Source organism: Aeromicrobium sp. SP1, from assembly GCF_055663785.1.
In genome coordinates, this window is record NZ_JBQVVK010000001.1 from 3,051,480 (window position 1) to 3,109,150 (window position 57,671).

Below are 57,671 nucleotides of genomic sequence, written 5' to 3' on the forward strand. Positions count from 1 at the left end.
GTCGATCCCGCGCAGGAAGTCCTGCGTGTCGAAGCCCGTCGCGAAGACGAGCGCGTCGACCTCGTGCCAGGCGCCGTCGGCGGTCCGGATCGCGTCCTGACGCACCTGCGCGAGCGCCTGCGGGACGAGTCGGACGTGATCGCGGGTCAGCGTCGGGTAGTAGTCGTTCGAGAACAGGATGCGCTTGCAGCCGATCGGGTGCGTGGGCGTCAGGTGCCGGCGCAGCTCGGCGTCGCGGACCCGCAGTCGCAGGTGGGTCGAGGCGAGTCGGTCGATCACGGTCGCGACGGGCGAGTCGGGGTCGAGGCCCTTGGAGAACTGCTGCGTCACCCAGTCGATCGGCGCGCGCTCGTGCTTCGCGGTGGCGCGGTACCAGCCCGGGTAGGCGCCGTCGGCCTTCGGCAGGATGTGGTTGGCCGAGCGCTGGACGACGAGCAGCTCGCGGGCGTGGTCGGCCAGCTGGGGGACGATCTGGACCGCGGAGGCACCCGTCCCGACGACGGCGACCCGACGGCCGCGCAGGTCGACCGAGTCGTCCCACGCTGCCGCGTGCAGCACGGGGCCGGCGAACTCCGCCAGCCCGTCGATGTCGGGGGCATGCGGTTCGGAGAGCTGGCCGACGGCGCTCACCAGCACGTCGACGGTCTCGGTCGTGCCGTCGTCGAACGTGACGGTCCACGCGCCGTCGTGGTGGGCCGAGACCACGCGCCGGCCGAACCGGCAGCGCGCGGTGACGCCGTGGCGCTCGGCGACGTCGCGCAGGTACGTGAGGATCTCCGGCTGCGTCGGGTACCGGCGGGTCCAGGACTCGTTCGGCGCGAACGAGAAGGAGTACAGCGGGCCCGGGATGTCACACGCCGCGCCGGGGTAGGTGTTGTCGCGCCACACGCCGCCGATGCCGTCCGAGCGCTCCCACAGCCGCACGTCGGTGTACCCGTGGGAGAGCAGCTCGATCGCGGTACCGACCCCGCCGAAGCCCGTTCCGATGATGCCGATGGACGTCATGACGTCTCCTCCACGACGACGAGCACCGCGGCACACACGTCGGCGTGCACCTCGGCGCGGGTGAGGGTCTCGCGCACGAGCCATTCGCGGCACAGCGCCTTGACGTACGCCGCGACCGGCCGCAGCCGAGCCCGCAGCCGGGGATCGTCGCGCAGCCCGAGGGCGTCGAGCACGAGCCGGGCGGCGCGGTCGTCGGCCTCGTCGACGACGGTCTGGACATCGGAGTCGCCGTGCAGGTTCGCGGCACCCGAGGCGGCGACCCAGGCCTGGCCGTACGTCGTCGCGGCGTCGAGGATCCAGTCGATCGTGCGGTCGATCCGGACCGACATCGGCAGCTCGGTGAGGTCGGGCAGCACCGACTCGGGCATCGTCACCTGCTCGCGCATGACGTCGAGGAACAGCTCGCGCTTCGTGCCGAAGTAGTGGTGGACGAGGCCGCGGGTGACGCCGGCGGCGCTGGCCAGCTCGGTCGTGGAGACCTCGTCGTAGGGTCGCGCGGCGTACAGGCGTGCCGCCGCGTCGAGGATCGAGCGGCGTCGCGAGTCCGGGGCGAGCCGGGTGTGGGTCGACGACATGCCAGCAGTGTCGTGCCCTATTGGCAAGGTGTCAACAAGGATCTACGATCTGACACGTGAAGACGTACGACTACGACGTGGCGATCGTCGGCTCGGGGTTCGGTGGCAGCGTCGCGGCCCTGCGGCTCGTGGAGAAGGGGTACCGCGTCGTGGTCCTCGAGGCGGGCCGCCGCTTCGAGGACGACGAGCTGCCCAGGACGTCGTGGGACGTGCGGCGCTACCTGTGGGCGCCGTGGGCGCGATGCTTCGGGATCATGAAGATCACGCCGCTGCGCGACGTGCTGATCGCGAGCGGCGCGGGCGTCGGCGGTGGCTCGCTCGTCTACGCGAACACCCTCTACGAGCCGGGCGACGACTACTTCCGCGACCCGCGCTGGGCGCATGTCACCGACTGGCGCGAGGAGCTGGCGCCGCACTTCGACCAGGCCCGTCGCATGCTCGGGGTCACGACCTACCCGGGCCGCACGGCGCCCGACCGGTGGATGGCCGACCTCGCGGCGGAGCTGGGCGTCGCCGACACCGTCCACCCCGCCGACGTGGGCGTCCTGTTCGGTGCCGAGCCCGGCACGCCCGTCGCGGACCCGTTCTTCGGCGGTCGTGGGCCGGCGCGCACGACGTGCACCGAGTGCGGCGCCTGCATGACCGGCTGCCGCGTCGGCGCGAAGAACACGCTCGTCAAGAACTACCTGCACCTGGCCGAGCAGGCCGGGGTCGAGGTGCGTCCGCTGACGACCGTCGTCGACGTCCGCCCGCATCGTGGCGGCTACCGGGTGTCGACGCGGGGGACCGGCGCGCCGTGGCGTCGTGCGCGGCTGACCGCCGAGCAGGTCGTGTTCGCGGGCAATGCGCTCAACACCCAGCAGCTGCTGCACCGGCTCCGGCGCCGGTCGTTGCCGCACGTCTCGCCCATGCTCGGGAGGCTGAGCCGGACCAACTCCGAGGCGGTCCTCACCGCGCGGGACGGCGACCGCAACGCCGACCACACCGCCGGCATCGCGATCACGTCGTCGTTCCACCCTGACCCGCACACGCACGTCGAGCCCGTCCGGTACGGGCCCGGCTCGGGGCTGATCGGCTTGCTGAACGCCCACCTCGTCGATCCCGTCGAGGGCGTCCCGCGGTGGCGGGCGGCGCTGAGGACGTACCGGGAGCTGGGCCTGCGGGCCGCGGGGCGCCTGCACGACCCCCGGCGCTGGGCCGAGCAGTCGCTCGTGATCCTGACGATGCAGTCGCTGGACAACTCGGTGACGACGTTCCTGAAGCGTCGTCCGTGGGGCTCGCGGATGAGCAGCCGCCCGGGCGAGGGCGAGCCGAACCCCGAGTGGATCCCGGTCGCGCACCGGATCGCCCGGCGGCTGGCCGAGCAGCTCGGCGGCACCGCGGGCGGATCGGTGGCCGATCTCATCGGCGTGCCGATGACGGCCCACTTCATCGGCGGCTGCGTCATCGGGACCGGTCCGCAGGACGGCGTGGTCGACCCGTACCACCGGATGTTCGGCCACCCGGGCCTGCACGTCGTGGACGGCTCGACGGTCAGCGCCAACCTCGGCGTGAACCCGTCGCTCACGATCACGGCCCAGGCCGAGCGCGCGCTCTCGCTGTGGCCCAACCGGGGCGACGCCGACCCACGCCCCGCGCTCGGAGCCCCCTACGCCCGCCTCGCCCCGGTCTCCCCGCGCGATCCGCAGGTGCCGCCCTCCGCCCCCGCCTCCCTCCGCTGGGCCGGGGTCTGACGGTTTACCACGGTCCCTTGGCAAATTCCTTCGTCCCTCGGTGAACTCACCGAGGGAGGACGGGAAGAACCGAGGCACCGTGGTAAACCGTCGCGCCGGCCACCCCGGGGGGAATGATCGGGCGCTGGATGAAGTTGATAACATCGGACTCAAGTCATCTGACGCCGAGATTTTCAACCCAGCGAACGAGCAACAACCCAGGAGGCAACCATGGCCCGCGCGGTCGGTATTGACCTCGGCACGACGAACTCCGTCGTCGCCGTACTCGAAGGCGGCGAGCCCACCGTCATCGCGAACGCCGAGGGCGCTCGCACCACTCCCTCCGTCGTGGCCTTCGCCAAGGACGGCGAAGTCCTCGTCGGCGAGGTCGCCAAGCGCCAGGGAGTCACGAACGTCGATCGCACGATCCGTTCGGTCAAGCGCCACATCGGCACGGACTGGAACGTCGGCATCGACGACAAGACGTTCACCCCGCAGCAGATCAGCGCGTTCATCCTGCAGAAGCTGAAGCGCGACGCCGAGGCCTACCTGGGCGAGCCCGTCACCGACGCGGTCATCACGGTCCCGGCCTACTTCAACGACCACCAGCGTCAGGCCACCAAGGAGGCCGGCGAGATCGCGGGCCTGAACGTCAGCCGCATCATCAACGAGCCCACGGCCGCCGCCCTCGCGTACGGCCTGGACAAGAGCGAGGACCAGACGATCCTCGTGTTCGACCTCGGCGGCGGCACGTTCGACGTGTCCCTGCTCGAGATCGGCGACGGCGTCATCGAGGTCAAGGCCACGAGCGGCGACAACCACCTCGGCGGCGACGACTGGGACAACGCGATCGTCGACTGGCTGGTCACGAAGTTCAAGGCCGACACCGGCACCGACCTGACCAAGGACAAGATGGCGATGCCGCGCATCCGCGAGGCCGCCGAGCGCGCCAAGATCGAGCTGTCCAGCTCGTCCTCGACGTCGATCAACCTGCCCTACATCACGGTCGTCGACGGCAACCCGGTCTTCCTCGACGAGACGCTGACCCGCGCCGAGTTCGAGAAGATCACGGCCGACCTGCTGGCGCGCACGAAGGCGCCGTTCAACAACGTCATCAAGGACGCCGGCATCACCGTGGGCGACATCGACCACGTGGTCCTCGTCGGCGGCTCGACCCGCATGCCCGCCGTGTCCGAGCTGGTCAAGACCCTCACGGGCGGCCAGGACCCCAACAAGGGCGTCAACCCCGACGAGGTCGTCGCGATCGGCGCGAGCCTGCAGGCCGGCGTGCTCAAGGGCGAGGTCAAGGACGTCTTGCTGCTCGACGTCACCCCGCTGTCCCTCGGCATCGAGACCAAGGGCGGTGTCATGACGAAGCTCATCGAGCGCAACACGACGATCCCGACCAAGCGGTCCGAGGTCTTCACGACGGCCGACGACAACCAGCCCTCCGTGGCCATTCAGGTCTACCAGGGCGAGCGCGAGATGGCCGCCGGCAACCAGCTGCTGGCCACGTTCGAGCTGACCGGCCTGCCGCCGGCGCCGCGTGGCGTGCCGCAGATCGAGGTCACGTTCGACATCGACGCCAACGGCATCGTCAACGTCTCGGCCAAGGACCGGGGCACCGGCAAGGAGCAGTCGATGACCATCACCGGCGGGTCGGCCCTGAGCAAGGACGACATCGACAAGATGGTCAAGGACGCCGAGGAGTACGCCGAGGAGGACCGCAAGCGCCGCGAGGCCGTCGAGGTCCGCAACCAGGCCGAATCGCTCGTCCACTCGACCGAGAAGTTCCTGGCCGAGAACGACGACAAGATCGGCGACGACGTCAAGTCCGAGGTCAAGGCCGACATCGACGCCGTGAACGAGGCGCTCAAGGGCGAGGACACGTCGGCCATCGAGGCCGCCGTGACCAAGCTCGGCACCTCCAGCTCGAAGATGGGCGAGGCCATGTACGCGGCCGCGGCCGCCGAGGCCCAGACCTCGGATGCCCCCACCGGTGACGCGCCGGCCGATGACGACGATGTCGTCGAGGCCGAGATCGTCGACGACGAGGGCGACCAGAGGTGACCGATCCGGTGACCGAGCCCGACGAGGTCGTCGAGCCCGCCGAGGCGTCCACCACCCCCGGCGAGGAGCCCCAGCCCACCGCGGCTGAGGGCCCCTCGCTGGAGGAGCGGAACGCCGAGCTCACGGACCTCCTCCAGCGCAAGCAGGCCGAGTTCATCAACTACAAGCGCCGGACCGAGGATGACCGGGCGAAGGCGCTCAGGACCGGTGAGCAGAAGGTCCTGGCCGATCTGCTCACGGTCGTCGACGACATCGGTCGCGCGGACGAGCACGGTGAGCTGACCGGCGGCTTCAAGGCCGTGGCCGACCAGTTGCAGGCGACGCTCGCGAAGTACGGGCTCGAGTCCTTCGGCGCCGTCGGCGAACCGTTCGACCCGAACCTGCACGAGGCCGTCTTCCACGCCGGCGAGGACCCGAACGTCGAGGTCCAGAGCATCGCGCAGGTCATGCGGACCGGCTACCGCGTCGGCGACCGGGTGCTGCGTCCCGCGGTCGTGGGCGTCGTCGATCCGGCCCCGGCCGCAGCGGTCCCGGCGGCAGCCGACGAGGACGCGGGTGCGACGCAGGCGACGGACGAGTCCGCCGCCGACGAGTAATCACCGAGAGGAGGGAGGGTTGTCATGAGTGCACCGACCGATTGGGCGACCAAGGACTTCTACGCGGTCCTGGGCGTCAAGAAGGACGCGACGGCGGCGGACATCAAGAAGGCCTACCGCAAGCTCGCGCGTGACAACCATCCCGACTCCAATCCGGGCAACGCGCAGGCCGAGGATCGCTTCAAGTCGATCTCCGAGGCCTACGCGGTGCTCGGCTCGGCGGAGAAGCGCAAGCAGTACGACGAGCAGCGCTCGCTGTTCGGGCAGTTCAAGGGTGGGTTCCCCTCCGGGGGTTCGTACCCCGGTGGCGGCGCGGACTTCGACCTCGGCGACATCCTCGGCGGCATCTTCGGTGGGGGCGCGCGCGGCGGTCGCCGTCGCCAGCCCCAGCCGCGCCGCGGCGATGACCTCGAGACCGAGGCCACCATCAGCTTCCGTCAGGCGATGGAGGGCGCGACGCTGCCGCTGCGGCTCACGAGCGACGAGCCGTGCGCCACGTGCCACGGGACCGGCGCCCAGCCCGGCACCGTGCCGAAGGTGTGCACGAAGTGCCAGGGCAGTGGCATGCAGACGGGCGCCTCCGGGGGCGTGTTCGCGAGGACCGAGCCCTGTTCGCAGTGCCGCGGCCGCGGTCTCGTCGTCGAGCACGCGTGCACGGTCTGTGCGGGTTCCGGCCGCTCCCCGGCCAGCCGCACGATCAACGTCAAGGTCCCCGCCGGCGTCAAGGACGGTCAGCGCATCAAGCTGCGCGGCAAGGGTGCCAAGGGCGACGCCGGTGCCCCCGCGGGCGACCTCTTCCTCGTCGTGCACGTCGAGGGCGACTCGCTGTTCGGGCGCAAGGGCGACGACCTCACGATCACGGTGCCGATCGAGTTCGACGAGGCGGTGCTCGGCACCGAGCTCAAGGTGCCCACGCTCGAGGGCTCGACCGTCAGGCTCAAGGTGCCCGCAGGCACGCCCAACGGCCGCACGTTCCGCGCCCGCGGCAAGGGCGGCACGAGGCGCGACGGCTCGCGCGGCGACCTGCTCGTCACGGTCGAGATCCGCGTGCCGACCGAGCCCGGCGAGAGTCAGCTCGCCGCCGTCGAGGCCTACCGCGCGGCCCGGCTGGAGGGCTCCGACGATGAATGACTTCGTGCCCCCCGGCCCTGATGCGAAGGTCTACGTGATCAGCATCGCGGCCGAGCTCAGCGGCCTGCACCCGCAGACCCTGCGCACGTACGACCGGCTCGGCATCGTCGCCGCCGGACGCACGGCCGGTGGCGGGCGGCGCTACTCGCTGCGCGACGTCGAGCTGCTGCGCGAGGTCGCGCGACTGACGGCCGAGGGCCTGGGCCTCGAGGGCGTCAAGCGGGTCATCGACCTGCAGCACCAGGTCGACGCGCTGCGGGCACGCGTGGCCGAACTGCAGGCCGAGCTGCTGCACGCCCGCGAGCCGCAGAACCTGCCGGCGCTGTACTCGCAGCGCCAGATCTCCCTGTGGACCCAGCGCCGGTCCTGAGTTCGGTTCAGTCGGCGTACTGTTCGTCGAGCCACGCGATGCGCGCCGCGAGCCACGAGGACAACGTGGTGGCCTCGGCGGGCCATGAGCCCTGGAACACGTGGTCGAGCGGATCCTCCACGATGGTGTTCGTGAGCGGGTTGCCCGCCCCGCCCTGATCGAGCGGCGTGAACGTGTGGGTCGCGGCGGGCGAGATCTCAGCGGCCATCGCGTCGACGTGGTCGGGCAGGCCGGCCAGCGCATCGCGTACCTGGGACCAGCGCTCCCGGACCAACTGGTCGAAGGCCGGGTCGGAGAGCAGCCGGTGGTACCAGGTGCCCTCGGGCCCACGCAGTTGTGAGGTTCCGCAGAGCTCGTCGATCGGCCCGACGAACCAGTTCCGGGCCGTGAACCACGTGGTGGGCGAGTCGATGTCGCAGGCACGCCGATTGCCCATGCTCATGTCGAAGTCCCACGCCGGTCCCATCGCGATCCTCCCGTCCGCTCCCATGACCATCCAGACGCTGTTGTTGAAGTTGGAGTCAATGTTCTTGGTCAGCTCGGACAGCAGGTAGGCGTCGACGAACGAGGCAACGTCGAGGCAACTGCGGTAGCCCCCGTCAGGATCGGCGAAGTCGTCGGAGTAGAGCACGTCCTCGGCGCGCCGGACGCGTTCCGTGGCGGTCGCCACGATCGGGTCGGCGGCGGCCTCGGCGTTCTTGACGAAGACCTGCAAGCCCTGATGTGTCCGGAAAGCGGGGGAGTCGTCAGCCCAGGAGTCGGCCTCCAACAGGGCTGAGCCGGAGGCGAGATCGACACGGGTCGGCTCGATCTCGATCCCCTCGCCCAACTGGTAGAGCCCGGCGTACGTGCCGTTGAGCCACACCTCGACCGGTCGCATCCGCGGCACCCACGGCATGCCCAGCCGGCGCGCCGCCTCGAAGGCAGCGTCGTTGCGCAGCAGGGACCGATCGTAGAAGTTCGCCAACAGGACCCAGTCCTTGCTCTTCGGCATCGAGAGCAGGCTGGACTTCGCATCCAACTTGACCTTGTAGGGGAGCTTGAACATCACCCACGAGGTGCTGTTACCACGGACCCGCAGCCGCGTCGTGACGGTCTGCGCGGCTCCACCGGGATCGGTGACGGTCATCGTCGCGCGCGAGTAGTCGGTCTTGCTCGTCACTGCCAGGCCGTTCTCGGTGGTGATCTCCACGCGTCCGACTCGGGTATCGGGGTTCTCGTCGGTGCGCTGACCCCAATGCACCGTCCCGCCTGCGGGCAGGCCGCAACTCTCGGGCGGTGTCGGCTCGGGGTCCGGCGGGGTGACGGTCGCGACCTGCACCGAGACCGAGCGGCTGACGATCTGTGGGGCTCCACGGTCGCCGACTGCGACGGCGCGATAGGTCGACGAGGTCGGGGGGCGGAGCGTGACGACGACCTGACCAGCGGAGTTCTGCCGGCCCGAGGCCTGCGTGAGCCACTGCGTCCCGACGAGGCGCTGGACCAGGACGGTGCGACCCGTTCGGGCGGGTGAAGCAAGCGCAACGGCGCGCAGCGGGGCGTTCGCCGACGCCGTGGGCGGCGTTTCGAGTCGGATCGCCTGCGACTGGGGTCGGATGGTCACGACCCGGCTCGAGAGCGCCGCACGCGACTTCCCGCCGTGCCGGGTCTTCGGTGCGATGACGCGCAGCGGCGTCGACGGCCGGGTCGCGACGCGGTGGGCGAACGTTGCGTTGACTCGCGCATCCGACTTCGTGCGGGCGACGATCTTCCAATGACCGTTCACCTTCGCCTGGAGTTGGAGTGAACGTTTGAAGGAGCCGGGGAGGTTTGCCTTCACCGTCACGGTCTCACCGGCGACGGGTCGGGAGTTCGAGACCTTCAATGTGCTGGCGTTCGGGGCTGCGACGGCCGGGGCGGTGAGGGCGAGGGTCGCAGCGCCGACGGTGGCGGCCAGGAGGACGAGGCCGAGTCGGCGGGCGCGGTTCATCGCGGAGATACCTCAGGCGGGTGACGGGACCGACGCAAGGTCCTGCGCCATGGGACCGATGATACCGGTGGGTCTCGAACGACTTCGTGAGAAGACGTGGACCGCCGGAGGTCAGACGAGGACCAGAATGGTCGCCGCGACGGCGAGCAACGGGAGGGTGCCCTGCGTGATCGCGGCCCTCGCCTTGTCCGGCGAGCTGAGCAGCAGCACGGCCGCTGCGGCGAGCATCGATCCGCATCCGGCGAGCACGAGCGCCGGGCCGACGTCGTCGGAGCCGGCGAGCCAGGCACCGATGCCGATCGCGGTGACGATCGCGAGGAACAGGTTGTAGAAGCCCTGGTTGTACGCGAGCTCCCGAGTGGCCTCGGCCTCGGCCGGCGACGTGCCGAACGTCGCCCGCCCGCGGGGGGCGGTCCAGGCGAAGGACTCGAGCCAGAAGATGTAGACGTGCAGGAGGGCGGCCAGCGCGGCGAGGATCTGGGCGATCAGGGTCACGCCTCCATCGTCCTCCCGTGGGCGCCGAGCATCCCGGCGCCGCGCGGTGGCGTCACGCGGGTTGAGCGGTCGACCGCGATCCGAGCATGCGTGCGATGACGAGGCGCAGCCGCGCGAGCTCGGTCTCGGGTGAGAAGCCGTCGTCGGCGCAGCGCAGGTACAGCGCGTCGATGATCGAACGGATCCACGTGGCCGCCTCGGCCGGTGTCCACCCGTCCACGTCGCCCTGTTCGATCAGGACCTCCACGGCCGACCGCAGCACCGACTCGGCGGCGGCGTCGATCTCGCCGAGGATCTCCCCGACGCGCGGGTCCACGGTGAGCTGGCCGAGGATCGCGAGCATCATCGGCCCGGCGGCCGGGTCGCGCAGGTCCGCGGTCATGCGTTCGACGATGCTCCAGAGCCGATCGCGCCGGTCGCCCGTCGTGATCGCGGCGAGGTCGGCGATCGTGCTGTCCCGGTCGTCCTCGAGGATCGCGTGGAACACGGCGCGCTTGTCGGCGAAGTAGTGGAACAGGGTCCCTGAGCCGACGCCGGCACTCGCGCACAGGTCCTTGACCGTCGTGTTGTCGAAGCCGCGGCTCGCGAACGCCGCGGCCGAGCCGTCGAGGATCTGGCGGCGGCGGGCGGCATGGCGCTCGGGGTCAACCGTCCGCATCGTGCCTCCTCTCGCGCTGGTCGCGCTGCCGTCGTCGCGCGATCTCGCGACCGGTCGCGACGCACGCCACGGTCAGCGGCACCAGAAACTGCCACGGCAGGTCGGGGACCCAGCCGAACCAGTCCCAATCCGGCACGAGGGAGCGCAGCCACGTGATCGGGTCGAGGTACCGCAGCCACTGCGGCGGGGAGAGTTCGGGAAGCTCGACGCTCGGCAGCCAGCTCCAGTCGATCGCCGGAACGACGCGTCGGACGAGCGCCGAGACGAGCGCGCTGATCCCGAGGAAGCCGACCACCGCGAACACCACGTGCCGGGCGGCGTGCAGGTGCGGGTGCGACTCGCGCAGGTCGTGCCAGCGTCGTGCGCGGGTGCCCGGGGGCGGGACGAAGGGGGTGCGCAGGCGGGCGAGCGGATCACCAGCGGCTCCCTCGACGAGCTCGGCCATGCGGATGCCACCGCGCCACCCGAGCTCGACCTTGACCGCCTCGGCGCGGCCGTCGGCCGGGAGGTCCCACCGCACCGTCCCGAGGACCTCGGCCGGGCGGACCTCGGCGACCTCGCCGTCGACGCTGAACGTCACCTCGCCGTCGCGCGCCACGACCTCGAGGTCGCGCCCGCGGTCGCGCAGCGTCCAGGTGTCCATGTCCCCACAATACTGGAATGCGCGTTCCAGTAAAGAATCGCTGCCGGGCCCGGTCAGGTCGTTGTGTGGTCGCGGGCCTCCGACGCGAGCGCCACGAGGGTGGCCGCAGCGGGGACGAGCAGGCTGAGGGCCGGGAGCGCGACGAGCGCCACGGTCCCGGCGTCCGCGCTGCCGGTCGGCGGGAGGTCGACGGCCAGCGTGCACGCCCAGAGCAGGAACGCCCCGGCTGGCAGGAGTGAAAGGCTCGCCGCGACGAGGATCCGTCGGCGGCTCGAGCGACGGCGCCCGGAGCGGGCCAGCAGGGCCAACGTGACGAGGATGACCAGCGTGACCAGGGCGCCGCCGCCGAGGATCAGCCCGAGGAAGGTGCCGAGCCCGTCCCAGTCCTCGCCGTGGCGCGCCTCGTCGCTGATGATCATGAAGCCGGCGAACCCGAGCACGACCGTCACGAGCCCGACGAGCACCCACAGCACGATCAGCAGCACACGAGACCACGTCGCCAGGGCCGAGGACATGCGTCAGGATCGCACGAACGTGCGCCCCTGTCTCAGTCGACGACGATGACGTGCAGCGTCCGGGGACCGTGGACGCCCTCGACGCGGTCGAGCTCGATGTCGCTCGTGGCGCTCGGTCCACTGATCCACGTGAGCGGTCGCGTGGAGGAGCCGGCGTCGACGAGGCGGGCGACGGCCTCGGGGACGTCGGAGACGATCTGGTCCGCGGTGACGACGCAGAGGTGCACGTCGGGCACGAGGGACAGTGCGCGGCGGCCCTGGCCGGGGCCGTGGTCGAGGACGATCGTGCCGGTGTTGGCGATGCCGACGGCGCACGTCGTCGCGACGGCAGAGACGTCGTTCAGCGCCGTGGCCGAGAGCCCGTCGTCCTGCACCCACTCGACCGGAGCGTCGGACGGCCACAACTCGCGGAAGGACGCGTCGGCGACGACCGTCGTCGCGCCGTGCGACGCGAGGGCGGCGGCGATCGCGGAGCCGGCTTCCGCCAACGGGACCCGGTCCACGACGGCCTGGTAGTCCTCGACCCGCTCGACGAACCTCGCGACGGTGTCGCGATCGCCCGTCGAGACCGGCTGACCGTAGGTCCACGGCACCTCCGGCACCTCGGGCCGGTCCGCGAGGGCCGCCCGCACGCGCCCGAGGATCTCCTCGCGCGCGCTCATCGCCGCCACTCGCGGTGCCTGGGCGCTCATGAGTCCTCCTGCGTGCCGCCGTCGGTGCGGTCCCACCAGGCGCGGAAGGACTCGGTCGGGGGGACGGGGACGTCGCGGGCGCCGCTCCACGCCGTGAGCGGGAACGGCAGGTTGCGCAGCACCTCCTTGCGACCGAGCGCCTTCGAGCGCAGCGCCTTGCCGCCGGTCGTGGCGGCCTTCTCGGCGAGCTCGAACCGCTTGTGGTCCGCGAACATCCACGCCATCGCGCGCATGCCGGCCTCCTCGGCCGACGGCAGCCCGCCGCGGTGCTCGTCGACGACGCGTGTGCGCAGGTGGACGAGGATCGTGGGGATGTCGATCCGCACGGGGCACGCGTCGAAGCACGCGCCACACAGGCTCGAGGCGTAGGGCAGCGACTGGTCGACCTCGCTCGAGGTCCCCCGCAGCTGCGGCGTCAGGATCGCGCCGATCGGGCCGGGGTAGACGGAGCCGTACGCGTGCCCGCCGGCGCGCTCGTACACGGGGCACACGTTGAGGCACGCGGAGCAGCGGATGCAGCGCAGCGCCGCCCGGCCGACCTCGTCCGCGAGGACGTTCGTCCGGCCGTTGTCGAGCAGCACGATGTGCAGGTCCTGGGGTCCGTCGCCGGGGGACCGGCCCGTCCAGATCGAGGTGTACGGGTTCTCGCGCTCGCCCGTGCTGCTGCGCGGCAGGACCTGGAGCATGACCTCGAGGTCGCGCCACGTCGGCAGCACCTTCTCGATGCCGACCACCGAGATGAGCGTCTCGGGCAGGGTCAGGCACATCCGCCCGTTGCCCTCGGACTCGACCACGACGAGGCTGCCGGTCTCGGCGACCGCGAAGTTCGCGCCCGAGACCGCGACCTCGGCGCGCAGGAACTTCTCGCGCAGGTGCAGGCGGGCGGCCTCGGCCAGCTCGCGCGGCTCGTCCGTGAGGTCCTCCGGCGCGGGCCGGCCGACCTCCTTCATGCGGCGCAGGAAGATCTCGCGGACCTCGGCGCGGTTGCGGTGGATCGCGGGGACGAGGATGTGGCTCGGCAGGTCGTCGCCGAGCTGGACGATCAGCTCGGCGAGGTCGGTCTCCCAGGCGGAGATGCCGGCCTGCTCGAGCGCCTCGTTCAGCTCGATCTCCTGCGTCGCCATCGACTTGACCTTGACGACCTCGCGGGCGCCCTTGGCGCGGGCGATGCCGACGACGATCGCGTTGGCCTCCTCGGCGTCGCGGGCCCAGTGGACCGTCGCGCCGGCCGCGGTGGCGTGCTGCTCGAACAGCTCCAGCTGGTGGTCGAGGTCGAACAGGGCGCGGTTCTTGATCGCCTCCGCGGCGTGCCGCATGCCCTCCCAGTCGTCGATCTCGGCGACGACCTTGAGCCGCTTGTCGCGGATGATCCCGGTCGCGTGGGCGAGGTTGCGGCGCTGGACGGGGTTGGCCAGCTCGGTCTTGGCGGCCGTCTGGAACTTCGGCATCCCGAGGAACGCCTTCGTGACGCCCACGTGGGGCAGGCTCGCGTGACTCATGCCGGGTCCTGCTCGGTCGAGGCGAGGATCTCGGCCAGGTGCACCGTGCGGACGCCGCTGCGCTCGCGCGAGAGCAGTCCGCCGATCTGGGCGAGGCACGAGTTGTCGCCGGCGACGACGACCTCGGCGCCGGTCTCGCGGATGTGGCGCGCCTTGTCGCCACCCATCGCGACGGACGTGTCGGAGTTCTTCATGGCGAACGTGCCGCCGAACCCGCAGCACTGGTCGGCCGCGGGCAGCTCGACGAGGTCGATGCCCCTGACGGCACGCAGCAGCGAGAGCGGCCGGTCGCCGACCCGCAGCATCCGCAGCGAGTGGCACGTCGGGTGGTACGTCACGCGGTGCGGGAAGTACGCGCCGACGTCGGTCACGCCCAGCACGTCGACGAGGAACTCGCTGAGCTCGTGCACCTTCGGGGCGACGGTGGCGACCCCGGAGGCCAGCGCCCGGTCACCGCTGCGCCGCGCGACGTCCGCGTGCTGGTGGCGCACCGAGCCGACGCACGAGGCCGAGGGCGCGATCACGGCGTCGTAGTCGGCGAAGGTGTCGACGAAGTTGCGCACCGTCGGCACGGCCTCCTTCGCGTAGCCCGTGTTCGTGAACATCTGCCCGCAGCACGTCTGCTCGACCGGGAACTCGACCTCGACGCCGAGTCGGCGCAGCAGCTTCACGACGGCGCGTGGCGTCTCGGGCCACATGAGGTCGTTGAAGCACGTCGCGAAGAGGGCAACTCTCACGATCCGACCTTCGCACTCTTCGGGTCGAAGCGCCGGGGTTCGTGCGTGCGGGCGACGAGCTCGCGCAGGTCCTCGAGCGATCCGGACAGGGCGCCCACGGTGCGCGCCTGGACGACGAGGTTGCCGATCGCCGTCGCCTCGACGGGACCGGCCAGCACGGGATGCCCGCTGCGGTCGGCGGTCGCCTGGCACAGCAGGTCGTTGAGCGAGCCGCCGCCGACGACGTGGACCACGTCGATCGCGCGTCCCGACAGCGCGGCGGCCGCGCCGAGCGCATCGGCGAAGCCCTGCGCGATCGACTCGACGATGCTGCGGACGATCGCCGGCTTGTCGACGGGGGCGCGCAGGCCGCGCTCGCCGCACCACGCGGCGATCCGGCCCGGCATGTCGCCCGGCGGCACGAAGCGGGGGTCCTGCACGTCGAACACGGTCGCGTCGCGCGGCTCGACCGCCTTCGCGGCCTTGAGCAGCACGCCGAGGTCGGGCTTCGTCCCGTCGGCGCGCTCCCACGAGCGCAGCGTCTCGCTGAGCAGCCACGTGCCCATGACGTTGGTGAGGAACCGGGTGCGACCGTCGACGCCGCCCTCGTTCGTGAAGTTCGCGGCGCGGCTCTCGGCGGTGACGACGGGGGCGTCCAGTTCCAGACCGACGAGGCCCCACGTGCCGCACGAGATCCACGCGGCGGAGTCGCTCGTGATCGGGACGCCGACGACCGCCGAGGCGGTGTCGTGCGACCCGACGAGCGTCACGTCGAGGGCGCGGGTGCCGAGGAACTGCAGCAGCTCGTCGCGGACCGGACCGAGCCGGTCACCCGGATCGGCGAGATCGGGCAGCAGGCCGCGGTCGACTCCCGCGGCGTCCAGCAGACCCTCGCTCCACTGTCCGGTCCTGGCGTCCAGGAGGCCCGTCGTGGAGGCGTTCGTGCGCTCGGCGACGCGCCGGCCGGTCAGCCAGTAGCCGATGAGGTCGGGCACGAGCAGCAGGCCGTCGGCCACGTCGAGCAGGGGCTCGGCGGCCAGCTGGTAGATCGTGTTGAAGGGCAGGAACTGCAGCCCGTTCACCTCGTAGAGGCGCTCGAACGGGACCCGGTCGTGGACCAGCTCGACGCCCGTCGCGGTGCGGCTGTCGCGGTAGTGGAACGGGGTGCCGAGCAGCGAGCCGTGCCGCAGCAGGCCGTAGTCGACGGCCCATGAGTCGACCGCGACGGAGGCCAGCTGGCCGTGGGTCTCGTGCACTGCGGCACGCAGGCCCTCGAAGGCGTGGTGGTACAGCCCGACGAGGTCCCAGTGCAGGCCGTCGGGCAGGTGCACGGGCGCGTTCTCGAAGCGCGCCACCTCGTGCAGGTCGAGGGTGTCTGGCCCGACACGGCCGACCACGACGCGTCCACTGGACGCGCCGAGGTCGACCGCGGCGAGCGCCGCCGTCCGGGCTGATGGGGAGGAGGTCATCAGCGCAGGAACGCGGCGGCGACACCCGCGTCCACCGGGACGTGGAGGCCGGTGGTGTGGGTGAGTTCGGGGGAGCAGAGCACGAAGACCGCGTTGGCGATGTGCTCCGGCAGGACCTCGCGCTTGAGGATCGTGCGCTGGGCGTAGAACTTGCCCAGATCCTTCTCGTCGACGCCGTAGACGGCCGCGCGGTTCGCGCCCCAGCCGCTCGCGAAGATGCCCGAGCCCTGGACGACGCCGTCGGGGTTGACGCCGTTGACCTTGATCCCGTGCTCGCCCAACTCGGCCGCGAGCAGGCGCACCTGGTGGGCCTGGTCGGCCTTGGCGGCGCCGTAGGCGACGTTGTTCGGGCCGGCGAAGATCGAGTTCTTGGACGAGATGTAGACGATGTCGCCACCGAGGCCCTGGTCGATCATGGCCTTCGCGGTGGCCTGCGAGACCAGGAACGAGCCCTTGGCCATGACGTCGTGCTGCAGGTCCCAGTCCTTCTCGGTGGTCTCCAGCAGCGAGCGCGAGAGCGACAGGCCGGCGTTGTTGACGACCAGGTCGATGCCGCCGAACGCGAGCACGGCCGCATCGACCATCGCCTGCACCGCGGCGGCGTCGGAGACGTCGACCTGGACGCCGACCGCGACGTCGCTCGTGCCGATCTCGGCCGCGGCGGCCTGCGCCTTCTCCAGCGAGAGGTCCGCGATGACGACGCACGCGCCTTCGGCGGCGAGCTTCTTCGCGGTGGCAAGGCCGATGCCCGAGGCCGAGCCCGTGACGAGGGCGATGCGGGTCGCGAGCGGCTTCGGCTTCGGCATGCGCTGCAGCTTGGCCTCCTCGAGCGCCCAGTACTCGATCCGGAACTTCTCCGCCTCGTCGATCGGGGCGTACGTGGACAGGCCCTCGGCGCCGCGCATCACGTTGATCGCGTTGGTGTAGAACTCGCCGGCGACGCGGGCGGTCTGCTTGTCCTTGCCGTAGCTGAACATGCCGACGCCCGGGACCAGCACGATGAGCGGGTCGGCGCCACGGATGGCCGGCGACTCCGGGGTCGCGTTGCGGTCGTAGTAGCCCTGGTAGTCCTCGCGGTACGAGACGGCGAGCTCCTGGAGGCGGGCGATCGAGTCCTCGACGCTGGCATCGGCCGGCAGGTCGAGCACGAGCGGCTTGACCTTGGTGCGCAGGAAGTGGTCGGGGCACGACGTGCCGAGCTCGGCGAGCCGCGGGTGCTCGGCGGCGGCGAGGAAGTCGAGCACCACGTCGGTGTCGGCGAAGTGTCCGACCATCGGCCGGTCCTGGCTGGCGATGCCGCGGATCGTCGGCGCGAGGGCGGCGGCCTTGGCGCGACGCTCGGCCTCGGGCAGTGCGCCGTAGCCCGCGAGGGCGGGGCCGAAGGGCTCCGCCGTGCTGTGCTCGGCGATGTACGCCGCGGCAGTGTCGATGATCCACAGCGAGTTGGCCTGCGCCTCGTCGCTCGTGTCGCCCCACGCGGTGATGCCGTGGCCGCCGAGGATGCAGCCGATCGCCTGCGGGCTCTTCTCCTTGATCTCGGCGATGTCGAGGCCGAGCTGGAAGCCGGGGCGACGCCACGGCACCCACACGACCTTGTCGCCGAAGATGGCCTCGGTCAGCTGCTCGCCGTCGGCGGCCGTCGCGATCGCGATGCCGGAGTCGGGGTGCAGGTGGTCGACGTGCGCGGCGTCGACGAGGCCGTGCATCGCGGTGTCGATGCTGGGGGCGGCGCCGCCCTTGCCGTGCAGGCAGTAGTCGAACGCGGCGACCATCTCGTCCTCGCGGTCGACGCCCGGGTAGACGTCGACGAGCGCGCGCATGCGGTCCAGGCGCAGGACGGCCAGACCGGACTCGGTCAGCGTGCCGAGGTCGCCGCCGGAGCCCTTGACCCAGAGCAGCTCGACGTCCTCACCGGTGACCGGGTCGGTCTCGGTGCCCTTGGCGGAGGTGTTGCCGCCGGCGTAGTTGGTGTTCTTCGGATCGGCGCCCAGCGCGTTGGACCGGGCGATCAGCTCTGCTGCGGTGTTCGACATGTTCTTCTCTCAGTTCCAGCCGGCCTGGGTGCCGCCGACTCGTTCGGTCTCGATCTGCTCCTGGTACCCGCTCGCGGCGTACGCGGCCACGGGATCGGCGGGCAGCCCGCGCTGCTCGCGCCACGCGGCCAGGCCCGGCCGCACGTCGGTGTAGAAGGCGTCCATGAAGACGGCGTTCGCGCCGAGCACGTCGCCGGACTCCTGCGCCGCGGTCAGCGCCTCACGGTCGACCAGCAGGGCGCGCGCGGTCATCTCCTGCACGTTGAGCACCGAGCGGATCTGACCGGGGATCTTCTTCTCGATGTTGTGGCACTGGTCGAGCATGTAGGCCACGTCGCTGCCGGGGCCGAAGCCGCCGCCACGGATGCACTCGAACAGGATCCGGAACAGCTGGAAGGGGTCGGCCGCGCCGACGATGAGGTCGTCGTCGGCGTAGAAGCGGCTGTTGAAGTCGAACGAGCCGAGCTTCCCGAGGCGCAGCAGCTGGGCGACGATGAACTCGATGTTGGTGCCGGGTGCGTGGTGGCCCGTGTCGAGGCACACCATCGCGCGCTCGCCGAGGGCGGCCACCTGCACGTACGACGTGCCCCAGTCCGGGACGTCCGTGTGGTAGAACGCCGGCTCGAAGAACTTGTACTCCAGCACGAGGCGCTGGTCGTCGCCGAGCTGGTCGTAGATCGTCTGCAGCGACTCCTGCAGGCGGTCCTGGCGACCGCGCATGTCGGCCTGGCCGGGGTAGTTCGAGCCCTCGGCGAGCCAGATCTTCAGGTCGCGCGAGCCTGTGGCGTCCATGACGTCGATGCACTCGAAGTGGTGGTCGATCGCCTTCTGCCGGATCTTCGCGTCCGTGTGCGTGAGGGCGCCGAGCTTGTAGTCGTCGTCCTGGAAGGTGTTCGAGTTGATCGTGCCGAGCGCGATGCCGTGGTCCTCGGCGAACCGGCGCAGGGCGGCGAAGTCGTCGACGAGGTCCCACGGGATGTGCAGGGCCACGCTCGGGGCCAGTCCGGTGAACCGGTGGACGGTCGCTGCGTCGGCGATCTTCTCCTCGACGGTCCGCGGGGTGCCAGGCGTGCCGAACACCTTGAAGCGGGTGCCGGAGTTGCCGTAGGCCCAGGAGGGGACCTCGATGGCCTGGCCCTCGAGGAGGGGTGCGATCTGGTCGAAGTTCGTCATCGTCATCTCGGTTCTCACGGTCGATTGTAACGATTCAATCGAGGGGGTCGGAAAGGGAGCGGAGGAAGCTGGTCAGTCGAGGTGGAAGATCTCGCGGAGCTGGACGAAGCCGGTGTCGGGCCGGTCGCCGTCGAGATCGACGAAGAAGGGCGCCATCTCGGCCTGCCACCGGGCGTTGACCTCGGTGGCGTCCATCGCGGCCTGCGCCGCCTCGATCGACGGCTCTGCCTCGACGTAGCCGATGAGCAGACCGTCCTCACGCAGGAAGAGGGAGTAGTTGGTCCACCCGGCGGCCGAGAGCGCCTCGCGCATCTCGGTCCAGACGTCGGCATGTCGTGCGACGTACTCGTCGAGCCGCTCGGGTCGGACCTGGAGCTGGAAGCACGTGCGCGCCATGGTGACGTCCCTTCGGGGTGGAGGTGGTGGTGCAGAGGAGGGGGTGGGGCCCCGGCCGGCCGGAGAGACGGGATGGCCGGCCGGGGCCCTGGGGTGACGTCGACTCAGAAGTCGAAGTCGTCGATGTTGTCGGCGTTGAACACGTACGGATCGCCGAGCAGGACCGTGGCGTCGGCGCCCACGGTGAACTCACCGAGCTTGCCGGCCTTGAACGTGTCGCCCTCCTCGCCCTTGATGTCGCCCTTCACGAGCGCATCGGCGGCGAAGGCGGCCAGGTAGCCCAGATCCTCGGGGTTCCACAGCGCGAACGCGGTGACGGTGCCGTCCTTGACGTACTCACGCATCTGGTTCGGCGTGCCGAGACCGGTCAGCGCGACCTTGCCCTTGAAGTCCGAGTCGGACAGGTAGCGGGCCGCCGCGGCGATGCCGACCGTCGTGGGCGAGATGATGCCCTTGAGGTTCGGGTGCGACTGCAGCAGGGCCGCCGTCTGGTCGAACGACTTCTGGTCGTCGTCGTCGCCGTAGACCGTGTCGACGAGCTTGATGTCGGGGTGGCTCGCGGCGAGCTCCTTCTTCATCAGGTCGATCCACGCGTTCTGGTTCGTGGCGTTGGCCGAGGCCGACAGGATCGCGATCTCGCCCTTGTCGCCGATCTGCTCGGCGATCAGGTCGATCTGCGCCTTGGCGATGCCCTCGGACGTCGCCTGGTTGATGAACAGGTCGCGGCAGTCGGCGTTGGTGTCGGAGTCGAACGTGACGACCTTGGTGCCGGCGTCGCGCGCCTCGTTCAGCGCGTCGCAGATGGCCTTCGGGTCGTTCGCCGAGACGACGAGCGCGCTGACACCCTGCTGGGCGGCGGTGTTGATGTACTGCACCTGGCCGTCGGGCGTGGGCTCCTGCGGGCCGACCTCGTCGAACGTGCCGCCGAACTCCGCGACGGCCGCCTTGCCACCCTTGCTGCTGGTGTCGAAGTACGGGTTGCCGAGGTTCTTGGGCAGGAACGTGACGGTCGCGTCGCCGGAGGCGTTCGAGTCGCCGTCGTCGTCCGAACCACCGCACGCGCTGAGGAACAGCGCGGAGCTGAGCGCAACGGCGGCAAGTGCCGCGGCGCGCCTACGGGGGAACTTCATTTCTTACCTTCTCTCTTTGGCCACGCCGCTCGTGGCGTTGCGGTGGGAGCGCCAACGGTTGACCGCTCCCAGGACACTGGTGGACATCACCGAGGCGATCAGCAGCAGCCCGATGATGATGTTGATGACGTTCACGGTGACCCCGTCGAGGCGCAGTGCCGACGAGATGACGCCGATGAGGACGACGCCGGCGACGACGCCGTGCAGGGCGCCGCGGCCGCCGAAGATCGAGACGCCGCCGAGCAGGACCGCGGCGATCACCTGGAGCTCCATGCCCGTCGCGTTGTCGCCGCGGGCGCTGCCGTAGCGCAGCGTGTAGTAGACGCCGGCCAGGGCCGAGACGGCACCGGCGAGCGCGAACAGGATCAGCTTCGTGCGGGCGACGTCGACGCCCGTGAAGTGCGCGGCCTCGTCGTTCAGGCCGATGTCGAAGACGCCGCGACCGAACGGGGTGAAGTGCAGCAGGACCGCGAACACCACGATGAGCACCGCGACCGGGATCATGACGATCGGGATCATCGAGGAGCCGAAGGTCTGGCTGGCCAGGTCGGTCCACTTCTCGGGGAAGTCCGTGACCGCCGTCGTGCCGAGCAGCCCCACCGCGAGACCGCGGTAGAGCGCCAGCGTGCCGATCGTGACCGCGAGCGACGGCAGGCCGACGTACGCGACGAGGAAGCCGTTGAACGCTCCGCACAGGACGCCGACGAGGATCGCGACGAGGGCGGCCATCGGGATCCCCATGCCGGCGTCCTGGTGCAGGATGCCGACGAGGACGCTCGACAGGCCCACCGTGCTGGCCACCGAGAGGTCGATCTCGCCGGTGATGATGATGAACGTCATCGGCAGCGCGATGAGCAGCAGCGGCGTGATGTCCAGCAGCAGGTACTTCAGGGTCAGCGGGCTGTCGAAGTTCGGCACGCCGGCGGTCGCCCAGATCCACACGAGGACGACCAGCGCGATGATCGCGACCTCGCCGGTGATCAGGGAGCGCCGCCACCAGGGCTTGTCGTACGCGGCGTACGACCGGACGGGATGGGTCGTGATGGTCGTGGTCATGCTTCATCCCTCGCTTCGAGGAGCTTGCGGTCTTGTCGCGTCGACAGCCAGCGGTCGAGCACGATGGCGCCCAGGATCAGCGCGCCGACGACGGCGCGCTGCCAGAAGTCGGGCACGCCGAGGATGGGCAGGGCCCGGTTGATCGTGAGCAGGAGCATCGCGCCGATGGCAGCGCCCCACACCGTGCCGCTGCCGCCGAAGATCGCGACGCCTCCGATGACGGCCGCGCCGACCGCCTGCAGCTCCCAGCCGCTGCCGGCGCTCGAGCTGACGGTGCCGTAGCGCGCCGCGTAGAGCACGCCGGCCAGACCCGAGAGGGCGCCGCACAGCGCGAACGCCGCGACGATCCGGCGGTTGACGCGCAGGCCGTAGAGGTCGGCGGCGTCGGGGTCGGAGCCGATCGCGTACATCTCACGGCCACCGCGGGCGGTGCTGAGGTAGTAGCCGACCGCGATGAGGGCGAGCAGGGCGATGATCGTCAGGATCGGGATCGTCAGGAGCGACTTCGTGCCGAGGTTGAGGAACTCCTTCGGCATGTCGGACGCGTTGATCCGGTTGCTGCCGGCCCACGTCAGGACGATGCCGCGGTAGATGTACATCGTGCCGAGGGTGATCACCAGGGCCGGGACGCGGCCGAAGGCGACGAGCCCGCCGTTGATGAGCCCGAGCAGCAGCCCCAGCGCGGCACCGGCGAGCATCACGACGATGATCGGGATGCCGGGGTGGTCGACGAACAGGGTGCCGGTCAGGTAGGCCGACATGCCCAGGATCGAGCCGACGGACAGGTCGACGTTGCGCGTGATGATGACGACGGCCTGGCCGATCGCGACGAGCACGAGGATCGACGGCGTCAGCCACAGGTCGCGCCAGCCGTTCGCGCTGAACAGGAAGCTCGGGTTCTTCGCCGTCGCGGCCGCGATGACGGCGACCAGCACGAGGGCGATCGCGATCTCGCGCGAGCGCAGGATGTCGTTGAGCAGCCGCTTCGAGGCGGACTGCTCGCTCGGGTGGACGAGTGTCTCGGTCATGCCGAAGCCCCCTCGGTCTGGGCGGTGGCGGCGAGCATGATCGCCTCGGGGGTGGCCTCGTCGCGGCTGAACTCACCGCTGATCCGGCCTTCGGAGACGACGAGGACGCGATCGGCCATGCCGAGCACCTCGGGCAGCTCGGACGAGATCATGACGATCGCCATGCCCTGTCCGGCCAGGTCCGACAGCAGGCGGTGGACCTCGGCCTTGGTGCCGACGTCGATGCCGCGGGTGGGCTCGTCGATGATCAGCAGCCGGGGGTTCGTCGCGAGCCACTTGGCGATGACGACCTTCTGCTGGTTGCCGCCGCTCATCGTGGCGGCCTTCATCGACAGCGCGTTGGTCTTGACCTCGAGCCGGCCCGCCCACGGGCCCGCCGCGACGTTCTCGGCGCGGGACGTGATGAGGCCGGCACGCGTCAGCTGGCCGCGGATGACGCTCGCGACGTTGCGCGCGATGGACGCCTCCGTGACGAGCCCCTGCTGGCGTCGGTCCTCGGGGATGAACGCCATGCCGGCGCGGATGGCCGCGCTCGGGTTGCCGCCGGGGATGACCCGGCCGGCCAGGGTGACGGTGCCAGCGTCGTAGTGGTCGACGCCGAACACGGCGCGGGCGATCTCGCTGCGACCGGCGCCCACGAGGCCGGCGAGACCGACGATCTCACCGGAGCGGATCTGGAACGAGACGTCGTGGAAGACGCCCGCCGACTGCAGGCCCCGCACCTCGAGGACGACGTCGCCGATGGGGGCGGGCGTCTTCGGGAACAGGTCGGAGACCTCGCGGCCGACCATCTGCTGCACGATCGCGTCGACGGACGTCTCGGCGGTCGTGGCGGTGGCGATGTACTCGCCGTCGCGCATCACGGTGATCGTGTCGCACAACGAGAACACCTCGTCGAAGCGGTGCGAGATGAAGACGATGCCGCGGCCCTCGTCGCGCAGGCTGCGCGCGACGGCGAAGAGGCGCTCGACCTCGACGCCGCTGAGGGCGGCCGTGGGCTCGTCCATGATCAGCAGGTGTGCGTCGAGGGAGATGGCCTTCGCGATCTCGATGATCTGCTGGTCGGCGATCGACAGGCCCCGGGCGATGCGGCGCGGGTCCAGCTTGACGCCGAGGCGCGCGAAGATCGCGGCGGCCTCGGCGTGCATGGCCGCCTTGTCGATGCGACGGCCGCGTCCGAGCAGCTGGCGGCCCATGAAGATGTTCTCCGTGACCGACAGGTCGGGGAACAGCGTCGGTTCCTGGTAGATGACGGCGATGCCGGCGTTCTTGGACTCGGCGGTCGAGCCGAAGTCGACGTCCTCACCCCGGAAGCGGAAGGCGCCGGCGTCGCGGCGGTACAGCCCGGCGACGATCTTGACGAGCGTCGACTTGCCCGCGCCGTTCTCGCCGACGAGCGCGTGGATCGATCCGGGATGGACCGTCAGGCTGCCGTTCGCGAGCGCGACGACCGAGCCGAACGTCTTGCGAACGTCGACGAGCTCGAGCACCGGTGCGGTGGAGCGTGAACTCATGTGGTCTCCGTGAGGCTTTCGTGCGAAGTTGGAACGTGTGATTAAAACGATTCAACAGGTGACCCACACCATATGACCCGCGTCACAAACATGTCAACCCGATCGGATTGAAACGTGTAATCTCAGGCGCATGTCAGTGGCTCAGGTGCGCGACGTGGCCGCCCGTGCGGGCGTCTCGCCCGCGACCGTCTCGAATGCCATGAACCATCCGGAGAAGGTCTCGGCCGCGACGCTCGAGCGCATCCAGGCCGCCATCGCCGAGCTCGGCTTCGTGCGCAACGACGCGGCCCGGCAGTTGCGCGCGGGCACCAACCGCGCCGTCGGCATGGTCGTGCTCGACGTCGCCAACCCGTTCTTCACCGACGTCGCGCGCGGTGTCGAGGACCAGCTCGCCGAGACGCATCGCCCACTGCTGCTCGGCAACAGCGGCCAGGACGCGGCCCGCGAGTCGAGGTACCTCGACCTCTTCGAGGAGCAGCGCGTCGCAGGCATCCTGATCAGTCCGGTCGGCAACGTGCTGGACCGGCTGCGACGACTGCGCGCGCGGGGTGCCGCGGTCGTGCTGGTCGACCGCAAGTCGGGAGCACGCGAGTTCTCCTCGGTGTCCGTCGACGATCGGCTCGGTGGCCGGCTCGCGGCGGAGCACCTCGTCGAGCGGGGCCGCCGCCGGATCGCGGTCATCGGCGGGCCCGGCAAGCTGCGCCAGGTCAAGCACCGCCTCGAGGGAGCCCAGCAGGTCGCGGCCGAGCACGGCAAGGTCTCGGTCGAGTTCGTCGACACCGGGGCGATGTTCGTCGAGTCGGGCCGCGCGGCCGTGGCCGAGCTGCTCACGCGGTCGCGGAAGAACCGGCCGGACGCCATCTTCGCGACGAACGACCTCGTCGCGCTGGGCGCCCTCCAGGCGCTCACTGCCGCGAAGGTCTCCGTGCCCGGAGACGTGGCGCTCGTCGGCTACGACGACATCGAGTTCGCCGCCTCGGCGACGATCCCCATCACGTCGGTCCGCCAGCCGTCCCACGAGCTGGGCGAGGCCGCCGCGACGTTGCTGCTCGCCGCGATCGAGGACCACGACGCTCCGGTACGCCATCCGGTCTTCACGCCCGAACTCGTCGCCCGCGCCTCGTCATGACCTGCCCGGACACCGCTCGCGGTCGGTTGTGCGCCACTCGCGGGGCGGCGGATGAGCGGAGGGGAGCCGCATGGCCGCGGAGCTGACCGTCGTCGGCAGCGTGAACGTCGATCTCACCGCGTTCGCGGACGAGCTGCCGCGGCCGGGCGAGACCGTCGGCGGAGCGGTGCTGCGGCGCTCGGCCGGCGGCAAGGGCGCGAACCAGGCGATCGCGGCGGCCCGGCTGGGAGCGTCGGTGCGGTTCGTGGGTGCGGTCGGGCGTGACCCCGACGGCGCGCAACTGCTGTCGGTCCTGCGCGAGGCAGGCGTCGAGGTGAGCGTCCGCGAGGTCGACGAGCCGACCGGGACTGCGCTGATCGTGGTCGACGCCGCGGGCGAGAACCAGATCGTCGTCTGCCCCGGCGCGAACGGCCACGTCGACCTCTCTGGTGTGCCGCTCGGCCCCGACGACGCCGTGCTGGTGCAGTTCGAGACCGGCGTGGACCTCGCCGTCTCACTCGCCCGCAGCGACGTGCGGTTCCTCGCCGTGAACCCGAGCCCGGTCGCGTCGATGCCGCCCGAGCTCGTCGAGCGGGTCGACCTGGCGATCGTCAACGAGGGGGAGTACGCCGCGCTGCCCGAGCTGGCCTCGGCGGCCCGCGTCGCGGTGACGCTCGGCGGCAGGGGAGCGGTCCTGCTCGAGCGAGGTCACGAGGTCGCGTCCTGTCCGGCCCCGACGGTCGACGTCGTGGACACGGTCGGAGCCGGTGACGCGTTCTGCGCCGCCCTCACCCTGGCCGTGCTGCGCGGCCTCGCCCCGGCCGACGCTCTCGAGCTCGCCTGCGCCGTCGGCGCGGACGCCGTCACGACCCGCGGCGCCCAGCCGCCGCTGCGCGCCTTCGACGACTACCGCTGAGACCCGCGCGCCGCGGGTGCGATCGCGGCCATGCACTCCTCGACCTGGCCGCGCAGCCACTCGTGCGCGGGATCATGCTCGCGGTTCGGGTGCCACCAGAACGTGAAGGTCAGGGGTCGCATCTCCCACGGGATCTCGAGGATGCGCAGGTCGAGTGCTCCGTCGAGGCGTGCCGCGAGGGCGTGCTGGGTGATGCCGATCCGGTCGGAGCCGGCGACGAGGAACGGCACGGAGGAGAAGCTCTGGGTCGCGACGGCGATCGGCAGTTCGATCCCGTGCGAGAGCAGTCGTCGCCGCCATGGCAGGTCGAGGTCGCGCGCCACCATCGGCACGACCCACGGGTGGTCGGCGACCTCGGACAGCGGCAGGTCGTCGCCGATCGCGCGGTTGCCCGCATCGACGACGCACACCCAGCGATCGGCCAGCAGGCCGGTCGACGGCACGTCGGTGAAGACGTCGCGCGGGGCGATCCAGCCGTCGATGCCGGCCAGCCACTCCGTCGGTCCCGAGGGGACGTGGGCCGGCCAGACGAACGAGATCTTCGCGCCCGGCGCGTGGCGTCCCACGCGGTCCACGAGATCCGGACCGATGACCGACTGGCCGTACTCGCTCGAGCCGATCACGAATTCGCGTGATCCCTCGGAGGGGTCGAACACCCGCGTGGACTCCAGGACGGCACGGGTCGAGGAGGTGATCTCCTCGACCATCGGGACGAGTCGCTGGGCCAGCGGGGTGAGCTCGTAGGAGTTCCCCTTGCGCTCGAGGATCTCGTCGTCGAAATGGCGCCGCAGTCTCGCCAGGGCGCCGCTGGCGCCCGACTGGCTGATGCCCAGCCGGCGCGCGGCACGACTGACGTTCCTCTCGGCGAGCAGCGCCTCGAGGGCGGGCACGAGGTTCCAGTCGATCCGGTTCAGGTCACTCACGGGTATCACCACACTGATAGCGGGCCATCCGAAATCGCGTGACTCAGATCACATTCGTCTCTTGCGGTCGGTGGCCGAGTGTGACGAGCATTACGCATTCAGTAAATCGATTCAAGTCGTGGGCCCCGACATCTCGTCCCGCGCCCCGGCTTGTGCACAGGAGCAGTGATGATCTCGAGCCCACGCACCAACCCAGTGGCCCCGGCCTCCCGGAGGCGAGCCGACCGGCGACCTCGATGGCGGCGTTCGGTTGCCCTGGCGACCTCGGTCGCCCTCGGCGTCGTCCCCGCGGCACTCGTCGTCGACGGGGCCACCGTGCCGGCGCAGGCCGCCGGCGCGACGTCCGCGTTCTCCGCGGACGAATGGGCCAGCCCGAGCATCGCGTACCGCCCCGGCGTGCGCTGGTGGTGGTCCGGCGGTGCGGTCGAGGACTCCGTGCTCGACGAGCAGCTCGAGTACCTCGCCTCGCACGGGTTCGGCACGGTCGAGATCAACCCCTTCGGCACGACGCCACTCGACGGTGACGAGGCCCGCGTGAAGGACGTCTACACGGCGAGCTTCTACGCGCACCTCGACCACGCGGTCGCGAGGGCCAAGGAGCTCGGCATCACGGTGGACCTCAACATGGGCTCGGGCTGGAACGCCAACAGCCAGTTTGTGAAGTCGTCGGACGGCATGGGCAACCTGGCGCTCGGGCGCTCGACCCGCACCGGCGCGCAGCTCAAGGCAGGTGACGTCACCGTTCCCGCGCTCGCGAAGAGCCGTCAGTACGGCGATCCCATGCCGAAGTACGACGCCAGTCAGGTCAAGCTCAAGGGCGTCCTCGTGGCGAAGCGCACCGGAGTCGCCGGCGCCGTCACGGGCAATGCCACCCTGTTCGACGGTGGCAGCACCGTCTGGGACCAGCGGATCTCCGTGGACGCGGACGAGAGCTACATGATCGACGCCGCCGGACTCGGCTCGGGTTCGAGCATCACGCTGCCCGCCGACGTCGCCGACGCGATCGGGGACGGCACCGACTACGAAGTGGTCGCCGTGTACTCCCTCCCCGCCGGCAGCGGCGGCGTCGACACGGCCCGCAGCGACTGGTTCGTGGTCGACCACATGGATGCGAGCGCGACGCTGGGCTACCTCAACGACTGGCTCGGAGAGGAGAACCTCAACCGGATCATCACGAAGTACGACAACGTCCGCGCGGTCTTCAACGACAGCCTCGAGCTGAGCACGGACCTCTACTTCGACGACGAGCTCTGGGACCTCGCCGCGGATGCCGAGAACAACGGCCTGGGCTACGACTTCACGAAGTACCTGCCGACGGTCTACAAGCAGAACCTCGGCACGGCCGCATACCGACCCAACTCGATGTCGGGCGCGGCGGACTCCTACGTCACGACCACGACCGACGCTGCCGTCCAGGCACGGATCCTCGCGGACTTCCGCACGCTCGTCGGCGTGAAGTTCGCTGAAGGTCTCAAGGGCTTCCAGAAGGGTGCCCACGCGAACGGGCTGAAGTACCGCCAGCAGGCCTACAACCCGCCCATGGACCAGATCGGTGCCGCGAAGTACGTCGACATCCCGGAGCAGGAGCAGGGCAACGAGTCCAATCTGCGTACCGCGGCGTCGGGCGGCCACCTCTACGGGCGGAACCTCGTCACGGCCGAGCAGTACACGTTGGGCGCGAACCCGCTGACCAACTCCCTCGACAGCCTGCGAGCCGGGTTCGACCTCATGGCGACCTCGGGGGTGAACAACTTCTTCTACCACGGCCTGGCCTACCCCTACGGGAGGGGAACCTCGACGTACGGCGAGAACGGCTGGTCGGCGTTCCCGACGATCGGCGTCGACCCGTCGTCGAACAACACGCTGTCGAAGTACTTCCCCCAGCTGAATGCCTACGCCTCGCGACTGAACTACCTCGGCCAGCAGGGCTCGCCGAGTGCGGACGTCGCGGTCTACACGCCGTTCAACACGCGTGCCTCGACGACCGGTGCGGTGCCCGTCCTCAACACGAACGGCTACGCGTGGGACGCGATCAACGATGCGAGCATCACGGCCGACTCGACCGAGTACGCCGACGGGAAGCTCAGCGTCAACGGTGGTGAGGCGACGTACGACGCCCTGGTCGTCCACACCCAGACGGTGCCCGTCGAGACGATGCGACACCTGCGTTCGCTCGCCGAGGAAGGGGCCCCGATCATCTTCTACGGCGACCTGCCGAATGCCCAGTCCGGCTATGCCGACGGCAAGTACGCCGCCGAGGACGCCAAGGTCTCCTCGCTCGCGAAGCAGGTCCTGCTGGAGGGCGACTCGGTGTTCCACCCGACCTCGAGCGCCTCTCTCGTGACCGCGTTGAAGAAGGTCGTCGACCCGGAGATCACGTACGACGCGAACAGCAACGTCCGGTTCGTCCGGCGCGACCTGTCCGACGGCGGCGTGCTGACGTACGTGCGCACCACGGCGAGCACGAGCAACACCATCACGCTGCGGGCCGACGAGAAGTTCGCGAACTTCTACTGGCTGGACCAGAAGACGGGCCGGATCCACCGCGCCGACGTCAGCGACGGCACGCTGTCGTTCACGCTCGATCCGGGCAAGGACGCCTACGGCGGCAGCCCGAGCAACGGCATCGCGCTGCTGGCCGAGCCCGCCGGGGTCACGCTCGCCGCGGACGACCTCACGGACGGTCTGCCCGAGGGCGTCGACCGGGTCGCTCCCGACACCACGGAGACGATCACGCCCACGTCGTTGACCGTCACCGCCGACAACCTCGACGGAGTCATCGGCGGCGACGTGACGACGGCGACGTTCGCCGAGGGCGTCCTCGGCAACTGGAAGGACGCCGCCTTCCAGGGCGGCAAGCTCCAGAGCGTGGTCGCCGACGGCGTCTACGCGGCGACGGTCGACGTGGTCAGGGCGAAGGGCAAGCGGTACGTCCTCGACCTCGGCACCGTCCACACCGCGGCGAGCGTCACCGTGAATGGGAAGCCCGCCGGCGACGCCCTCTACGCGCCCTACGAGGTGGACGTCACCGACCACCTGAAGAGCGGTGCCAACACGATCGAGATCGCCGTGACCCCGCGCAAGGCGAACCGCTACTACCCGGCCGCCACCAACAAGAACGGCCAGTACTCGACCGCGACCCCGGTCGACGCGGGTCTCGTCGGACCGATCACCCTCGGCACCACGAAGGTCTCGGACGCGGCACCCGAGGCGACCACCGCCCCGCGCGTGACGGGCACCGTCAAGGTCGGCTCGACGCTGACCGCCTCACCGGGAGCGTGGGACGTCGAGGGCGTGACCTTCGCGCACCAGTGGTTGCGCAACGGCTCGCCGATCACGGGGGCGACGAAGTCCACGTACAAGGTCGTGGCGGCGGACGCCGGGCAGAAGCTCTCGGTCCGCGTCACCGCGACGGCTGACGGGTACCAGCCGGGTCGGGCGACGTCGTCGGCGGTGGCGGTGCCGCGGCTCGCCTCGGTGACGAAGGCCAAGGTCGTTCCGACGAAGGTCACGACCGCGAAGCGCGCGAAGGTGACGGTCACCGTCGCGGCGAGCGGCCTGGTCCCGGCGGGCAGGGTCAGCATCCTCGCCAACGGCAAGGTCGTGGGGACGGGCACCGTGAAGGCCGGAAGGGCGACCGTCACGCTGCCCCGACTGCGGAAGGGGACCTACCGGATCACGGTTCGCTATGCCGGTTCCGCGCAGCTGACGCCGAGTACGTCGAAGGCGGTGAAGCTGAGGGTGGTCACGAAGTAGCCGACCGCTGGAGAACTACACGAAGGATGAGGCATTCGGCCCCGTGAGGGTGCCCGAATGCCTCATCCTTCGTCCCACGGTGGGGTGACCAGCCACCGAGAATCGGGAGGGAGTTGTCGGGGTCACCGCCTACGGTCGATCCATGAGCACTCATCGGGGGAACCACGTCAGGGGCATCGTCCCGCCCTACCTGCTGCGCCAGATCGCCTCGCTCGAGGAGGACCGATTCGCGAATGCGGCACTCGCGGCGCAGGCCGCCCTCGACGAGCGGCCGCTGCGTCCCGAGGTCGTCGTGCCCACGATGCGACCGCAGGCAGGCGAGCAGCCCTTGCGCCGGGCGGTGCACGATGCGCAGGGTGGTACGACGCTGCCCGGCACGCTCGCGCGCGGCGAGGGCGATCCGGCCACGGGTGACGTGGCGGTCGACGAGGCCTACGACGGGTTCGGGGCGACCGACGCGCTGTACCGCGAGGTCTACGACCGCAGCTCGATCGACGACGCCGGCATGCCGCTCGTGGGCACCGTCCACTACGGCACCGCGTACGACAACGCGTTCTGGGACGGCGGCCAGATGGTGTTCGGTGACGGCGACGGCGAGATCTTCGGTCGCTTCACCGCCTCGCTGTCGGTCATCGGCCACGAACTGACCCACGGCGTCGTCGACCACACCGCGGGACTCGTCTACCGGGGTCAGTCCGGTGCCCTCAACGAGTCGGTCGCGGACGTGTTCGGCGTCCTGGTCGAGCAGCACGCCGCCGGCCAGAGCGCCGACGAGGCCGCGTGGCTCATCGGCGCGGGCCTGTTCACCGACCAGGTTGAGGGAGTGGCGCTGCGCTCGATGTCCGCACCCGGCACCGCGTACGACGACGACGTCCTCGGCAAGGACCCGCAGCCGGCGCACATGGACGGATTCGTGCAGACGACGCAGGACAACGGCGGGGTGCACCTCAACTCGGGCATTCCCAACAAGGCGTTCCACCTCGTCGCCACGGGGCTCGGCGGCAACGCCTGGGAGGTGGCCGGCCTGATCTGGTACGAGGCCCTCCTCGGCGAGCTGTCGTCCACCGCGACCTTCCTGCAGTTCGCCCAGGCCACCGTCCGGGCGGCCGAGTCGCACGACGCGGCTGACGTGGTCCGGGGCGCGTGGCAGGCTGTGGGGGTATGGAAGGAACAGCCGACCCCGTCCTCGTCGTCCGGGTGATCCGCAGCGGCGGTCTGGCCGGCCTGCGCCGCGAGTGGGAGGTCGAGGCGACCTCGCAGGACGAGGCGCGACCCTGGTGGCCCCTCGTCGAGGCCTGCCCGTGGGACGCCGCGCCCGGCGAGTGCGTCGCGGACGGCTTCGTCTACGAGGTCACGGCGAACGAGCGCGCGGCGACCCTGCCCGAACCGCAGGTCGACGGGCCGTGGCGCATCCTCGTCGATGCCGTGGTCCACCGATCGCCCTGAGCCCCTGCCGCGTCCTCGACGGCAGTGACCCTGCTCGCGTGGGCAGCGGGTACGGCGACTGACTAGGCTGGCCGGGGGCAAAGGCGCCCTCCATGACGGTCCGCCGAGGGGAGCCCAGATGACGACCTCCGAGTTCGATGCCATCGCCCGGTCCAAGGACGAGAACCTACGCCTCGACGTGCGCCGCGTGGCCGATCTGCTGGGCGAGACCCTGCTGCGGCTGGAGGGCGAGCAGCTCTACGACCAGGTCGAGCGCGTGCGGGCCCAGGGCAAGGTCATCGAGGACTCCGACGACCTCGATGCGCGCCACGAGGCCGGCCTGGAGATCCAGCGGATCCTGGCCGGACTCGATGCCGAGGTCGTCGGCAAGCTCGTCCGGGCGTTCAGCGTCTACTTCAGCCTCGCGAACGTCGCCGAGCAGGTCGCGCGGGTCCGCGGCATCGAGGCCCGCCCCGACGACGAGGGCTGGCTCGCGCGCACGATCGCCGACATCGTCGAGGCGCAGGGCCCCGAGGGCCTGCGCGAGGGCATCGGGCGGATCGACACCCGGGCGATCTTCACGGCCCACCCGACCGAGGTCAGCCGGCGCACCCTGTTGACGAAGCTGCGCCGGATCGCCGACATCCTGCAGGAGCCCGTGCCGGCGGGCACCCGGCGGCGTGCCGCGCAGGACCAGGACCTCGCCCAGCTGATCGACCTCATCTGGCAGACCGACGCCGTCCGCCGCACGCGGCCGACCCCGCTCGACGAGGCCCGCCACATGGTCTACTTCCTGCAGCAGATCCTCGTGGAGGCACTGCCCGACCTCGGCACCGATCTGGCCGACCAGCTGGCCGCGCACGGGGTCGCCCTGGCGCCCACGCAACGCCCCTTCTCGTTCGGCACGTGGATCGGCGGCGACCGCGACGGCAACCCCAACGTCACGCCCGAGGTCACGCTGAGCATCCTGCAGCTGCAGAACCGCGTCGCGACCCAGATCATCAACGCCAACCTCGACCTGCTGATCCGTGAGCTGTCCCCGTCGTCCGAGCTGGTCGGCGTCAGCACCGAGCTGACCGAGTCCCTCGAGGCGGACCTCGCCGCCCTGCCCGACCTCGACCCGCGACTGCTCACCGTCAACGCGGCCGAGCCGTACCGGCTCAAGCTGTCGTGCGTGAAGCTCAAGGTCGCGAACTCGGCGGCGCGGATCGCGGCGGCCAGTCCGCACGTGCCGGGGCGCGACTACGCCAACCGGGCCGAGCTGCTCGCCGATCTGGCGGTCGTCGACGCGTCCCTGCGGGCGCACGGCGGCGAGCGGATCGCCGACCGGATGCTCGCGCGGGCGATCCGCAGCATCTCGTCGGTCGGTCTGCACCTGGCCACGATGGACATCCGCGAGCACGCCGAGGCGCACCACCACGCGCTCGGCCTGCTGTACGACCGGCTCGACGAGAGCGGCACGCCGTACGACGACCTGACGCGCGACGAGCGGTTCGCGCTGCTGTCGGCCGAGCTCGGCCGGCAGCGTCCGCTCGCGCTCGACCCGCCCCCGCTCGACGAGTGGGGCGCGCGCACGTACGGCGTCTTCACGGCCGTCCGGCAGCTGAAGGCGACGTTCGGCGACGACGTCATCGAGTCCTACATCGTCTCGATGACGCTCGGCGGCGACGACCTGCTGGCGCCGATCGTGCTGGCGCGGCAGGCCGGGCTGGTCGACCTCGTCGGTGGCGAGGGCACCGAGCCGTTCGCCCGCCTCGACTTCGTGCCGCTGCTCGAGACCGTCGAGGAGATCCGCCGTGCCGGTGCCGTCCTCGACGAGCTGCTCTCCGACGAGAACTACCGCGAGCTGGTGCGCCTGCGCGGTGACCGCCAGGAGGTCATGCTCGGCTACTCCGACTCGAACAAGGCCGGCGGCATCACGACCTCCCAGTGGGAGCTGCACCGCGCCCAGCGCGGGCTGCGCGACGTCGCCCAGAAGCACGGCGTCACGCTGCGGCTCTTCCACGGCCGCGGCGGCACGGTCGGGCGCGGCGGCGGCCCCACGTACGACGCGATCCTCGCCCAGCCGTACGGCGTCCTGACCGGCGACATCAAGTTCACCGAGCAGGGCGAGGTGATCAGCGACAAGTACTCGCTGCCGCGCCTGGGCCACGAGAACCTCGAGCTCTCGCTCGCCGCCGTGCTGGAGGCGTCGACGCTGCACCTCGACTCACGCACCCCCGGCGAGACCCTGCAGGCGTGGGACGACACGATGACGCAGGTGAGCGACGCCGCCTATGCGGCCTACCGCAAGCTGATCGACTCGCCGGGCCTGTTCGACTACTTCCTCGCGTCGACCCCGGTCGACCAGCTCGGCGACCTGAACATCGGCTCACGACCCTCGCGGCGCCCCGACCAGGGTGGCGGGATCGACGGGCTGCGGGCGATCCCGTGGGTCTTCGGCTGGACTCAGAGCCGCCAGATCGTGCCCGGTTGGTACGGCGTGGGCAGCGGCCTGCGCGCCGCGCGGCTGGCCGGCAAGGAGAGCGTGCTCTCCGAGATGCTCGAGCAGTGGCACTTCTTCCGCACGTTCGTCTCCAACGTGGAGATGACCCTGACGAAGACCGACCTCGACGTCGCCGGTCGCTACGTCGAGACCCTCGTGCCGGCGGACCTGCGTCCGATCTTCGACATGATCCGGGCCGAGTACGCCGTCACGGTCGAGGAGGTGCTGCGGGTCACCGGCGAGAAGCACCTGCTCGACGACCAGCCCGGCCTCAAGCGGACGCTCGAGGTCCGCGACGCCTACCTGCAGCCGATCTCGTTCGCCCAGGTCGACCTGCTCCACCGCTACCGCCAGAACCCCGACGCCGTCGACGAGGACATGCAGGCCGCCCTCCTGCAGACGGTCAACGGCATCGCCAACGGTCTGCGCAACACTGGCTGACCTGTCCCGAGATTTGCTCCATTTCTCACTCTGATCCGGTGGATCTGGGCAAGTTTTGGAGCAAATCTCGGGAAGGGCGTCAGTTGACCTGGCGGTCGCGGCCCTCCCAGTACTCGGCGCGCAGCTTGAACTTCTGCAGCTTGCCGGTCGCGGTCCGGGCCAGCTCCTCGCGGAACTCGACGCGCTTGGGCACCTTGTAGCCGGCGAGGCGCTCGCGGGCATGGGCGCGCAGGTCGTCCTCGCTGACCTCGTCGGCCTCCTCGTCGATGACGACGAGGGCCAGCACGAGCTCGCCCCACCGCTCGTCGGGCACGCCGATCACCGCGACCTCGCGCACGGCCGGGTGCGAGGCGAGGGCGTCCTCGACCTCGATCGACGAGACGTTCTCGCCGCCGGAGACGATGACGTCCTTCTTGCGATCGGCGATCGTGACGTAGCCGTCCTCGTACGTGCCGCCGTCGCCGGTGTGGAACCAGTCGTCGGCGAGTGCCTCGGCGGTCGCGTCCGGGTTCTCCCAGTAGCCCTCGAGGACCGTGTTCGACCGGGCCAGGATCTCGCCGCCGTCCTGCACCATGATCGAGGTCGAGAGGGCGGGCGCCCCCGCGCGGCCGAGGTTGCGGGCCTGCTCGGACGGGTCGAGGTCGTCCCACTCCTCGCGCATGCGGCTCATCGTCAGCAGGGGCGCGGTCTCGGTGAGCCCGTAGATCTGGATGAACTCCCAGCCCAGCTCCTCGCGCACCCGCTCGATCGTGCGGGTCGGCGGGGGAGCGCCCGCCACGACGCAGCGGACCCGGTCCCGCCCGGGCACCTCGCCGGTCCAGTCCTTCAGCGCGTCGAGCACCGCCGACAGCACCGCCGGCGCGCAGCACAGGTACGTGACGCCGTGCTGCTCGATGCGGCGCAGGATCTCGGCGCCGTCGATCTGCCGGATCACGATGTGCCGGCCACCCATGCCGGTGACGCCGTAGACCTGGCCCCAGCCGTTGCAGTGGAACATCGGCAGCGTGTGCAGGTAGACGTCGCGGTCGCTCACCGAGGCGTGCCAGCCGAAGACCGTCGCGTTCGTCCACAGCGCGCGGTGGGTCTGCTCGACACCCTTGGGTCGGGCCGTCGTGCCCGACGTGTAGTTGATCGTGGCGGTGGCGTCCTCGTCCGCGTCCCATGGCTGCGGCGCGGCGGTCGACGACCAGATCCGGTCGTCGTCGCGGCCCAGCACGAAGACGTGCTTCGCGGCCCCGCACGCCGCGGCCAGGTGCTCGAGCTCCGGATCGAGCATGACGACGTCGGCGCCGCAGTGCCCGACGATGTACTCGACCTCGGCGGGCGCGAGCCGGAAGTTGATCGGTACGAAGACCCGGCCCCACGCCGACACCCCGAAGAACGAGACGAACATCCGCGCGGCGTTGTGCGACACCATCGCGACCCGCGCCCCGGGTGCGATGCCGAGCTCGTCGAGCGTCGCCGCCTGCGACCTCGCGAGCCTCATGACGTCGCGGTAGGTCAGCTCGCCCCACGACGGCGCCACCTGGTCGGGCTCGTCGACGACGGCGATCCGGTCGGGGTACACGGTGTGGGCGCGGACGAGGAAGTCGCCGATGGTGAACGGAACCTTCATGGAGTTCTCCTGGGTCACTGTGTGCTGCCTCACTCAGTGTGCCGCGTGGCTGGTCCGCCGCCCCACCAGGTCGCTGTGAACGGTCGGGCCGCTGCGGCGAACGGCACACTGGTGTCATGCACGTGCTCGACGGAGGCCTGTCCAACGCGCTCGAAGAACGCGGCAACGATCTGTCCGGCGACGAGTGGACGGCTCGCGTCCTGCGGGAGTCGCCCGAGGAGATCGTCGAGGTGCATCGCGCCTACTTCGCCGCCGGCGCCGACGTGGCCACGACGTCGAGTTACCAGACGACCGATCCGGGCCTCGTCCGCGTGAGCGTCGAGCTGGCGCGCGAGGCCACCGACGGGGTCGACGGGCGGCTCGTCGCGGCTTCGGTCGGCCCGTACGGTGCGGTGCTCGGCGACGGATCGGAGTACCGCGGCCGCTACGGACTGACGGCCGACGAGCTCGAGGCGTTCCACCGGCCACGCATCGAGGCACTGCTCGCGGCCGGGCCCGACCTGCTCGCCGTGGAGACGATTCCCGACACCGACGAGGCGGTCGTCCTGGCGCGGTTGCTGGACGAGTACGACCACCCGGCGTGGTTCTCGTACTCGATCGACGGCGACCGCACATGCGCCGGGCAACGGCTCGACGCCGCCTTCGCGATTCCCGCGGCAGTCGACGCAGTCGTCGCGGTCGGCGTCAACTGCTGCGCCCCGGCCGACGTGTTGCCGGCGCTGAGGGTCGTCGCGACCACCGGCAAGCAGGGACTTGCCTATCCCAACGCCGGCGAGGTGTGGGACGCCGAGCTCGAGCAGTGGATCGGCACGAGCACGTACGACGTCGACCTCGTGCCACGCTGGATCGCGGCGGGCGCGCAGTGGGTCGGCGGCTGCTGCCGCGTCGGCCCCGCCGCGATCGCGAAGGTCGCCGCGGCGGCTCGGCCCCCGGGCCGACCAGATGTGTAGCGGTGCCCACCGTCGTCAGGCGTCAGTCCGGAAACTTCGGTGGATTCCGCGACACATCGCGCGGCGCGGAGCGCCGGCTCAGTAGGGGAAGAAGCCGTGGCCGGACTTGCGGCCGAGCAGGCCCGCGTCGACCATGCGGTCGAGCAGCGGCGGCGGCGAGAAGAGGGGCTCCTTGAACTCCTCGTACATCGACTCGCCGATGGCCTTGATCGTGTCGAGTCCGATCAGGTCCGAGAGCGCGAGCGGACCCATCGGGTGCCCGCAGCCCAGCACCATGCCGTCGTCGATGTCCTTCGCCGAGGCGTAGCCCGCCTCGTACATCCGGATCGCCGACAGCAGGTACGGCACGAGCAGGGAGTTCACGATGAACCCGGCCCGGTCGGTCGCGTCGATCGGCTGCTTGCCGAGCTGCTCGGAGACGTACGTGCGCATCGTCGTGAGCGTCTCGGACGACGTCGTCAGCGACGGGATCAGCTCGACGAGCTTCATGACCGGCGCGGGGTTGAAGAAGTGCACGCCCATGACCCGGTCGGCGCGGCCCGAGACGGCGCCCAGCTTCACGATCGGGATCGACGAGGTGTTGGAGGTCAGGATCGCGTCCGGGTTGGTGACGACCTGCCCGAGCCGGCGGAACAGCTCGAGCTTGACGCTCTCGTTCTCGCTGGCCGCCTCGACGACGAGGTCGCGATCGGCGAGCGCGCCGAAGTCGAGGCCGACGCGCATCCGCGCGAGCGTCGCGTCGCGGTCCTGCTCGCTCAGCTTGCCGCGGTCGACGGCCCGTGCGAGCGACGTCTCGATCCGATCACGGGCGGCGGCGGCGGAACGGTTGTCGACCTCGATGACGACGACGTCCAGTCCTGCCCGCGCGTTGACCTCCGCGATGCCCGAGCCCATGAGCCCGCCGCCGATGATGCCGATCCGTTCGATGGTCACGTGTTTCTCCCAGAAAGATGAAGGTTTCCTCAGCTTGGACGGTATCGCGGGGCGGGTGCGCCTCCGTCAGCGGTGGGGGTCGTCGTGATGGGATGGGCCGCATGCGCGTGTGGCCCGTGGTGCTGATCCTGCTCCTCGCCGTCTCCGCGTGCGGGGGCGACGGGGACGGTGCGACCGCACCCACCGCGAGTGCCTCGACGACGGCCGCGGCCGGCGCGACGCAGGTGGCGGGGACGGTCGATCCGATGGCGATCACCGCGTTCTCGTGCGCCCGCGACGCGAAGGGCGCCTGGCACGTCACGGGAACGCTGGAGAACACCGCGAAGAAGGCCCGGGACTACCGCGTCACGGTGTTCATCGGCGAGCAGACCGGCCCCGCGCGGGCCCTGGACCTCGACCACGTCCAGCCCGAGCAGAGCGTCCCGTTCACGCTCGACCCGATCGTCGCCTCGCCCGACGGTCCCTGCCGTCTCCAGGCCCTGATTCCTCGCTGACATCGGGGTCACGGCCCTCCACAGCGGTGACAATTCGACTACGAGAGTTTCTCGAGGTCTTGGAATCGCAGTGATTTCCAGACTTTTGTCCAGTCTTAACCGAACTGTCACTCTCTGCCCTTCCTCTTGGCAGATTCTCAGGGTTACGGTGTGCGAACCCCGAACCCGCGAGAGAAGGACAGACGTGATCCCCAAGTCCCGCCGACCCCTCGCCGCCGTCACGGTCGCCGCCCTCGTGTGCGCACCGCTGACGTTGGCATCACCGGCCCAAGCGGCCGATCCGGTGACCATCACGATCGCCGACATCAACGACTTCCACGGCCGCATCGACTCCAACACCACTGCGTTCGCGACGACGGTCGAGAACATCCGCCAGGCGGCGGGCGAGGCCAACACGCTGTTCCTGTCCGTCGGCGACAACATCGGCGCCTCCGTGTTCGCGTCGGCCGTGGAGCAGGACTCCCCGACGCTCGACGTGCTCAACGCCCTCGACCTCTCGGTGTCCGCCGTGGGCAACCACGAGTTCGACCGCGGCTTCGCCGACCTGACCGATCGGGTCGGCACCGACGGCGCGAGCGGCGAGGCGGCGTTCCCCTATCTCGGAGCCAACGTGCTCAAGGACGGCGAGCACGCCCTCGACGCGTCCGCGACGTTCACCGTCGGTGGCCTCAAGGTCGCCGTGATCGGCGCCGTCACCGAGGAGACGCCGTCGCTCGTGTCGCCCGGCGGCATCGTCGGCGTGACCTTCACGGACCCCGTCGACGCCGTCAACGACGAGGCGGAGCGCCTCAACGCCCTGCCCGCCGGCGAGAAGCCCGACGTCATCGTCGCGGCGTACCACGACGGCGCCGGTGCGGGCACGCCCGACGGTGCGACGCTCGAGCAGGAGATCGCCGCCGGCGGCGCCTTCGGGAACATCGTCAACAACACCGATCCGTCGGTCGACGCGATCTTCACGGGCCACACGCACAAGCAGTACGCATGGCAGGCCCCGGTCGCCGGTGGCGGCACGCGCCCGGTCATCCAGACCGGCAGCTACGGCGAGAACATCGGCAAGGTCACGCTGACCATCGACCCCGACACCGACGCCGTCACGGCGAACACCGCGGTGAACGTGCCGCGGGTCGCGGCCGGCGCCGTCAACCTGAGCCTGCCGCGCGTGGCCGAGGTCAAGACGATCACCGACGCCGCGATCGCGCACGGTGCCGCCGTCGGCAACGTCAAGAAGGGCGAGGTCTCGGCCGACGTCACGACGGCGTACACCGGAGGCAGCTACGTCAACGGCAAGTACACCGGCTCCGATCCGGCCAACCCGAAGACGGGCCGCGACGACCGCGCGAGCGAGTCGACGATCGGCAACCTCGTCCCCGATGCGATGCTCGCCCAGTCCAAGACGACGCGTGCACCGGCCGACCTCGCGGTGAACAACCCGGGCGGTCTGCGCGACGAGCTGTTCTACAAGGGCACGGCGACCACGCCGGCCGACGTCAACCAGGACGGCGTCGTGACGCTCGCCGAGTCCAACGCGGTGCTGCCGTTCGCGAACAACCTGTTCACCGTCACGCTGACCGGCGCGTCGCTGAAGAAGGTCTTCGAGCAGCAGTGGCAGCGGCTGGCCAACGGCAACGTCCCGGCCCGTCCGTACCTGCAGCTGGGCATGTCGAAGAACGTCCGCTACACCTACGACGCGACGCGCGCCGAGGGCAGCCGGATCACGAGCCTGTGGATCAACGACGAGCTGCTGGACCCGGCGAAGTCGTACAAGGTGGTCGTCCCGTCGTTCCTGGCGACCGGCGGCGACAACTTCCACGCCTTCAAGGAGGGCACGGCCGTCGACCTGACCGTCGTCGACTACGAGGGCTTCAACGACTACCTCGGCGCCCACAGCCCGGTCTCGCCCGACTTCGCTCGTCGCTCGGTCCAGGTCAGCGGCATCGAGGACTCCTACACGGCCGGTGACGAGGTCTCGTTCTCGCTGCCGAAGCTCAACCTGACCTCGATCGGCGCGCCGGCCAACACCTCGGTCTCGGCGACGCTCGAGTACGGGAACGGCAAGACGAAGGCGCTCGGCTCCGAGCCGGTCACCAACGGCGCGAGCGAGGCGTTCGCGTTCACCCTGCCGCGTGGGTCGTTCGCCAACCCGGTGATCCGCGTCGTGGCCTCGCCCAGTGGGACGACCGCCACCATCCCGCTCTCGGTGGACGCGCTCGCCGATGCGACCAGCACGACGTCGGCCACGGCTCCGGCCGAGGTCACGAAGGCCGAGACGTTCGACGTGGACGTCGAGGTCGACTCGTCCGACGCGCTCGACGCCGAGGGCCAGGTCGTGGTCAAGGACGGCGACACCGAGCTCGGCACGGCGACGCTGGTCGATGGTGCGGCCACCGTCGCGGTCGATGCGTCCCTGCTGCGTCAGGGCACGCGCACGCTGACCGTCTCCTACGGCGGTGAGCCCGGCGTCGCCGGCTCGTCCACCACCGTCCAGGTGGTCGTCCTGAAGGCCGAGACCACGTTCTCGGCCACGGGCTCGACCTCGCCGTACGGCACGGGCGCGACCATCACGATGACCGCCAGCCCGGGCACCTCGGGAGTCGTCTTCGTGGCGAACCAGCTCGGCATCCAGGTCGGCACGGCGTTCCTCGTCGACGGGGCGGGCACGTTCCGCTTCGGTGGCACGGCGCTCACGCCGGGCACGCGCACCTTCGGCCTGTTCTTCAACGGCAGCGCCTCGTACGAGCCGGCCGACGCGACCGCCACCGTCACGGTGACCAAGGCCGCGACGACGACCAAGGCCTCGGTCGCCTCCAAGGTGAAGGTCGGCAAGAAGTCGACGCTCACGGCGAGGGTGACCGGCAAGGGCTTCACGGTCCAGGGCGGCAAGGTCACCGTGAAGAACGGCTCCAAGGTCGTCGGCACGGGCACCGTCAAGAACGGCGTCGCCAAGGTCTCGCTGAAGAAGTTCACCAAGCGGGGCAAGGTCACGCTGACGGTCTCCTACGCCGGCAACGCCGTGGCGAACCCGTCCAGCACGACGGTCAGGCTCACCGTCGTCAAGAAGTAACCGCGCAGGGGCGGCCCGCCACGGCGGGCCGCCCCTTCCGCCTCACCGCCGCCGTATCGAGGGGATACCGATGTTCCGATCTGCACACGTCCGTCCGAGCCCGTGGGCTCGTCTGACCGCCCTGGCACTCGTCGCCGGTACGGCGGTCGCCGTCCCGAGCACCGCCAGCGCGGCGCCCGACGGGTCCGGTCTCGTCATCAACGAGGTCTACGTCGACGGCGGTTCGGCCAACGCGTCGTACAAGGTCAAGTTCATCGAGCTGCGCAACCCCACGGCCGCCGCGATCGACGTCAAGGGGTGGTCGGTGCAGTACCGCTCCTCGGGCGGGACGGCGGCCTTCACGGGCGTCACCGAGCTGGGCGACCACGCCGTGCAGCCCGGCGGCACGTTCCTCATCGCCGGTGCGGGCAATGCGACGGGAGCCGGCGCGGAGCTGCCGACGCCCGACGTGACCGGCACGATCAGCCCCTCGGGCTCGGCCGGGACGATCGCCCTGGTCAAGTCGGCCACCGCGCTCACGGGCGCCCCGGCGGCCGTGCTGGCGGACCCGAGCCTCGTCGACCTCGTGGGATTCGGCGCGACGAACACGTTCGAGGGCACCGGTCCGGCGCCCGCCGATCCGAGCGTGACCGAATCGCTCGCCCGCGCCGCCAACAGCGCCGACACCAACCAGAACGCGGCCGACTTCACGAAGCAGGCGCCGAGTCCCGTCGCCTGTGGCGCGGCGTGCGACGTCGTCGCGCCGCCCGCGCTCGACGCCACGATCGCCGAGATCCAGGGCACGGGGACCGCCAGTCCGCTGGCCGGTCAGACCGTCACGACGACCGGCGTCGTCACGGCGCTGTACGACACGGGCGGCTTCAACGGCGCCTACCTGCAGACGCCGGGCAGCGGCGGTGCGATCGACCTCGGCTCCCACACGGCCTCGACCGGCGTGTACGTCTTCGGCGCGGCATTCGCGCAGGCCGTCGATCTCGGCGACACGGTCGACGTCACCGGCCCGGTCTCGGAGTTCCAGGGACTGACCCAGATCACGGCCTCGGGCTGGCAGGACGCCGCCACCGCGGGCACGGTCACCCCGACCCCGGTCACGTTCCCGCTGACGCCGACCCAGCGCGAGTCGCTCGAGGGCATGCTGCTCGACGCGACCGCGGGCACGTACACCGTCACCAACAACTTCGCCACGAACACGTACGGCGAGCTCGGCCTGGCGTCGGGCACCACGGTCCTGCCGCAGCCGACGAACGAGGTCCGCCCGCGCACGAGCGCCTACGACCGACTCGTCGCGGAGAACGCGAGCCGGCTCATCACGCTCGACGACGGCAAGTCGGCCAACTTCACCTCGGGGGCCAACCGTGAGCTGCCCGCGCCGTGGCTGACGGTGACCAACGAGGTCCGCACGGGAGCGTCCGTCACGATCGACGACCCGCTCGTGCTCGACTTCCGCAACAGCCTGTGGAAGCTCCAGCCGACCGTGCCGTTCGCCGCGGGTGACGAGTCCGCGACCGTCTCGACCGCGAGCACGCGCGAGGTGGCGCCGAACGACGTCGGCGGCTCGATCAAGCTGGCCTCGTTCAACGTCCTGAACTACTTCACGACGACCGGCGAGGACTGGGTCGCGCTCGGCGGTGGGCGGAGCTGCACGTGGTACACCGATCGCGCCGGCGACCGGATCACCGTGAACACGTGCAGCCCCGACGGCCCGCGTGGCGCGGCGAACGACACGAGCCTGGCCCGTCAGCAGGCCAAGATCGTCAGGGCGATCAACACGCTCGACGCCGACGTCCTGTCGCTCGAGGAGATCGAGGACACCGGCTCGCTCGGTGGGGCCGACCGGGACGAGGCGCTCAAGGCGCTCGTGGCGGCCCTCAACGCCGACGCCGGCGCCCAGAAGTGGGCCCCCGTGCTGTCGCCGTCGACGATCCCGCCCAACGGCCGCGACGTCATCCGCACGGCGTTCATCTACCAGCGGGACGTGGTCGAGCCCGTCGGGCCGTCGCACCTGCTCGACTCGACCGCGTTCGCGAGCGCCCGCGCCCCGCTCGCGCAGGAGTTCCGCCCCGTCGACGGCGATGCGGGCCAGGACTTCCTCGCCGTGGTGAACCACTTCAAGTCGAAGGGCTCCGGCGACGGGGTCAACGCCGACCAGGGCGACGGCCAGGGTGCGTCGAACCGGGCTCGCGTCGGCCAGGCCGAGGCACTCGTCGACTTCGTCGAGTCGCTCGAGGCGCAGACCGCGACCGACCGCGTCTTCCTGCTCGGCGACTTCAACTCCTACGCCAAGGAGGACCCGCTCGCGATCATCGAGGACGCCGGTTTCGTCAACGTCGACCAGACGCTCACGAACGAGGAGACGTACCAGTTCGACGGCACGCACGGGTCGCTCGACCACGTGTTCGCGTCGGACGCCGCGTTCGCCGCGGTGACGGGTGCCGACGTGTGGAGGATCAACGCGCCCGAGTCGATCGGCCGCGAGTACAGCCGCTTCAACAACAACGTCACGAACCTGTTCGACGGCGCGACGCCGTACCGGGCCAGCGACCACGACCCCGTGATCGTCGGCTTCGATCCGGGCGAGGCGGCTGCCGTCGCGACGACGACCACGGCCACGGTGCCGACGACCGTCTGGACCGACGAGCCCTTCGAGGTCGCGGTCACGGTCGCGTCGGCGGTCGGTTCGCCGCGAGGCACCGTCACGGTCTCGGCCGGCGGTACGGAGCTCGGTACGGCCGAGGTCACCGGTGGACGGGCGACCGTGACGGTCCGGGCCGGCTCGCTCGCTGCGGGGAGCCGTTCGCTCGACGTCGCGTTCGACGGCGAGGGCCGCTACTCCGACTCGGCCGGCACGGTCCGCGTCGAGGTCAGGGCGGAGTCGTCCATCACGGCGACGGCAGCCCCCGGCACCTACGGCAGGGCGACGCTGGTCACGGTCGTCGGCGGCCAGGGTGCGACGGGCGTCGTCCACGCGACGTCCGGCGGCCAGCTCGTCGGATCGGCGCTCATGATCGACGGTCGGGCGACGATCGCGATCGCCGGCACGGCGCTGAAGCCCGGCAGCCATCAGCTGACGGTGTTCTACGGCGGCGGAGCGGGCTACGACCCGAGCCAGACCGACGTCACGCTGACGATCGCGAAGGCCTCCGCGAAGGTGACCGGCTCGGTCGTGACGAGGAAGGTCACACCGAAGACGCGCGCCACCGTCCGGGTCACGGTGGCCACGACCGGCTTCACCGAGAACGCCGGCCGGGTCAGCGTCTACCGGGGCTCGAAGCTCCTCGGATCGGCGTCGGTCAGGAACGGCAAGGCCACGCTGTCGCTGCCCAGGCAGCCGCGTGGCACGGTGCGACTGACGGCGAAGTTCTCGGGGTCGTCGACGACGAACGCCGCGACGGGCACGTTCACCCTCACGGTGAAGTGACCGTCAGCGCGCGATGACGTAGTCGACGAGGGCGGCGTTCCCTGGGCTGAGGGAGGTCCAGGGGACGTCCGTCTCGAGCACCGCGATCGCTGAGGTGGGGAATCCGCCGCGGACGTTGCGCACGACGGTCGGATCGGAGTCGTCGCTCGCCAGCCGGACCGCGAGGCCCGGGGTGCCGGGGGCGTGCCCGATCAGCAGGACGGTCTGCGCCTCGGCCGGGGCGTGGTCGGTCACGGTGGCCAGCAGGGCGCCGGGCCACCCGTCGTAGATCTCGTCGTGGAAGGTCGCCGGCGCCGTCAGGCCCGTGGCCTGCAGGGTCTCGCGGGTGCGGGTGGCCGACGAGCACAGCACCGCGTCGACTCCGCCGAACACCTCGCGGATCCAGTCGCCGGCCAGTCCGGCCTCGCGCCACCCGCGCTCGGCCAGGGGCCGCTCATGGTCCGGCACGTCCGGCCACGCCGCCTTCCCGTGGCGCATCAGCAGCAGTCGCCTCGTCATGGTGACGGTTTACCACGGTCCCTCGGTTCGCACGCTCTCCCCTCGGTGAACTTGCCGAGGGAGGAGCCAAGAAACCGAGGGACCGTGGTAAACCGAACCGCGCCAGCGGCGCGCGAGGGCTCAGCCGCGCGAGATGGAGACCATCTCGTCGCGGGCGACGACCTTCTTGCGCTCGCGGGGGTGGGCGTCGTTCTCGCCGAGGGCGAGCTCGTGGGCGTCGAGCTTCTCCCAGCCCTCCCACGTCGTGTACGCCAGACCGCGGCTGTCGAGGTAGCGGTCGAACGCCTCGCGCTCGGGGTGCTCGGGTGCGGGCAGGCTCGGCAGGTCCTCGACGAGCATCGAGATCGTCTGGGCGGCATCGGACTTCGTGTGACCGATGAGGCCGACCGGGCCGCGCTTGATCCAGCCCGTCGCGTAGACGCCCGGGATCGGCGTGCCGTCGATGTCGAGCACGTGGCCGCCGTCGTTCGGCAGCACGCCCGCGGTGGCGTCGAAGGGCAGGCCGGCGACGTTGTCGGAGTAGTAGCCGATCGCGCGGTACACGGCCTGGACCGGCCAGTCCTTGAACTCGCCGGTGCCGCGGACGTTGCCGGTGCCGTCGAGCTCGGTGATCTCGGTGCGCAGGCCCACGACCTTGCCGTCCTCCCCGAGGATCTCGACGGGGTTCTGGCAGAAGTGGATGTGGATGCGGTGCGGTGCGCCGGAGGGCTCGCGCGCGAGGTAGTCCTGCAGCACCTTGACGACGAGCTTCTGGCTCTTGGCCGCCTGCAGGGCCTCCATCGAGCCGTGGTCGAACTCGAAGCCCTCGGGGTGGACGATGACGTCGATCGTCGGCGAGTGCGAGAGCTCGCGCAGCTCCATCGGCGTGAACTTGACCTGGGCCGGGCCGCGGCGCGCGAACACGTGGACGTCGGTCGTGACGTTGTTCTTGAGGCCCTCGTGCACGTTGTCGGGGATCTCCGTGACGAGCAGCTCGTCGGCCGTCTTGGCCAGGATCCGCGCGATGTCGAGGCCGACGTTGCCGACGCCGAGCACCGCGATCTCCTTCGCGTGCGGCTGGAAGTCCCACGTGCGCTCGGCATCGGGGTGGCCGTCGTACCAGTACACGAAGTCGGCGGCGCCGTACGAGCCGTCGAGGTCGATGCCCGGCAGGTTCAGATCGCGGTCGCGGCGCGCCCCGGTCGCGAACACGACGGCGTCGTAGAAGCTCTCCAGGTCCTCGAGCTTGAGGTCCGTGCCGAAGTTGACGTTGCCGAAGAAGCGGATGTCCTCGTTCGACATCACGCGCTTGAGGGCCTTGATGATCTCCTTGATCCGCGGGTGGTCGGGTGCCACGCCGTAGCGGATCAGGCCGAACGGAGTCGGGTCGCGATCGATCAGGTCGACGGTCACGTCGAGGTCTTCGGTCTTCGTGAGGATGTCGGCGGCGTACACGCCCGCCGGCCCGGCGCCGACGACGGCGACGCGCACCTTCCTGTCCACAGTCATAAAGGCAAGCCTAAGACGCCGCTCCACGCCTCGAAAACGCCGCCCGCGATTCGGGACGCACGTCACAGTTCGCCGACCGCGGGACCGAAGGCCGCCCGCGCGGCGTCGCGCAGCACCGCGTCGAGCTCGATCTCGTCGCGCGGAGCGTCGTGCAGTCCGGGCTGCCACGCGTCCGCGGTGGGCCGGCCGATGCTGCGGCGAGCGAGGTCATAGGAGGCCCAGACGACCTCGACGTCCTCCCGGCCGGTGAGGTCGCGGCGCAGCACATGGGCCGTGATCGCCGCGTTGGCGACGACGGCGAGGTCGATCAGTGCGTCGCGCGCGCCGTCCAGGCGCAGGGGATCGGCGCCGACCTCCACCTCGACCGCGCGCACCGCGAGCCGCACCCCCGCCAGCAGGGCGTCGACGACCGATCGGAGCGGGGCGTCGTGGACGATCGCGAGGTAGGACTCGGGCCGCACGAGGGCGTCGACCGCCGCCGTCACCGCGCCGCAGCCCGAGTGACCGAGCACCGCCACGACCTTGAGCGTCGGCAAGGACGCCGCCGCGTAGTGCAGGCTGCCGAGGCACTCCTGGCCCGGCACGTTGCCCGCGACGCGCACGACGAACAGCTCGTTGGCCGCCGCGCCGAGGACGAACTCGACCGGGACGCGGGCGTCGGAGCAGCTGAGCACCGCCGCGTAGGGCTCCTGTGGCAGGCCGTGGTCGTGGGCCAGCGGCAGCCCGAACGCCTCGGCGCTGACCAGCTTGGTGTGGTGGGCGCCGGGCTCGCCGAGTCGGGCGAAGCGGCGGCTGCCGGCGTCGAGCCGCACGCGCGCCTCGTGCGCCGTGGGCGGCAGCGGCGGCGGCACGTCGGGGCGTTCCTGCCACGTCACCCGGCGCAGGCGCTCGGCGGGATCCTCGGTCGAGGCCCACACCGACGCCGCGGTGATGAGGTCGCGGGGCAGGGGGCCGTGGAAGTGCGGGAACAGCTCGACGCCGCGCGGCCCGAGGCTCTCCTCCCACCGCAGCCGCGGATCGTCGTCGGGCACGGTGACCTCGAGCAGCACGACGTCGGGCTCGCCGGCGAAGAACATCGCCGCGGTGCCGGCGACCTGCGCCGCCGTCGACAGGTGGACGAAGCCCTCGGACTGCAGCGAGGCCGGTGCGTAGGCGTCGAGGTCACGGACGTCCCGCCACTGCTCGGCGGTGATGAGGTGGAACAGGGTCTGCAGGCTCACAGGTCGATCCTGTCGGTTCCGGCTGCGAGGATCGAGAGCAACGACGAAACGGAGCCGACATGAGCCTCGCCATTCAAGTCACCTTCGACGCTCACGACCCCCGCGCCCAGGCCACCTTCTGGCGCGCCGTCCTCGACTACGCGATCCCGCCGCCGCCCGGCGTCGAGCTCGGTCCCGACGGCGATCCGTGGGCAGCGTGGGAGGAGTTCCTCGAGCGGATCGGCGTGCCGCCGCAGCAGCGCAACTCCCGGGCCGCGATCGAGGATCCGGAGGGCACCGGCCCACGCGTGTTCTTCCAGCAGGTGCCCGAGGACAAGGTCGCGAAGAACCGTGTCCACCTCGACGTCCGTGCCGCCCCCGGGCTGGCGGGCGACGAGCGGATGGCCGCGCTCGAGGCGGCGTGCGAGCGCCTCGTCGCGCTCGGCGCCTCGCGGCTGCGACGGTTCGATCCCGCCCCACCGATGGAGACCGGCTTCATCGTGATGGCCGATCCCGAGGGCAACGAGTTCTGCCTGGACTGAGGTTCCCGACGGGTGCGGAGCGATTCCGGCGCGCTTCCGAGGTGCCCGCAGGCAGTGGCCTGAGAAGTGCCTGTGGAACCGGTCTCATCGGGGGTTCCGGGCTCGTATTCGGCCGAACGGTCACCTACGTTGGTGGGCACGACGGTTGAACCCGCAACCATCGCGATCCGGACCCCACCAGGAGCCCGCCATGACCCCGATGAAGCGCCGCAGCCTCGCTGCCGCCGCCGCGACGACCGCCCTCATGTCCCTCGCGGCATGCGGCACGGACGATCCCGCCGACGCCTCTGCGACCTCCACGCCGTCGGCCGAGACCTCCGCCTCGGCGGACCCCTCCGCCGACGCGACCGCCGGCGCCGCGGGCCAGTTCACGGCCGGCGAGTACGAGGCGACCGGCAGCTACCAGTCGCCTGCCGGCACCCAGAGCGTCGAGGTCGAGCTGACCCTCTCCGCCGACGGCACGATCACCGACCTCGACGTCGACGGTCAGGCCGAGGGCGGCAACTCCGAGCAGTACCAGAAGAAGTTCGAGAGCGGGATCGACGCCCTCGTGGTCGGCAAGCCGATCACCGAGCTCGACGTCAGCAAGGTGTCGGGGTCGTCGTTGACCAGCGGCGGCTTCAACGACGCCATCGACCAGATCATCAGCCAGGCCCAGGCCTGAGCGGGATCTGCCCATGAGCTCCGACTGGCACTTCGACGCCATCGGAACCGCGTGGGCGATCGGGACCCCCGACCCGGTCGCCCACGCCGTACGGAACGCGATCACGGACCGGATCGACGCGTTCGACCGGACGTGGTCGCGTTTCCGTGAGGACTCCACCGTCGGCCGGCTCCGGGAGGAACGCGCCGTCGACCTCGGCGCCGATGCGCCCGCGATCCTGGCGATCTACGACCGGCTGTTCGCGCTCACCGACGGCGCGGTCAGCCCCCTCGTCGGCGGCGCGCTCGAACAGCTCGGCTACGACTCCGGCTACTCGTTGACCCCCGATGGCCGCGCCGTGCGGGTGCCCTCGTGGCGCGACTGCACGCTCGACGGCACCGTCCTGCACGTGCCGGCGGCCGTCGTCCTGGACATCGGCGCGGTCGGCAAGGGGTGGCTGGCCGGCGAGGTCGCCGCGATGATCGACCAGCCGTGCGTCGTCGACGCCAGCGGCGACATCGTCAACCACTCCGGCGACGTCCTGCGCGTCGCCCTCGAGCACCCGCGCGATCCCGAGTCCGCGATCGGGATCGCCGAGGTCCCCGACGGCGAGGCGATCTGCGGCTCGGCCGCCAACCGCCGCGCGTGGGGAGCCAACCTCCACCACGTGCTCGACGCCCGCTCGGGCCGGCCGACGCGCCACGTCCTCGCGGCGTGGGCCGGCGGTGCCGATCCCGGCTGGGCCGACGGGCTGGCGACCGCGGCGTTCTTCACCGACGACCTCGACGGCCTCGACGCCTGGTGGATCGCCGTCGACCACGACCTGCGCGTGCACGGCGCCGGTCTGCCCGGAGAGGTGTTCGCATGACCACGCTGACGACGGTGCTGGACCGGCAGCTGGGCCGGTTCACGATGTACCGGCTCGTGACACTCGTCCTCTCGGTGCTCGCCGTCGTCGCGATCGGCCTCGCCGCCGCCGAGCGGTTGGACCCGACGATCTTCCCGGTCGGCGCGATGGTGCTGACCCTCGCGGTGATCGTCGCCGCCTCGCTCGCCGCGAACGTCGCGGTGGGCCGACTCGTCGGCGCGCACCCGCACCTGGAGTCCTCGCTCGTCACCGCGCTGATCCTGTGGTTCCTGTACTGGCCGACCACCGACGCGACGCAGCTGGCGTGGCTCGCGGGCGTCGCGGCACTCGCGCAGGCCTCGAAGTACGTCGTGGCGTGGCGCGGCCGGCACCTCGTGAACCCCGCCGCGGCCGGCATCGTGCTGAGCCTGCTGCTCGGGCAGGTCACCGGGTGGCCGATCCCGTTCACCGCGTGGTGGGTGGCCAGCGGCGCGCTGTTCTGGCTCGTCCTCGCCGGCGCGCTCCTGGTGCTGTACCGGACCCGCCGGCTGGGAGTGGGGCTCGCCTTCGTGGTCGTGGCCTACCCCCTGACGGTGTGGGGGCTGACGTCGTTCGGCACCGACCTCGGCACGGCCCTGACCACCGCGGCGACGTCGTACCCGGTCGTGTGGTTCGCCGGCTTCATGCTGAGCGAGCCGCTCACGCTGCCGCCGCGCCGCTGGCAGCAGTACCTCGTCGCGGTCGTCGGCGCGCTCGTGTTCACGTGGCCGCTGACGTCCTTCGCGGTGACCGGCGACTCGCTCACCGGCGCGCCGTTCGAGACGACCTACGAGCTGGCCCTGGTCGTCACCGGCCTGATCGCGTTCGCGTTCCGGCAGGGTGCCCGCACGCTCGTCCTGCGAGAGCGGCGCACGGTCGCCGACGACGCGGTCGAGTACGTCTTCCGCGCCGACCGGCCACTGGCGTTCGCGCCCGGCCAGTACGTCGAGCTCGACGTGCCGCATCGCGGCGTGGACACCCGCGGCCGCCGGCGGATGCTGAGCGTCGTCTCGGCACCGGGCGAGGACGTCGTGCTGGCGACCCGCCATCCTGCTCCCGGCTCCTCGTACAAGCGCGCCCTCGCCGACCTCGAACCCGGCGGCCGCGTCCGGGTCACCTCGATCCACGGCGACTTCGTGTGGCCCGCCGACGGACCCCTGCTGCTCGTGGCCGGCGGCATCGGCATCACCCCGTTCCTGAGCCAGCTGGCGGCCGAGCCGGGTCGGGACGTGCAGCTCGTCTACGGCGTCCGATCGGCCGACGCCGTGCCGTTCGAGGACCGGCTGGCCTTCCTCGGCGACCGCCTGCACGTGATCGCCGGCGCCGAGCTGACCGCCGACCAGATCGCCGCCGCGGTCCCCGACCTGGCCGACCGGGTCGCATTCGTCTCCGGGACGCCGGGGATGGTCGACGCGGTCGCCGCGGGTCTGCGTGGCCGGGTCGCCGGGATCCGCACCGACCACTTCCTCGGGTACTGAGTCATGCCGCCCGGGCCGGTCGCGGCCCGACCCGGCACAATGGCTACCGTCGAGTATCCGAGGGAGGCCGCGTGCGCGTTGCACTGTTGTCGTACCGCAGCAAGCAGCACAGCGGCGGCCAGGGCGTGTACGTGCGCAACCTCGCTGCCGGCCTGGCCGAGCTGGGCCACGACGTCACGATCCTGTCGGGTCAGCCGTATCCCGAGGACCTGCATCCGGCCGTGCGCCTCGAGAAGGTGCCGAGCCTCGACCTGTACCGCGAGGACGACCCGTTCCGGACGCCGAGGCTGCGGGAGATCCGCGACTGGATCGACGTCCTCGAGTACGGCCAGATGATCACGGCGGCCTTCCCCGAGCCGCTGACCTTCAGCCTGCGCGCGCGCCGGCTCGACCTGTCGGGCTACGACGTCGTGCACGACAACCAGTCGCTCGGCTACGGACTGCTGTCGATCCTGCGGCGGCGCCCGTTTCTGGCCACGATCCACCATCCGATCAGTCGCGACCGCGGCCTCGACCTCGCCGCCGCGCGCGGGACGAAGCGGATCACGACCCGGCGCTGGTACGCGTTCGTGAAGATGCAGGCGCGCGTCGCGCGGCGCATCCCGACGATCCTGGGCGTCTCGACGGCCTCGGCCGGCGACACCGTCACGGACTTCCGGCTCGACCCCGCGCAGATGACGGTCGTGCCGCTCGGCGTCGACACCGAGCTCTTCCGGCCCTCGCCGCGTCGCGAGCCCGGCCGCATCGTCGTGGTCGCGAGCGCCGACAGCCCGCTCAAGGGCCTGCCGCACTTCCTCGACGCGGCGGCGAAGCTGCGCACGGACCGGGACATCGACGTGCACCTCGTGTCGAACCTCGACCCCGAGGGCGCCACCCACCGACGCATCCACCAGGGCGACCTCGCGGGGGTCGTCACGGTGCACAGCGGCATCAGCGACGAGGACCTGGCGGCGCTCATCTCGTCGGCCGAGGTGATGGTCGTCCCGTCGCTGTACGAGGGATTCAGCCTGCCCGCGGTCGAGGCGATGTCCTGCGGCACGCCGCTCGTGGCCAGTGCCGCCGGAGCGCTGCCCGAGGTCGTCGGCGACGCGGCGGTGCTCGTCGAGCCCGGCGACGTCGAGGCGCTCGTCACGCAGATCGGCCGCCTGCTCGACGATCCCGCCGAGCGGGCCCGACTCGGCGCGGCCGCCCGCGAGCGCGCGCTGGACCGCTACAGCTGGGTCGCCGTCGCCCGGCGCACCGCACTGGCCTACGAGAAGGTGATCGCCGAGCACGGCGCGTCCCGGGAGAACAGGAAGAACCGCCATGCTGACCGTTGACTTCGACCGCCTGCGCGTCGGACGGGGAACCCGCTTCATCGACGTGGGCGCCGGAGCCGGCCGCCACTCGTTCGAGGCCCTGCGCCGCGGCGCGGACGTCACCTCCTTCGACCTCGACGAGGTGGAGCTGAAGGGCGTCGACGACATGTTCGCCGCGATGGCGCTCGAGCACCAGGTCCCGCCCGGCGGCGCGGGCCGGATCGAGGTCGGCACGATCCTCGACATGCCCCACGCGGACGGCTCGTTCGACGTCGTGCTCGCCTCGGAGATCCTCGAGCACGTGCCCGAGGACGTGCAGGCGATCAGCGAGCTCGAGCGCATCCTGGCGCCCGGCGGCATGCTCGCCGTCACGGTGCCGCGGTGGATGCCCGAGGCGGTCTGCTGGGCGCTCTCGGACGAGTACCACGCCAACGAGGGCGGCCACATCCGCATCTACAAGGCCGACGAGCTGCGCGCGAAGCTGGAGGCGACCGGCCTGACCTTCGTGCACCAGCACCATGCCCACGCGCTGCATGCGCCGTACTGGTGGCTCAAGTGCGCCGTCGGGGTCGAGCGTGACCAGCACCCGCTCGTGCGGGCGTACCACCAGCTGCTCGTGTGGGACCTCATGAAGGCGCCGCGGACCACGCGCTGGACCGAGCAGGCCCTCAACCCCGTGCTCGGCAAGAGCGTCGCGCTGTACTTCCAGAAGCCGTTCTGATGTCGGCGACCGGTGCGCCGCTCGGGGGAGTCCGGTGACCCCGACCGAGGCCGAGGTCACCGCGAAGTGGATCGAGTCGGTCCAACTGCCGACGGGTGCCATCCCGTGGTTCGAGGGCGGGCACCTCGACCCGTGGGACCACGTGCAGGCGGCGATGGGACTGGCGGTGGCCGGACTGCTCGACGAGGCCGTCGCGGCGTACGACTGGCTCGCGCACGCCCAGCGTCCCGACGGCTCGTGGGCGCGCAAGTACTGGCCGGGCGTCGACGACGACGGCATCGAGGAGCCGGAGACCGACGCGAACTACTGCGCCTACGTCGCGACGGGCCTGTGGCAGCTGGCGCTGCTCGGGGTCGACACGGCACGGTTCCGGCCGATGCTCGAGCGTGCGGTCGACGTCGTCCTCGGCCTGCAACGCGGTGACGGCCCGGTCGCGTGGGCGCGCGGCGTGAGCGGCGAGATCGCCGACGATTGCCTCGTGACCGGCAACTCGAGCATCGTGTTCAGCCTGCGCTGCGCCGCCCGGCTCGCCGAGCGCTGGGGCCACCCGCGTCCGCACTGGGAGCACGCCGCCGATGCGGCCGCCCACGCGCTCGTCCACCGCCCCGAGCTGTTCACGCCCAAGCCGCGGTTCTCGATGGACTGGTACTACCCGGTGCTCACCGGCGTCCTCGACGGCGCGGCCGCCGCCGAGCGCCTCGACGAGCGGTGGGACGAGTTCGTCGTCCCGGGCTTCGGCGCGCGGTGCGTCACGGTCAACCCCTGGGTCACCGGCGGCGAGACCCTCGAGCTCGTGCTCGCCCTCGTCCGTGCCGGTCGCCGCGAGGCGGCCGCCGCCCTTCATGCCGACATCCAGCACCTGCGCGACCCGGACGGCTCGTGGTGGACGGGGCTGGTCTTCTCCGACGACAAGCGCTGGCCCGTCGAGCAGTCCACGTGGACCGCCGGCACCGCCCTGCTCGCGTGGGACGCCCTGCACGACGTCACGCCCGCCGCGGGATTCCTCGGGAGCAGCTGACCCGGGCGACCGCCACTCACCTCACGGCGACGTGACGGAGCTGGCCGGGTCGACGAGGATCTTCGCGTGCGTCTCGGGGTCGCCGAGCGCGTCGAACGCGGCGGCGACGCCGTCGAGTCCGACCGTCGCGGTGTGCAGCGGCGAGGGGTCGACCTTGCCCGAGGCGATCAGCTGCAGCGTCTCGTGGAACTCGGCCGGGTCGTAGCAGAACACGAACCGCAGATCGATCTCCTTGTTGCTGGCCATCGTCGGGCGGAACGTGTCGGGCTCCATGCACACGCCCACGACGACGATGCGCGAGCGGATCGGCGCGTGCGTCACGAGGTCCTCGATGACGCCGGGCACGCCGACGCACTCGAACACGACGGGGCCCTTCGGGGTCTGGCCGAGTCGGTCGCCGAGCCGCATGACCCGCCGCCACGGCAGCCCGGGAACGCGACGCAGGGCGCGCATGACCTCGATGCCCTGCCCGAAGTAGTCGGGCGCCGACGTCACGTGGGTCGCCGGTCGGTCGTACGCATCCCAGGGCGACTGGACCGTGGGGTCCACGACGACGTCGGCGCCGCAGCGGCGGGCGAGGGCGCGCCGGCCCGCGGAGTAGTCGCTCGCCACGACGGTCCGCACCCCGGCGGCCTTGAGCATGAGGATCACCGCGAGCCCGATCGGGCCGCAGCCGATCACGAGTGCGACCTCCTTCTTCGAGATCTCACTGCGGTTCACGGCGTGGTGGGCCACCGCGAGCGGCTCGGTCATCGCGACGCGGTCGGGGTCGGCCCCGCCCGGGACCTCGAACGTCATCGACTCCTGCACGAGCACGTACTCGGCATAGCCGCCGGACGCGTACTCGGACAGCCCGGTCATGTCGACCCGGCCGTCGCGCTTCACGACGGGCAACGCCACGACGGGGGTGCCGACGTCCCAGCGCGCCCGGCACTTCGCCCCGTACGCGGCGACGGTGCCGGTGAACTCATGGCCCATCACGACGTGGTCGGCGCGCCGCATGAAGCGGTCGTAGTCGACCTCGGCGGCGACGTCAGCGCTCGCGTCGGCGTGCACCCGGGCGTGCAGGTCCGAGCCGCAGATCCCCGCGCGGGTCACGGCGACGAGCACCTGTCCGGGGCCGGGTTGCGGGGTCGGCAGGTCGACGACGGTCAGCTCGCCCTCGTGGACGCTGACGGCCCTCACGCCGGGATCCCGGTGGTCGTGGCGGCGGTCCAGACGAGACCGTCGTCGAGGTCGGCCCGGTTGGTCGACCACGAGTCGACGAGGAAGTTCTGCCGGAACGACCACGGGTAGGCGTGCGTCGCGCGCGGCATGAGGTGCGCGCCGCGCCGCAGGTAGCCCGACTGCATGTCCATGAGCGGCGTCGCCGCCGGCGTGCCGTCCATGCGCGGCACGACCGAGACGGCGCCCGTCTCGCGCAGGCGGCGCAGCACCTTCGCGACGAACCGGGACGTCATGTCCGAGCGCATCGTCCACGACAGGTTGATGTAGCCGACGCAGAACGCGAGGTTGGGCAGGCCGCTGAGCATCGCGCCGTGGTAGGCGTAGGAGTCCGCGGGATCGCGCGGCTCGCCGTCGACGGTGAGCTTCGCGCCACCGAGGATCTTGATGGTCAGCCCGGTCGCGGTGACGACGACGTCCGCCTCGAGCACGGTGCCGTCGTCGAGCCGGATGCCGTTCTCGACGAACCGGTCGATGCCGGCCGTGACGACCGACGCGTCGCCGGACTTGATGGCGGCGAAGATGTCGCCGTGCGGGGTGATGCACAGCCGCTGGTCCCACGGGTCGTACGGCGGGTTGAAGTCGCGATCGGCGATCTCCTCGGAGCCGGTGCCGGCGACGACGCCCTTGCGGATCAACGAGCGCATCTGCTTCGGGGCGCGCTGGCAGGCCTGGTAGAGCGCCCACTGCAGCATCATGTTCTTGG

General features: G+C 70.9%; 48 protein-coding genes (2 of these 48 cut by a window edge). 22 read left to right on the forward strand and 26 right to left on the reverse strand.

Annotated features, from left to right (window positions below):
• Both ACT26F_RS14930 and ACT26F_RS14935 read right to left on the reverse strand, forming a co-directional pair.
• On the reverse strand, positions 1-1,005 hold the 5' portion of the coding sequence (locus tag ACT26F_RS14930) for a flavin-containing monooxygenase (protein ID WP_471671335.1). 408 nt of this gene lie to the left of the window's left edge; 1,005 of the gene's 1,413 nt are visible here — the first part of the coding sequence; it begins with the start codon at positions 1,003-1,005; its stop codon lies beyond the left edge, outside the window.
• On the reverse strand, positions 1,002-1,580 hold the full coding sequence (locus tag ACT26F_RS14935; protein WP_471671336.1) for a TetR/AcrR family transcriptional regulator: 579 nt from the start codon (positions 1,578-1,580) through the stop codon (positions 1,002-1,004). Before ACT26F_RS14935 ends, ACT26F_RS14930 begins: the two co-directional genes overlap by 4 nt.
• Before the next feature lie 56 nt (positions 1,581-1,636).
• Here ACT26F_RS14935 and ACT26F_RS14940 point away from each other — a divergent pair, with 56 nt between their 5' ends.
• The 5 genes from ACT26F_RS14940 (at position 1,637) to ACT26F_RS14960 (ending at position 7,459) form a co-directional block, all read left to right on the forward strand.
• On the forward strand, positions 1,637-3,313 hold the full coding sequence (locus tag ACT26F_RS14940) for an FAD-dependent oxidoreductase (protein ID WP_471671337.1): 1,677 nt from the start codon (positions 1,637-1,639) through the stop codon (positions 3,311-3,313).
• A 210-nt stretch (positions 3,314-3,523) separates the two neighbouring features.
• Positions 3,524-5,362 (forward strand): molecular chaperone DnaK, encoded by a 1,839-nt coding sequence (gene dnaK, locus ACT26F_RS14945; RefSeq protein WP_471671338.1) that lies wholly within the window; start codon positions 3,524-3,526, stop codon positions 5,360-5,362.
• Entirely contained in the window at positions 5,359-5,958 is a 600-nt protein-coding gene (locus ACT26F_RS14950; RefSeq protein ID WP_471671339.1) for a nucleotide exchange factor GrpE, read from the forward strand. Before dnaK ends, ACT26F_RS14950 begins: the two co-directional genes overlap by 4 nt.
• A 24-nt stretch (positions 5,959-5,982) precedes the next feature.
• Entirely contained in the window at positions 5,983-7,089 is a 1,107-nt protein-coding gene (gene dnaJ / locus ACT26F_RS14955; RefSeq protein ID WP_471671340.1) for a molecular chaperone DnaJ, read from the forward strand.
• Positions 7,082-7,459, forward strand: a complete 378-nt coding sequence (locus ACT26F_RS14960) for a heat shock protein transcriptional repressor HspR (protein WP_471671341.1) — start codon at positions 7,082-7,084, stop codon at positions 7,457-7,459. Before dnaJ ends, ACT26F_RS14960 begins: the two co-directional genes overlap by 8 nt.
• Positions 7,460-7,466: 7 nt before the next feature.
• Here ACT26F_RS14960 and ACT26F_RS14965 read toward each other — a convergent pair whose 3' ends face one another.
• The 16 genes from ACT26F_RS14965 to ACT26F_RS15040 form a co-directional block, all read right to left on the reverse strand.
• On the reverse strand, positions 7,467-9,428 hold the full coding sequence (locus tag ACT26F_RS14965; protein ID WP_471671342.1) for a CotH kinase family protein: 1,962 nt from the start codon (positions 9,426-9,428) through the stop codon (positions 7,467-7,469).
• A 111-nt stretch (positions 9,429-9,539) separates the two neighbouring features.
• Entirely contained in the window at positions 9,540-9,923 is a 384-nt protein-coding gene (locus ACT26F_RS14970) for a DUF1304 domain-containing protein (RefSeq protein WP_471671343.1), read from the reverse strand.
• A gap of 52 nt (positions 9,924-9,975) precedes the next feature.
• A complete protein-coding gene (locus ACT26F_RS14975; RefSeq protein WP_471671344.1) occupies positions 9,976-10,581 on the reverse strand; it encodes a TetR/AcrR family transcriptional regulator in 606 nt (201 codons plus the stop codon).
• Positions 10,568-11,224, reverse strand: coding sequence for a hypothetical protein (locus ACT26F_RS14980; RefSeq protein WP_471671345.1), 657 nt, complete (start codon positions 11,222-11,224; stop codon positions 10,568-10,570). The genes ACT26F_RS14975 and ACT26F_RS14980 overlap by 14 nt, the downstream gene beginning before the upstream one ends.
• Positions 11,225-11,277: 53 nt before the next feature.
• Complete coding sequence (locus ACT26F_RS14985) at positions 11,278-11,739, reverse strand: hypothetical protein (RefSeq protein WP_471671346.1); 462 nt, start codon at positions 11,737-11,739, stop codon at positions 11,278-11,280.
• 32 nt (positions 11,740-11,771) lie between these two features.
• Positions 11,772-12,431, reverse strand: a complete 660-nt coding sequence (locus tag ACT26F_RS14990) for a LutC/YkgG family protein (protein WP_471671347.1) — start codon at positions 12,429-12,431, stop codon at positions 11,772-11,774.
• A complete protein-coding gene (locus ACT26F_RS14995) occupies positions 12,428-13,930 on the reverse strand; it encodes a lactate utilization protein B (RefSeq protein ID WP_471671348.1) in 1,503 nt (500 codons plus the stop codon). Before ACT26F_RS14995 ends, ACT26F_RS14990 begins: the two co-directional genes overlap by 4 nt.
• Positions 13,927-14,628 carry a (Fe-S)-binding protein gene (locus ACT26F_RS15000; RefSeq protein ID WP_471671696.1) on the reverse strand — a complete coding sequence of 234 codons (702 nt, stop codon included), beginning with the start codon at positions 14,626-14,628 and terminating at the stop codon, positions 13,927-13,929. Before ACT26F_RS15000 ends, ACT26F_RS14995 begins: the two co-directional genes overlap by 4 nt.
• 35 nt (positions 14,629-14,663) lie before the next feature.
• Entirely contained in the window at positions 14,664-16,115 is a 1,452-nt protein-coding gene (locus ACT26F_RS15005) for a rhamnulokinase (RefSeq protein WP_471671349.1), read from the reverse strand.
• On the reverse strand, positions 16,115-18,148 hold the full coding sequence (locus tag ACT26F_RS15010) for a bifunctional aldolase/short-chain dehydrogenase (RefSeq protein WP_471671350.1): 2,034 nt from the start codon (positions 18,146-18,148) through the stop codon (positions 16,115-16,117). Before ACT26F_RS15010 ends, ACT26F_RS15005 begins: the two co-directional genes overlap by 1 nt.
• A 9-nt stretch (positions 18,149-18,157) precedes the next feature.
• Entirely contained in the window at positions 18,158-19,339 is a 1,182-nt protein-coding gene (gene rhaI / locus ACT26F_RS15015; protein WP_471671351.1) for an L-rhamnose isomerase, read from the reverse strand.
• A 54-nt stretch (positions 19,340-19,393) separates the two neighbouring features.
• On the reverse strand, positions 19,394-19,717 hold the full coding sequence (locus ACT26F_RS15020) for an L-rhamnose mutarotase (RefSeq protein ID WP_471671352.1): 324 nt from the start codon (positions 19,715-19,717) through the stop codon (positions 19,394-19,396).
• 104 nt (positions 19,718-19,821) lie between these two features.
• Positions 19,822-20,847, reverse strand: coding sequence for a rhamnose ABC transporter substrate-binding protein (gene rhaS, locus ACT26F_RS15025; protein ID WP_471671353.1), 1,026 nt, complete (start codon positions 20,845-20,847; stop codon positions 19,822-19,824).
• Between the two features lie 3 nt (positions 20,848-20,850).
• Positions 20,851-21,903, reverse strand: coding sequence for an ABC transporter permease (locus tag ACT26F_RS15030; RefSeq protein ID WP_471671354.1), 1,053 nt, complete (start codon positions 21,901-21,903; stop codon positions 20,851-20,853).
• Positions 21,900-22,931 (reverse strand): ABC transporter permease, encoded by a 1,032-nt coding sequence (locus tag ACT26F_RS15035; RefSeq protein WP_471671355.1) that lies wholly within the window; start codon positions 22,929-22,931, stop codon positions 21,900-21,902. Before ACT26F_RS15035 ends, ACT26F_RS15030 begins: the two co-directional genes overlap by 4 nt.
• On the reverse strand, positions 22,928-24,445 hold the full coding sequence (locus ACT26F_RS15040; RefSeq protein WP_471671356.1) for a sugar ABC transporter ATP-binding protein: 1,518 nt from the start codon (positions 24,443-24,445) through the stop codon (positions 22,928-22,930). The genes ACT26F_RS15035 and ACT26F_RS15040 overlap by 4 nt, the downstream gene beginning before the upstream one ends.
• A 130-nt stretch (positions 24,446-24,575) precedes the next feature.
• On the opposite strand from ACT26F_RS15040, the gene ACT26F_RS15045 reads away from it, so the two are divergent.
• Both ACT26F_RS15045 and ACT26F_RS15050 read left to right on the forward strand, forming a co-directional pair.
• Entirely contained in the window at positions 24,576-25,574 is a 999-nt protein-coding gene (locus ACT26F_RS15045) for a LacI family DNA-binding transcriptional regulator (protein ID WP_471671357.1), read from the forward strand.
• Between the two features lie 70 nt (positions 25,575-25,644).
• Positions 25,645-26,469 carry a ribokinase gene (locus ACT26F_RS15050; protein WP_471671358.1) on the forward strand — a complete coding sequence of 275 codons (825 nt, stop codon included), beginning with the start codon at positions 25,645-25,647 and terminating at the stop codon, positions 26,467-26,469.
• Here ACT26F_RS15050 and ACT26F_RS15055 read toward each other — a convergent pair.
• The gene (locus ACT26F_RS15055) at positions 26,460-27,392 is read right to left on the reverse strand and encodes a LysR family transcriptional regulator (protein WP_471671359.1); all 933 of its coding nucleotides are present in this window, start codon (positions 27,390-27,392) and stop codon (positions 26,460-26,462) included. The two genes, ACT26F_RS15050 and ACT26F_RS15055, sit on opposite strands and share 10 nt — an antisense overlap.
• A gap of 168 nt (positions 27,393-27,560) precedes the next feature.
• Here ACT26F_RS15055 and ACT26F_RS15060 point away from each other — a divergent pair, with 168 nt between their 5' ends.
• From ACT26F_RS15060 to ppc, 4 genes are all read left to right on the forward strand, one after another.
• The gene (locus ACT26F_RS15060) at positions 27,561-31,148 is read left to right on the forward strand and encodes a glycosyl hydrolase (RefSeq protein WP_471671360.1); all 3,588 of its coding nucleotides are present in this window, start codon (positions 27,561-27,563) and stop codon (positions 31,146-31,148) included.
• Positions 31,149-31,290: 142 nt separating this feature from the next.
• Entirely contained in the window at positions 31,291-32,349 is a 1,059-nt protein-coding gene (locus ACT26F_RS15065) for a M4 family metallopeptidase (protein ID WP_471671361.1), read from the forward strand.
• Positions 32,310-32,594, forward strand: a complete 285-nt coding sequence (locus ACT26F_RS15070) for a protealysin inhibitor emfourin (RefSeq protein WP_471671362.1) — start codon at positions 32,310-32,312, stop codon at positions 32,592-32,594. The genes ACT26F_RS15065 and ACT26F_RS15070 overlap by 40 nt, the downstream gene beginning before the upstream one ends.
• 118 nt (positions 32,595-32,712) lie before the next feature.
• Complete coding sequence (ppc, locus tag ACT26F_RS15075; protein WP_471671363.1) at positions 32,713-35,499, forward strand: phosphoenolpyruvate carboxylase; 2,787 nt, start codon at positions 32,713-32,715, stop codon at positions 35,497-35,499.
• A 79-nt stretch (positions 35,500-35,578) separates the two neighbouring features.
• Here ppc and ACT26F_RS15080 read toward each other — a convergent pair whose 3' ends face one another.
• Positions 35,579-37,114 carry an AMP-binding protein gene (locus ACT26F_RS15080; RefSeq protein WP_471671364.1) on the reverse strand — a complete coding sequence of 512 codons (1,536 nt, stop codon included), beginning with the start codon at positions 37,112-37,114 and terminating at the stop codon, positions 35,579-35,581.
• Positions 37,115-37,230: 116 nt separating this feature from the next.
• On the opposite strand from ACT26F_RS15080, the gene mmuM reads away from it, so the two are divergent.
• Entirely contained in the window at positions 37,231-38,064 is an 834-nt protein-coding gene (gene mmuM, locus ACT26F_RS15085) for a homocysteine S-methyltransferase (RefSeq protein ID WP_471671365.1), read from the forward strand.
• A gap of 78 nt (positions 38,065-38,142) precedes the next feature.
• Here mmuM and ACT26F_RS15090 read toward each other — a convergent pair whose 3' ends face one another.
• Positions 38,143-38,991 carry a 3-hydroxybutyryl-CoA dehydrogenase gene (locus ACT26F_RS15090; RefSeq protein ID WP_471671697.1) on the reverse strand — a complete coding sequence of 283 codons (849 nt, stop codon included), beginning with the start codon at positions 38,989-38,991 and terminating at the stop codon, positions 38,143-38,145.
• Between the two features lie 107 nt (positions 38,992-39,098).
• Here ACT26F_RS15090 and ACT26F_RS15095 point away from each other — a divergent pair, with 107 nt between their 5' ends.
• The 3 genes from ACT26F_RS15095 (at position 39,099) to ACT26F_RS15105 (ending at position 45,970) form a co-directional block, all read left to right on the forward strand.
• On the forward strand, positions 39,099-39,491 hold the full coding sequence (locus ACT26F_RS15095; protein ID WP_471671366.1) for a hypothetical protein: 393 nt from the start codon (positions 39,099-39,101) through the stop codon (positions 39,489-39,491).
• Positions 39,492-39,675: 184 nt separating this feature from the next.
• Positions 39,676-42,552 (forward strand): 5'-nucleotidase C-terminal domain-containing protein, encoded by a 2,877-nt coding sequence (locus ACT26F_RS15100; RefSeq protein ID WP_471671367.1) that lies wholly within the window; start codon positions 39,676-39,678, stop codon positions 42,550-42,552.
• 70 nt (positions 42,553-42,622) lie between these two features.
• The gene (locus ACT26F_RS15105; protein ID WP_471671368.1) at positions 42,623-45,970 is read left to right on the forward strand and encodes an ExeM/NucH family extracellular endonuclease; all 3,348 of its coding nucleotides are present in this window, start codon (positions 42,623-42,625) and stop codon (positions 45,968-45,970) included.
• A 3-nt stretch (positions 45,971-45,973) separates the two neighbouring features.
• Here the strand turns inward: ACT26F_RS15105 and ACT26F_RS15110 are convergent, their stop codons facing one another.
• The 3 genes from ACT26F_RS15110 to ACT26F_RS15120 all read right to left on the reverse strand — a co-directional run bounded on the left by ACT26F_RS15110 (position 45,974) and on the right by ACT26F_RS15120 (position 49,176).
• Positions 45,974-46,468 (reverse strand): SixA phosphatase family protein, encoded by a 495-nt coding sequence (locus ACT26F_RS15110; RefSeq protein WP_471671369.1) that lies wholly within the window; start codon positions 46,466-46,468, stop codon positions 45,974-45,976.
• A 120-nt stretch (positions 46,469-46,588) separates the two neighbouring features.
• Complete coding sequence (locus ACT26F_RS15115; RefSeq protein WP_471671370.1) at positions 46,589-47,956, reverse strand: FAD-dependent oxidoreductase; 1,368 nt, start codon at positions 47,954-47,956, stop codon at positions 46,589-46,591.
• A 62-nt stretch (positions 47,957-48,018) separates the two neighbouring features.
• Positions 48,019-49,176 (reverse strand): DUF952 domain-containing protein, encoded by a 1,158-nt coding sequence (locus ACT26F_RS15120; protein WP_471671371.1) that lies wholly within the window; start codon positions 49,174-49,176, stop codon positions 48,019-48,021.
• 59 nt (positions 49,177-49,235) lie between these two features.
• On the opposite strand from ACT26F_RS15120, the gene ACT26F_RS15125 reads away from it, so the two are divergent.
• The 7 genes from ACT26F_RS15125 (at position 49,236) to ACT26F_RS15155 (ending at position 55,741) form a co-directional block, all read left to right on the forward strand.
• A complete protein-coding gene (locus ACT26F_RS15125; RefSeq protein WP_471671372.1) occupies positions 49,236-49,697 on the forward strand; it encodes a VOC family protein in 462 nt (153 codons plus the stop codon).
• A 190-nt stretch (positions 49,698-49,887) separates the two neighbouring features.
• Entirely contained in the window at positions 49,888-50,361 is a 474-nt protein-coding gene (locus tag ACT26F_RS15130; RefSeq protein WP_471671373.1) for an FMN-binding protein, read from the forward strand.
• Positions 50,362-50,374: 13 nt separating this feature from the next.
• The gene (locus tag ACT26F_RS15135) at positions 50,375-51,208 is read left to right on the forward strand and encodes an FAD:protein FMN transferase (RefSeq protein ID WP_471671374.1); all 834 of its coding nucleotides are present in this window, start codon (positions 50,375-50,377) and stop codon (positions 51,206-51,208) included.
• A complete protein-coding gene (locus tag ACT26F_RS15140; RefSeq protein ID WP_471671375.1) occupies positions 51,205-52,704 on the forward strand; it encodes a ferredoxin--NADP reductase in 1,500 nt (499 codons plus the stop codon). The genes ACT26F_RS15135 and ACT26F_RS15140 overlap by 4 nt, the downstream gene beginning before the upstream one ends.
• A 71-nt stretch (positions 52,705-52,775) precedes the next feature.
• Positions 52,776-54,023: a glycosyltransferase family 4 protein gene (locus tag ACT26F_RS15145; RefSeq protein ID WP_471671376.1), complete on the forward strand. Its 1,248-nt coding sequence runs from the start codon at positions 52,776-52,778 to the stop codon at positions 54,021-54,023.
• Complete coding sequence (locus ACT26F_RS15150; protein WP_471671377.1) at positions 54,010-54,723, forward strand: class I SAM-dependent methyltransferase; 714 nt, start codon at positions 54,010-54,012, stop codon at positions 54,721-54,723. The genes ACT26F_RS15145 and ACT26F_RS15150 overlap by 14 nt, the downstream gene beginning before the upstream one ends.
• 34 nt (positions 54,724-54,757) lie before the next feature.
• Entirely contained in the window at positions 54,758-55,741 is a 984-nt protein-coding gene (locus ACT26F_RS15155) for a prenyltransferase (protein ID WP_471671378.1), read from the forward strand.
• Positions 55,742-55,762: 21 nt separating this feature from the next.
• On the opposite strand, the gene ACT26F_RS15160 is transcribed toward ACT26F_RS15155, so the two are convergent.
• Positions 55,763-56,926 (reverse strand): zinc-binding dehydrogenase, encoded by a 1,164-nt coding sequence (locus tag ACT26F_RS15160; protein WP_471671379.1) that lies wholly within the window; start codon positions 56,924-56,926, stop codon positions 55,763-55,765.
• Positions 56,923-57,671, reverse strand: partial view of a flavin-containing monooxygenase gene (locus tag ACT26F_RS15165; RefSeq protein WP_471671380.1) — the 3' portion only. Its footprint extends 718 nt past the window's final position; 749 of the gene's 1,467 nt are visible here — the last part of the coding sequence; its start codon lies off the right edge, out of view; the stop codon is at positions 56,923-56,925. Before ACT26F_RS15165 ends, ACT26F_RS15160 begins: the two co-directional genes overlap by 4 nt.

Coding starts and splice junctions, on each gene's coding strand:
- ACT26F_RS14935 (WP_471671336.1), bottom strand. CDS start 1,580: ATGTCGTCGACCCACACCCGGCTCGCCCCGGACTCGCGACGCCGCTCG.
- dnaK (WP_471671338.1), top strand. CDS start 3,524: ATGGCCCGCGCGGTCGGTATTGACCTCGGCACGACGAACTCCGTCGTC.
- dnaJ (WP_471671340.1), top strand. CDS start 5,983: ATGAGTGCACCGACCGATTGGGCGACCAAGGACTTCTACGCGGTCCTG.
- ACT26F_RS14960 (WP_471671341.1), top strand. CDS start 7,082: ATGAATGACTTCGTGCCCCCCGGCCCTGATGCGAAGGTCTACGTGATC.
- ACT26F_RS14965 (WP_471671342.1), bottom strand. CDS start 9,428: ATGAACCGCGCCCGCCGACTCGGCCTCGTCCTCCTGGCCGCCACCGTC.
- ACT26F_RS14975 (WP_471671344.1), bottom strand. CDS start 10,581: ATGCGGACGGTTGACCCCGAGCGCCATGCCGCCCGCCGCCGCCAGATC.
- ACT26F_RS14980 (WP_471671345.1), bottom strand. CDS start 11,224: ATGGACACCTGGACGCTGCGCGACCGCGGGCGCGACCTCGAGGTCGTG.
- ACT26F_RS14985 (WP_471671346.1), bottom strand. CDS start 11,739: ATGTCCTCGGCCCTGGCGACGTGGTCTCGTGTGCTGCTGATCGTGCTG.
- ACT26F_RS14990 (WP_471671347.1), bottom strand. CDS start 12,431: ATGAGCGCCCAGGCACCGCGAGTGGCGGCGATGAGCGCGCGCGAGGAG.
- ACT26F_RS14995 (WP_471671348.1), bottom strand. CDS start 13,930: ATGAGTCACGCGAGCCTGCCCCACGTGGGCGTCACGAAGGCGTTCCTC.
- ACT26F_RS15000 (WP_471671696.1), bottom strand. CDS start 14,628: ATGTGGCCCGAGACGCCACGCGCCGTCGTGAAGCTGCTGCGCCGACTC.
- ACT26F_RS15005 (WP_471671349.1), bottom strand. CDS start 16,115: ATGACCTCCTCCCCATCAGCCCGGACGGCGGCGCTCGCCGCGGTCGAC.
- ACT26F_RS15010 (WP_471671350.1), bottom strand. CDS start 18,148: ATGTCGAACACCGCAGCAGAGCTGATCGCCCGGTCCAACGCGCTGGGC.
- ACT26F_RS15020 (WP_471671352.1), bottom strand. CDS start 19,717: ATGGCGCGCACGTGCTTCCAGCTCCAGGTCCGACCCGAGCGGCTCGAC.
- rhaS (WP_471671353.1), bottom strand. CDS start 20,847: ATGAAGTTCCCCCGTAGGCGCGCCGCGGCACTTGCCGCCGTTGCGCTC.
- ACT26F_RS15030 (WP_471671354.1), bottom strand. CDS start 21,903: ATGACCACGACCATCACGACCCATCCCGTCCGGTCGTACGCCGCGTAC.
- ACT26F_RS15035 (WP_471671355.1), bottom strand. CDS start 22,931: ATGACCGAGACACTCGTCCACCCGAGCGAGCAGTCCGCCTCGAAGCGG.
- ACT26F_RS15040 (WP_471671356.1), bottom strand. CDS start 24,445: ATGAGTTCACGCTCCACCGCACCGGTGCTCGAGCTCGTCGACGTTCGC.
- ACT26F_RS15045 (WP_471671357.1), top strand. CDS start 24,576: ATGTCAGTGGCTCAGGTGCGCGACGTGGCCGCCCGTGCGGGCGTCTCG.
- ACT26F_RS15050 (WP_471671358.1), top strand. CDS start 25,645: ATGGCCGCGGAGCTGACCGTCGTCGGCAGCGTGAACGTCGATCTCACC.
- ACT26F_RS15060 (WP_471671360.1), top strand. CDS start 27,561: ATGATCTCGAGCCCACGCACCAACCCAGTGGCCCCGGCCTCCCGGAGG.
- ACT26F_RS15065 (WP_471671361.1), top strand. CDS start 31,291: ATGAGCACTCATCGGGGGAACCACGTCAGGGGCATCGTCCCGCCCTAC.
- ACT26F_RS15070 (WP_471671362.1), top strand. CDS start 32,310: ATGGAAGGAACAGCCGACCCCGTCCTCGTCGTCCGGGTGATCCGCAGC.
- ppc (WP_471671363.1), top strand. CDS start 32,713: ATGACGACCTCCGAGTTCGATGCCATCGCCCGGTCCAAGGACGAGAAC.
- ACT26F_RS15080 (WP_471671364.1), bottom strand. CDS start 37,114: ATGAAGGTTCCGTTCACCATCGGCGACTTCCTCGTCCGCGCCCACACC.
- mmuM (WP_471671365.1), top strand. CDS start 37,231: ATGCACGTGCTCGACGGAGGCCTGTCCAACGCGCTCGAAGAACGCGGC.
- ACT26F_RS15095 (WP_471671366.1), top strand. CDS start 39,099: ATGCGCGTGTGGCCCGTGGTGCTGATCCTGCTCCTCGCCGTCTCCGCG.
- ACT26F_RS15105 (WP_471671368.1), top strand. CDS start 42,623: ATGTTCCGATCTGCACACGTCCGTCCGAGCCCGTGGGCTCGTCTGACC.
- ACT26F_RS15110 (WP_471671369.1), bottom strand. CDS start 46,468: ATGACGAGGCGACTGCTGCTGATGCGCCACGGGAAGGCGGCGTGGCCG.
- ACT26F_RS15115 (WP_471671370.1), bottom strand. CDS start 47,956: ATGACTGTGGACAGGAAGGTGCGCGTCGCCGTCGTCGGCGCCGGGCCG.
- ACT26F_RS15125 (WP_471671372.1), top strand. CDS start 49,236: ATGAGCCTCGCCATTCAAGTCACCTTCGACGCTCACGACCCCCGCGCC.
- ACT26F_RS15130 (WP_471671373.1), top strand. CDS start 49,888: ATGACCCCGATGAAGCGCCGCAGCCTCGCTGCCGCCGCCGCGACGACC.
- ACT26F_RS15135 (WP_471671374.1), top strand. CDS start 50,375: ATGAGCTCCGACTGGCACTTCGACGCCATCGGAACCGCGTGGGCGATC.
- ACT26F_RS15140 (WP_471671375.1), top strand. CDS start 51,205: ATGACCACGCTGACGACGGTGCTGGACCGGCAGCTGGGCCGGTTCACG.
- ACT26F_RS15150 (WP_471671377.1), top strand. CDS start 54,010: ATGCTGACCGTTGACTTCGACCGCCTGCGCGTCGGACGGGGAACCCGC.